Origin of the sequence: Proteus sp. fly-1008 (assembly GCF_040140305.1) — a bacterium.
Lineage (GTDB): Bacteria > Pseudomonadota > Gammaproteobacteria > Enterobacterales > Enterobacteriaceae > Proteus > Proteus vulgaris_B.
Window position 1 is genome coordinate 1 of the sequence record NZ_JBEEWH010000009.1, and the last position, 52,867, is coordinate 52,867.

Genomic DNA, 52,867 nt, shown 5'->3' on the forward strand with positions numbered 1-52,867 from the left:
CAGATTGTCTGATAATTTGTTAAAGAGCAGTGCAACATTCGCTGCCGTTTCCGGTCTTCTGCGTTGTTGCGAGGAGGTGCATTCTACATCTTCCTCATTCAGTGTCAAGCGTTTATTTTCAAGGCTTTTCACTTTTTTTCTTTGTTCTCTCAGTCAGTTCGCTTAGCGCCCTGTTCCGTGACAACGAGGACGCATTATAGGGAGTTTTCTGAGGCTGGCAATAGTTTTTTTAAAAAAAATGATTGTTTGTTGGTAAATTAAACGAAGTGCTTATTTTTTGTGGCTTTTTAACCATTTTGGCAAGTCTGCAAGGCTATCAAGAACAAAATCCGCACACTTTTGTGCCTCTTCTGTTATCTCTTTTCCTGTACGAACTAGAATTTTATGACCAACACCTGCATTTTTTGCTGCCAACATATCTTCTTTTTTATCACCAACCATATAAGAAGAAGCCATATCGATGTTTAATTGTGCTTTTGCATCCATAAACATTCCTGCTGCTGGTTTACGACAGTCACATGCTTTTCTATATTCTTCTATATTAGCGTCAGGATGATGAGGACAATAATAGATACCGTCTAAATCGACACCTCGATCCGCTAAAGACCAATCCATCCACTCAGTTAAGTGTAAAAATTGATCTTCACTATAGTAACCTCGGCCAATACCGGATTGATTAGTCACAAGAACTAAGGCATAGCCCATTGCTTTTAATTCAGCCATTGCCTCAATGACGCCATCAATAAACTCAAAGTTATCAATTTCAGATACATACCCGTGATCTATATTAATAGTTCCATCGCGATCTAAGAAAATCGCTGAAATCCCCTTACTCACAGCACATTACTCCATTTAGATATTTTTATTAGTATCGCATGTTTTTTCTTATATAGAGAATGATATCCACGGCTTTCTTTCTTTATTAGCCTTCTACTCTTTTTTATTGACTTAGCCGTCTAGACGCCTTAACATCTATTTTAACTCGGGCAGAATAGTCTCTATGTCCCATATCTACTTATATAAAGAAAAACATGATTAAACTGACGAATATAAACAAAGTATTTAAGCAGGGAGAGCGTTCTATACAAGCGCTATCAAATATAAACCTGCATGTGCCACAAGGACAGATTTTTGGTGTTATCGGATCGTCAGGAGCGGGTAAAAGTACACTTATACGTTGCGTAAATATGTTAGAGAAACCAACTTCAGGTGAAGTATTGGTTGATGGACGAGATCTCACAAAATTATCAGATAAAGAATTAACAAAAGCACGCCGCGGTATTGGCATGATTTTCCAGCATTTCAACTTACTGTCCTCTCGTACCGTATTTGATAATGTCGCATTGCCATTAGAACTTGATAATACGCCACGAACTGAAATTAATAAGCGTGTTAATGAATTACTAGAATTAGTTGGTCTGTCTGATAAGAAAGAGTACTACCCAGCTAACTTATCTGGTGGACAAAAACAACGTGTTGCAATTGCACGCGCATTAGCAAATTCACCTAATGTTTTATTGTGTGATGAAGCCACCAGCGCACTAGATCCAGCAACAACACGTTCTATTTTAGAATTACTGAAAGATATTAATCGTCGCTTAGGCCTCACCATTTTATTAATTACTCATGAAATGGACGTTGTAAAACGTATTTGTGACCAAGTTGCGGTTATTAGTGGTGGTGAGTTAGTTGAAAGTGATGCCGTCAGTGAGGTTTTCTCTCACCCTAAAACGCCTGTTTCTCAAGCTTTTATTCAATCAACACTGCAATTAGATATCCCTGAAGACTATAAAGAACACATGAAACCAGAGTGGGAGGAAGGTTTATTCCCATTATTGAGACTTGAGTTTAACGGTCAATCTGTAGATGCACCATTAATGTCTATCGTTGCACGTCGTTTTGACGCTGATATTAATATTTTAAGTTCTCAAATAGACTATGCCGGTGGTGTGAAATTTGGTGTGATGTTAGCTGAACTACACGGTAAGAATGGTAACACTGAAAAGTCGATTGCGTTTTTAGAAGAGCATCATGTAAAGGTAGAGGTTCTCGGTTATGTCTGAAGGAATGATTTATTTATTAATTAGTGGGATCTGGGAAACCTTAGTCATGACCTTTGTTTCAGGCTTCTTTGGTTTTGTTATCGGATTACCTCTGGGTGTTTTACTTTATGTTACGCGTCCTGAACAAATCATGGCAAATCCACCTGCCTACCGCATTATTTCAGCACTCGTTAATATTTTTAGGGCAATCCCTTTTATTATCTTATTAGTATGGATGATCCCTTTTACACGTATGGTCGTAGGGACTTCAATTGGCTTGCAAGCAGCCATCGTGCCATTAACTGTTGGAGCAGCACCATTTATTGCTCGTATGGTAGAAAATACACTATTAGAAATCCCTCAAGGATTGATTGAAGCATCCCGATCTATGGGTGCAACGCCAATGCAAATTATTAAGAAGATTTTATTACCCGAATCTTTACCAGGCTTGATTAATGCGGCAACCATTACTTTAATTACATTAGTGGGTTACTCCGCAATGGGAGGTGCTGTTGGTGCCGGTGGTTTAGGTCAAATTGGCTACCAATATGGTTACGTTGGCTATAATGCAACAGTAATGAATACAGTCATTGTTCTACTCGTTATTCTTGTTTTTATCATTCAGTTTTTCGGCGATCGCTTAGTGAAGCTGACAACACATAAATAAATAGATTGAAGGTTTCTATTATTAATAAGGAAACCTTTTAATTAACAGATCAAATAAGGGTAAATGTATGTCATTGAAATTTAAATCGCTCGCAGTTGTAAGTGCTTTAGTTGGTGCATTGGCATTAGCTGGTTGTGGTGAAAAAGAAAAAGATCCAAACCATATTCGTGTCGGTGTTATTTCAGGCTCTGAACAACAAGTCGCTGAAGTTGCGAAACAAGTTGCTAAAGATAAATATGGTCTTGATGTAGAACTCGTTACTTTCAATGACTTCGTTATGCCTAATGAATCATTAAGTCGTGGTGATATCGATATTAATGCATTCCAACATAAACCTTATTTAGACCAACAAATTAAAGATCGCAATTACAAAATAACAGCTGTAGGAAATACTTTTATTTATCCTATCGCGGGTTATTCTAAAAAGATTACTGATTTAGCCGATTTACCTGATGAAGCACAAGTGGCTATTCCTAATGATCCAACAAACTTAGGTCGCTCACTGCTGTTATTAGAAAAAGTTGGATTAATTAAATTAAAAGATGGCGTAGGTCTGTTACCTACCAAGCTTGATATTATTGAAAACCCTAAAAAATTACAATTAGTTGAATTAGAAGCACCACAGTTACCTCGCTCATTAGATGATCAAAAAATCTACTTAGCAGTAATTAACACTACTTATGCAAGCCAAGTCAATTTAACACCAGCAAAAGACGGTATTTTTGTTGAAGATAAAGACTCACCATATGTAAACATCATTGTTGCTCGTGAAGATAATAAAGACAGTGAGAATGTGAAGAAATTTATTCAAGCTTATCAAACTGATGAAGTGGATAGTGCTGCCAATAAAATTTTTAACGGTGGTGCAGTAAAAGGCTGGTAATACATTAATATTTAACTTAATTATAAAAAAGGCGGACATTTGTTCGCCTTTCTCTTTTTTACTTGGCTAAATTGCATTAAATTAGAGCCGTTTAATTTTTGTATAGATAATAATAAAGAGGATATTACCCATGCACATGCGCTTGCTACTTCTTGGCATCATGGCGCTGTTTATGACAGGCTGTTCAATGCAAAAATCATCTGATGTTGATCAGTCTAAATTTACGGATATGCGTTTAAATAAACCAGGACAACCACAAAAACCAAAATCACAGACGTTACCTTCTGTGCGTATTGTTGAGAAAACAGAAGACCTTTTAGGTGCTCCGTTTAAAGATCTCGGCATTGTTGCCGGTGAATCTTGCCGTCAAACATTACAAGATCCACCAGCAAGTTTACCTATCGCAAAAAAAAGAATGGCTACAAAAGCAGCTTACAAAAATGCCAATGCTGTTTTATTGCATGAATGCCAAATTGTCACTGGTTTAGGTTGCTACCAATCTGCCATTTGTGAAGGCACAGCATTACTCATTACAAAATGAATACCTACCAAATGAATCCTATAGGGCATATATCAAGTCCTTATAAAGAAAAATTTGCCGTTCCACGCCAACCTGGATTAATCCAGGATGGCGGTGGCCAACTTATTCTACATACACCTTACAATCACCCAGATGCAGTTCGAGGCTTAGAACAATTTAGTCACCTTTGGCTGATTTTTGTTTTTCATCAAACAGCACAACTGGGTTGGCATCCTTTAGTTCGCCCCCCAAGGCTTGGTGGGAATACCAAAATGGGTATTTTTGCAACTCGCTCAACTTTTCGTCCAAATCCCATCGGCATGTCTTTAGTCGAGTTAAAAAAAGTAAACACACAAAACCAGTCCGTTGTTTTAGACTTAGGCAGCCTTGATTTAGTTGATGGAACTCCTATTCTGGATATTAAGCCTTATTTACCCTTTGCAGAGTCTCGACCAAATGCGATTGCTGGTTTTGCACAAGAAGCACCAGATAATGAAATGTCTGTTTTCTTTTCACAACTCGCTTTAGAACAGCTCCAACATTATGCGAACGAATATCCTCATCTTTCGCGTTTTATTACTCAAGTATTACAACAAGATCCTCGCCCTGCTTATAAAAAAAACGAGCAAAGTGATAGGATCTATGCGGTACATTTACTTGAATTTAATGTTCGCTGGCAAGTCAGTGGGCAACAGACACTTGTTCTTGATATAGAACCGCGGTAACTTGCTACTATCTTCATTGATATTGCTATCATGAATACTCCAATCTGAACGTCATTCTCGTTGTCTTTAAACAAATCAGATTGAAAAAAATGCTTTGCCCCTTTTGGCAGACCTAAGTCACTGGTAGACTAGAGCGTGTTGACCTTTGATGGTCGATTTTTATTCGAATTAAAAGCATTTTAGGCAAGGAGAGGGGCTCGCCGCCTAGTGAACTAGGCTAGCGCCTCTCAACGCAGAATAAAATGAGTGAAACGCCTTTTAATCGAACCCGTAGGGCTGTTTTTATTTTTAAGTGGTCATTGTTAATGTCAATCAATGCCCAAACTCAAAATAGTTGAATATGTTGCTTGTTTTATAAATTTCTTTTGCTGTAAAAATAAGCAGCAAAGATCAACACGCTCTAGAGTCTTTCTCTAATTATATTGATGTAGACTGGCGTGACAGTCAGCCTAAGTATTTTTGTTCTAATGGAACCTAATAATGCGTACTAGCCACTATTTGCTCTCTACTTTAAAAGAGACACCTGCTGATGCAGAAATTGTCAGCCATCAACTTATGCTTCGCGCAGGCATGATCCGTAAACTCGCTTCTGGTCTTTATGATTGGATGCCGACAGGGGTTCGTGTTCTGAGAAAAATTGAAAAAATTGTTCGTGAAGAGATGGACAATGCAGGATCACTTGAAATCTCAATGCCCGTTGTTCAACCTGCTGATTTATGGCTAGAAAGTGGTCGTTGGGAACAATACGGTCCTGAATTACTGCGTTTCGCAGACAGAGGCGAGCGTCCATTTGTTTTAGGCCCAACTCATGAAGAAGTTGTCACTGATATTGTTCGTAATGAAATTACCTCTTACAAACAACTTCCTCTGAATTTATATCAAATTCAAACTAAATTCCGCGATGAAGTACGCCCTCGTTTCGGCGTGATGCGTTCTCGTGAATTTATCATGAAAGATGCTTACTCTTTCCATATCTCTCAAGAGTCTTTACAAGAGACTTACGACAGAATGTATGAAGCTTATAGCAAAATATTCTCACGTATTGGTCTGGATTTCCGTCCAGTGTTGGCAGATACAGGTTCGATTGGTGGTAATGCATCTCACGAATTCCAAGTATTAGCAGACAGCGGTGAAGACGATATTGTTTTCTCTACAGGTTCTGACTATGCGGCAAACATTGAGTTAGCAGAAGCCGTAATGCCATCTACACCACGTGCAGCAGCGACTGAAGAATTACGTTTAGTGGATACACCAAACGCAAAAACCATTGCTGAGTTAGTGGAACAATTCAACCTGCCAATAGAAAAAACAGTCAAAACATTGATTGTTCATGGCACAAAAGAAAGTGGTCATAAACTCGTTGCTTTATTAATCCGTGGTGATCACGAGCTTAATGAAGTAAAAGCAGAAAAATGCGCTATTGTTGCAGCACCTTTAACTTTTGCTACAGAAGCTGAAATTCGCCAAGCAGTAAATGCAGGTCCAGGTTCATTAGGCCCAGTTAATCTGCCACTTCCAGTTATTATGGATCGCTCTGTTTCTGTGATGAGTGATTTTGGTGCAGGTGCAAACGTTGATGGTAAGCACTATTTTGGTATTAACTGGGAACGTGATTTACCGGTTGCTGAAATTGCTGATATCCGTAATGTGGTCGAAGGCGACCCAAGTCCTGATGGAAAAGGCACATTACTTATCAAACGAGGTATTGAAGTTGGTCATATTTTCCAGCTTGGTACAAAATATTCAGAAGCATTAAAAGCAACGGTACAAAACGAAGAAGGTCATAACCAAATCGTTACTATGGGTTGTTATGGTATCGGTGTAACTCGTATTGTTGCTGCGGCTATTGAACAAAATCACGATGCACGTGGTATTATTTGGCCTGATGCAATAGCACCTTTCCAGGTTGCAATCTTACCAATGAACATGCACCGTTCTTATCGTGTTAAAGAAGTTGCTGACAGACTTTATGACGAATTACGAGCCCAAGGCATTGATGTTCTTTTTGATGATCGTAAAGAGCGTCCGGGTGTGATGTTTGCTGATATGGAATTAATTGGTATTCCACACACTATCGTTATTGGCGATCGTAACCTCGATAACAACCAAATCGAATATAAAGCACGTCGTAGTGATGATAAATCACTGATTAATGTTGATGACGTTGTTGCCTTTATCAAAGAGCAGTTAGCTTAATTCTTAAGCCTCTTGACGATAAGAGAGGCTTCATTGAGCAATAAAAAACCCGCAAAAGCGGGTTTTTTTATTAGGAATAGAATAACTAAAACTTAGCTTCTGCTACCGCGATGGTTTCCACAAGAGCCATGACGATTAAAACGCGGTTTTTCATCAGTAACAACTAATGCTCTATCATATTTACCATCTTCCATTGAAGGGCGAATACTGTAATAACCACTCACTTCAAGGTAAACCGGTGTTCCACCATCAACGCCTGTTGAGAAATAACCTTTTTCTAATTCAATGCCATTTGCTGCGTAAACACGTCCTGATTGACAATCTTTAAATGTTCCAGCATCAGCAAAATAGGTAAACTCGCCAGCAAGCTGCTTAGGCTGAACTTTAGCTAAAGTATAATTTAGCTCTGAATTAATGACGTTACCGTCAATATCAAGCATAACTAATTTATCTTCACGAGGTAAATAATAGCTTTTCTCACCATAACTATTAGTCAGTGTCAGCTTATCTTTACCTAATACCCAAGTTCCTGATTCAAAGAAACTACGTTTATCATCAGGTGAGCCTTGGTAGCTTTGCTCCATTACATAAGAGCCATCTTGATTGACAAGAATTGTGGTGTCGATACCAGAACAATCGGCACACGGCAGAATACTGTTGTAAGTTTGGTCTACAATTTTTCCATCAAGTGATAAGCCAATATTATTTTGGCAACCTGATAGTACAAATAACCCGGCAGCAACGGCTGCAAATAAAATTTTTTTCCCCATCATCGACTCCCTACATTCTGGGTACTTTTTAATAAATCATTCTCAATATGATTCTAACATTTTTTAAAATAAAAGGGGGGTAATAAATACGCTTTAAGATAAATGCACCCATAATTGTCAGTTATTTCTCAAATCACTTCGAATAAAGAACTATTTAAGAAAATTATTATAATAACTATTGTGCTCACATCGAATAACAGCATAATGATTTTATTCTGAATTATTCACTGGCGGCTATACCGCCACGAAAAAGTGGTGAGGGAATATGTCAACAAATACAGAATATCAACCAATTAACTGTGATGATTACGAGTATCTGGAGTTAGCATGCCAACGTGGTTTAGCGCTCCATATTGAATTACATAATGGTGAGCTGATTGAAGGCATTGCTGATGATCTTTTCTTAAGCAAAAAGGTTGAATACCTAAAGATCAAGACGTCTGAAGGTTCTAAAGATTTACGACTGGATATCATTGCCAGTTTTTCTAATCCCGAACTTGGGACTATTGTTATAAAATCGGAATAACCGAATAAAGAACAGCCGCCAGCAGGCGGTTGTTCATTAATGAGCCTCTTGCCACTCAATAGTAATCGCATATTCTGATGTTGCTTTTCCCTCAAAAGTCACAAATGTATTAATAGCAGCAATTAACGTATCATTATAATAAATCAAAGGAATTCGCGTCCTACGCCAAGGCGCAATGTCAAGCTCTTGCCAAATTTTTTTACTATGCCGAGCATGTTCTCGTCCAACAATACGCAAAGACGCTTGTGTCAAACCAAAACGAACGGTGACCTTTTCATCCTTTGAAGGTGCTCTAACGGTATTTTTTCCTGTTGCCGTTGTTAGAGATAAAACACCTAATCCACTAGGTAAAGACAGTGATTGAGTAAGTGGCCATTCAATAATTTTATTAACAGGATCATCAATCATTGGTACAAGATAAAGGCGTTGTTTATAACGCCTCACTTCATCTTGATAAAATTGTAACTTAGGCTCAGCATCGGCTTTAGCTAAAGCAACTTCCTGCCATAATCGTAAAATTTGTTGTCTAGAGGGCATAATTTTATTATGTTGAGCAAACCAACGCCTTAATAGCGCATTACGCTTTATCACACTACAAAGAGCAAGTTGCTTGATGTCTAAACTGTGCTCTCTATCCATTAAAGCATTAAGTTCTGGCTCCAACAGCTCATCCAATAGTGCCTCTTGTTCACCACACAGTGCTGCACTACGAGTTACCGATTGTGAAAAATGGGGCCATCGCTGCGTTAATAATGGCATAACTCGTAAACGTAAAAAATTGCGATCATAGCTATCGTCTTGATTACTATCGTCTTCAATCCATGTTAGCCCTTGCTCAGTAGCATAAGATTCAATCTCTTCACGAGTAATATTAAGTAATGGTCGAAGCAAATAGCTATGCTCAAATACCATTTTAGCTGGCATTGAAGAAAGCCCTGACGGGCCACTACCTCGCTTTAACGCCAGTAAAAAAGTTTCAGCTTGATCATCTTGATGTTGAGCCGTCACTAACACTTGTTGTGGTTGTAAATTCCGACGAAAAGCTTGATAACGCGCTTCTCTAGCACCATTCTCAAGCCCTCCATCTTTAGGATCGACACGAACTTTTTCACTAATAAAATTTACCTGCCATTGCTGACAGCATTGTTCACAATGAGTAAGCCAATCATCTGCTTTGATATTTAATCCATGATGAATATAGATGGCAGTTAATTCTAAAGGTAATTGGAATTCATCACGTAAACGCACAAGCCCCTGCAGTAAAACGGTGGAATCTACTCCGCCACTAAAGCCCACCAAAATTTTGATGTGAGGATCAATGCGCTGTTTGATTTCTTTAAGAAGTGAGCCGTATTCCTGTTTCATCGCTTTGTCATTTATCAGTGAATTCAGGTGATTATGTTAATCTTTTCTCGCTGATTTTGCACGAGTACAAAGTATTCCTATAAATAAAACAAAGTGTAACGCTATTACACAAACATTAAGAGAAATAGAAATAAGATAAATACGAGGTTATAAAGAAATTAAAGAAGTAAAAAGCAGAATAACGATTATTCTGCTTTCTATTGAAAACAGAATTAAGCTGTAAAACCGCCATCAACCAAATAAGAAGCTCCAGTAACAAACGAAGCCGCATCGCTGGCCAAAAATGCGACAACATTAGCCACTTCCTCTGGTGTGCCGAGGCGCCCAATAGGATGCAATGTCGCTAACTTTTGTTTATCTAATTCACGGCCATCCAGCAAAGGTGTATCAATATAACCAGGGCAAACCGCATTAACACGAATACCTTTGTTTGCGTAATCAATAGCCAGTGTTTGTGTCAGTAATTTAACTCCGCCTTTTGATGCACAATAGGCAGGAAATTCATGCTGCCCAACAAAAGAACAAATTGAACTGCAATTCACAATCGCACCTGACATTTTGTTTTTTAGCCAATATTGAATTGCTGCTCGATTAATCAAAAAGAGTCCATTTAGATTAACATCTAAAACACCCTTCCATTTTTCATACTCTAATTTATCAGCAATGTTATCTGTTAAAACACCCGCATTAGCAAACAAGAAATCCATTCTTCCATACTTATTTACAACATAATCAACAAGTTGTTCATTTTCTTTTTCACTCTTCACATCCATTTGCACGAATTCACCGACAAATCCCTTCTCTTTTAGGTATTTTTCTGCTTTTTGTCCTCGTGCTAAATTACTACCAGTAATAACCACTGATGCACCTAGGGATAAAAATTTTTCCGCAGAGGCTAAACCAATACCGCTATTACCACCTGTAATAATTCCCACTTTGCCACTAAATGTAATCATCACCGATCCCTCATTTAATAAATCTTATAAAATGATAGGCGGGCATTATTATTTTTTTAGAAAAAATATGAATTAATATTAATTTTGAGATCAAGTTAACATATTGATATATAATATATTATAGTTAATATCACAGATTCTAATTGTTTCGATAGAGATAGTTTAAAATGGATCAATAAAAAGCCCCATGTCATCAACATGAGGCTTATCTGAATTTATTCAAATATCTCGAGATCAGCAGTAGCCGTATTCCATTAAACGTTGGTAACGACGATTAGTTAGCTCTTCTGAATCAAATGCATCTAATTCTTCTAAATCAGATTGGATTTGTGCTTTTAATGAAGCAGCAATTTCGTCATAGTGACGATGAGCGCCACCTAAAGGCTCAGAAATAACGTTATCAATCAGTTTAAGCTCTTTTAAGCGGTTTGCAGTAATTCCCATTGCCTCTGCCGCTAATGGTGCTTTGTCTGCGCTTTTCCAAAGAATAGAAGCACAACCCTCTGGTGAAATAACGGAATAGGTGCTGTATTGCAACATGTTCACTTTATCACCCACACCAATAGCTAATGCACCACCAGAACCACCTTCACCAATGACAGTACAGATGATTGGCACACCAAAACGTGACATTTCACGTAAGTTACGTGCGATCGCTTCTGATTGGCCTCGTTCTTCTGCACCAACGCCTGGATAAGCACCAGGAGTATCGATAAAGGTGATAATAGGAAGATTAAAACGTTGTGCCATTTCCATTAAACGAAGCGCTTTGCGATAGCCTTCTGGCGCTGGCATACCGAAGTTTCGGCGAATTTTCTCTTTTGTTTCACGCCCTTTTTGATGACCAATAACCATAACAGGACGGCCGTCTAAGCGCGCAATACCACCGACAATCGCTTTATCATCAGCATAAGCACGATCGCCTGCTAATTCTTGGAAATCAGTAAAGATACGATGAATATAATCCAGTGTGTAAGGTCTTAATGGATGACGTGCAAGTTGTGCAACTTGCCATGCACCAAGATCAGAAAAAATCTTACGCGTTAGCTCTAGGCTTTTTTCTCTTAAGCGTGAAACTTCTTCATCGATATTAATATCAATTTTTTCATCATGTTGGCTAACTGCGGTTAGCGAATCAATTTTCGCTTCTAACTCGGCAATTGGCTGTTCAAAATCCAGAAAATTAAGACTCATAACATTCCTATTTTAGTCAAATTCTAATTCTACCTGCTCATTACCCAGCAGAGTTCGCAGATCCGTTAAAAGCATATCTGTTGGCGTTACGCGCCAAGTCGCACCAAATCGTAAGCGTGCGCAGGCATCATGCTTTTCAAAATAAAGATGAACCGGTATCGTGCCTGAACGATGAGGTTCTAAAACGCCGCGAAGACGATTTAATAATTGCTCATTAATTTGCCTGTCTGATAACGAGATAGCAAGTCCTCGTGCATATTTTTCACGGGCTTCGTTGATATCCATAAGTTCGCGGACTGTCATTTTAAGCCCACCATTGAAATCATCAAAGCTGACCTGCCCGGTAGCAATTAAAATCTTGTCTTGTTCTAATAAATGTTGGTATTTATCCAATGCATCAGAAAATAACATAATTTCTAAGCGACCTGAACGATCATCTAAGGTACACACGCCAATTCGGTTTCCTCGTTTTGTCGTAAATACTTTAGACGCTAACACTAAACCCGCGACTTTCACCATTTGGCCACGTGGCGTTGGTACTAAATCTTTTAGACGCGTTCCTGCGGCATATCGTTCAATTTCTTTTAAATAACGAGTGATCGGATGACCTGTTAAATATAAACCTAATGTCTCTCGCTCACCTTCTAAAACAACTTGTTCCGGCCATTTAGGTATATTGGCATAAGAACGCTCAACTTGTTCAGGAGCTTCTGCTAACACGCCAAACATATCCGATTGCCCTATTGCTTCAGCTTTGGCATGTTGATCTGCCGCTTTTAATGCATCTTCTAATGAAGACATCAATGCGGCACGATGAGGCCCTAACTTATCGAATGCGCCTGACATTATCAGTTTTTCCATCACTCGGCGATTCAATTTTTTCGTTTCTGTTCTAGCACAGAGATCAAAAATATCTTTAAAGTGACCGCCTTGCTGACGCGCTTCTACTATTGCCTCAATTGGGCCTTCACCCACTCCTTTTATCGCACCAATACCGTAAACGATTTCACCTTCATCATTTACGTGAAAATGATATAAACCACTATTAATATCAGGAGGAAGAACTTTTAATCCCATTCTCCAACATTCATCAACTAACCCCACCACTTTTTCTGTGTTATCCATATCTGCCGTCATTACAGCAGCCATAAATTCAGCAGGATAGTGGGCTTTTAGCCATAACGTTTGATATGAAACTAAAGCATAAGCAGCTGAGTGCGATTTATTAAATCCATAACCGGCAAATTTCTCCACCAAGTCAAAGATCCGCATGGCAAGTTCGCCATCAACACCGTTTTTGATAGCTCCTTCTTCAAATACAGAACGCTGCTTTGCCATCTCTTCAGGTTTTTTCTTACCCATTGCGCGTCGTAACATATCCGCGCCACCCAGCGTATATCCAGCAAGAACCTGCGCGATTTGCATAACCTGTTCTTGATATAAGATAACGCCATAGGTAGGCTCTAAAACAGGCTGTAAGCTCTCATGTTGCCATTTAACATCAGGATAAGAGATCTCTTCAACACCGTGTTTACGGTCAATGAAGTTATCCACCATACCTGATTGCAATGGACCAGGGCGAAATAAGGCCACTAATGCAATCATATCTTCAAAGCAGTCAGGACGTAGACGCTTGATAAGATCTTTCATACCACGAGATTCTAACTGAAATACCGCGGTCGTTTCAGAACGCTGCAATATATCGAAACTACGCTGATCCGTTAATGGGATCGCAGAGATATCAACTGGTTCCAGTGATTTTTTTTCACGTCGGGCATTAATCATTTCTAATGCCCAGTTAATGATAGTGAGTGTTCTTAATCCTAAGAAGTCGAATTTAACAAGACCTGCATATTCAACGTCATTCTTATCAAATTGTGTAACTGGGTTATTTCCTTCTGCATCACAATAAAGCGGTGCAAAATCAGTAATTTTCGTTGGTGATATAACCACACCACCCGCATGTTTACCCGCATTACGTGTCACCCCTTCTAATTTACGGGCCATATCAATAAGAGATTTAACCTCTTCATCGGCTTCATAAATTTCAGGTAACTGAGGTTCTGCGGCAAACGCTTTTTCTAGCGTCATTCCAGGATCTGGCGGTACAAGCTTCGAAATTCTATCAACAAAACCGTAAGGATGCCCTAAAACACGCCCAACATCTCGGATAACCGCTTTTGCCGCCATCGTACCAAATGTAATAATCTGAGATACCGCATCACGACCGTACATATCAGCAACGTGATCAATTACCCTATCGCGTTTTTCCATACAGAAATCGACGTCAAAGTCAGGCATTGAAACACGTTCAGGGTTAAGAAAGCGTTCGAAAAGTAAATCAAATTCTAAAGGATCAAGGTCAGTGATTTTGAGTGAATAAGCGACTAATGATCCTGCACCCGAACCTCGTCCCGGCCCCACAGGAACACCATTATCTTTAGACCACTGAATAAACTCCATCACGATAAGGAAGTAACCAGGGAATCCCATCTGATTGATTACTTTTAGCTCTATATCAAGACGTTCATCGTATTCAGGGCGTCTTTTTTGTCGTTCTTCGGGATCTGGAAACAGAAAAGCTAAACGCTCTTCCAAACCGTCTTTAGATTTTTTAACGAGGAAATCTTCGGTACTCATATCCCCAGTTGGGAATTGAGGAAGAAAGTATTCCCCTAAACGAATGGTAACATTACAACGTTTGGCGATTTCAACGCTGTTTTCTAATGCTTCAGGTATATCAGCAAATAACTCACACATCTCTTCCTCTGTGCGCATATATTGCTGAGGACTATAATTTTTTGGACGCTTGGGATCTGAGAGTGTAAAACCATCATGGATTGCAACGCGAATTTCATGTGCATCAAAATCATCACTATCCAGAAAACAGACGTCATTCGTTGCAACAACTGGTAAGCCTTTTTCAGAAGCGAGTGCTACAGCTTCATGCAAATAGCTTTCTTCGTCAGGGCGACCAGTTCGAATAAGTTCTAAATAATAACTATCAGGAAAGTGAGTTTGATAATACTCAAGACATTGATCAACTAAGGCACGATTTCCTCGGAGCAAGAACTTACCTACATCGCCCATTCTTCCACCCGAAAGCAACAAGAGTCCTTCTTTATAGGTTGTTAGCCACTCTTGTTTAATAATCGGCCCTGCGGCGCCATAACCATGTTTGTAAGCTTCAGAAATCAGTAAGGTAAGATTTTGATAACCTACATTATTGCGAGCAAGAATGGTGAGGTGGGCATATTCATCGCCTAATAATTCTGTTTCGAGGTAAACATCGGCACCAATTATAGGTTTAATGCCCGCACTATGTGCGGCACCATAAAACTTCACTAACCCACATAAGTTAGTGAAATCAGTAATCGCAAAAGCAGGCATTCCCAGCGAAGCCACTTTCTTCACAAGAGGCCCTGTTTTTGCCAATCCATCGATCATTGAATAATCGCTGTGTACCCTAAGATGGATAAAACGAGGATCTGCCATAATATTTAATTACTCTGTGGATTACTTTAAATTTAATGCTCGTTTTACAGGCGCAAAACTTTTTCGATGATAAGGGGTTGCCCCTAATAAGGCCAGTTTTTCCATATGGAAAACTGTTGGATACCCTTTATGTTTAGCAAAACCATAATCAGGGTAAAGCTTATCTAACTCTTCCATTTCTCTATCACGAGTGACTTTAGCAAGTATAGAAGCCGCACTGATTTCTTGAACTAAACTATCACCTTTTATGACTGCTTGAGAAGCCATTGGCAATTTAGGACAGCGATTACCGTCAATCAAAACCATATCAGGCGTAATAGATAATCCTGCAACCGCGCGCTCCATTGCTTTCATCGTTGCCCAAAGAATATTTAATTCATCAATTTCTTCAGGCTCTGCACGACCGATTGCCCAACATAATGCTTTTTCTTTTATTTCGTCATACAGAGCATTACGTTTTTTTTCTGTTAGCTTTTTAGAGTCTGTTAATCCTTCAATCGGGTTTGCCGGATCAAGAATAACAGCAGCCGTCACTACAGCGCCAACCAGAGGTCCTCGGCCTACTTCATCAACTCCAGCAATAAGATTTGCTTTTGGATATACAAATTCCATTATTTCTCTGCCAATTCTAATACTGCATTTGCTGCTTGCTCATCCGCATTACAGCGAATAGCACTATGAAGTTGTAAAAATATCTCTTTTAATTGATGTGCTTTTTCTTTATCTGTTAAAAGAGGTAAAAGTTGTTCTGCCAACGCCCTTGGCTCACACTCTTCTTGTAACAACTCTTTAATTATTTCTCGACCAGCTAATAAATTGGGTAATGAAACATAAGGTGTTTTCACTAACCTTTTTGCTAACCAAAAAGTAAATGGTTTCATGCGATAGCCAACAACCATTGGGCATTTCGTAAGCATACACTCTAATGCAGCCGTACCTGATGCTAACAATGTTGCATCACTTGCTGTCATTACTTCTCTTGCTTGCCCATCAAGTAACTGAATGTCGAGTTCAGGAGCAATATCTTGGTGGATCTGCTCGAATTGAATACGTCGTTTAGCATTCACCAATGGCACAACAATATGAAGTGTTGGTATTTGTTGTTTTAGTAACTGTGCTGTTTTTATAAAATCAGCGCTCAGCATCTCAACTTCTGCATGACGACTACCAGGAAGGAGAGCTAAACAAGAGACATTTTCAGGTATTCCGAGATGTTTACGGGCTGCTTTTTTATCCGGATGTAAAGCGATTGCATCCGCCATTGTATGACCAATAAAACGACAAGGAACCTGATATTTATCATAAAACGCTTTTTCAAAAGGCAAAAAAGCTAAGACAAGATCTGTCGCTTTACCAATTTTGAAAACACGTTTTTGGCGCCAAGCCCACACAGATGGACTGACATAGTGAATAGTTTTGATCCCTTTTTGCTTTAAACGACTTTCAAGGGTGATATTAAAATCAGGTGCGTCGATCCCCACGAAAACATCAGGCTTTAATTCTGAGAATCGTCGAGTGAGATCTTTTCTGATCTTTAATAATCGCGGTAAGCGTTCAAGAACTTCAACGATCCCCATGACGGCAAGCTCTTCCATCTCATACCAAGCTTCACAACCTTCAGCTTGCATAAGAGGCCCCGCGACACCGACAAAACGGATATTAGGATGCTTTTGTTTAAGAGCGCGGATTAATCCCGCGCCCAAGATATCACCGGACGTTTCACCAGCAACTAAGCCGATAACTAACGGACGCTGAACAGTAGATAATTGGCCTGACAAGGTCATATCCTAATTAGCGAATGATGCCACGGTTAGATTTTGCTGAGTTTTCCAGAAAATCACTGAACAACTTAACATACGGATTATTATTATCTGCAACCAGTTGTCCAATTTCTTCACGTGCTTCTTCCAGTGTTTTACCATTACGGTAAAGAACTTTATAAGCATTGCGAATTGCATGAAGATCTTCTTTAGCAAAACCTCGGCGTTTTAATCCTTCAATATTCAGCCCATAAGGGGTTGCGTGGTTTCCTTGTGCAATAACAAAAGGAGGAACATCTTGTGCCACACCTGAACATCCGCCCACCATAACGTGAGAGCCAATTTGACAAAACTGATGAACTGCACTCATACCACCGATAATCACAAAATCACCTAAAGTGACGTGACCACCAAGTGTTCCGTTATTAGCAATAATACAGCGGTCACCAATAATACAATCATGTGCGACATGCGTATTAATCATCAGTAAGTTGTCATTGCCGATTTTTGTGATATTGCCACCTTGGGTTGTTCCACGATGGATAGTCACACTTTCACGAATAAGGTTACGATCACCAATAATAACTTGTGTTGGCTCACCACGATATTTCAGATCCTGATTTGCTTCACCAATAGAGGCAAATTGATAAATCTGATTTTCTCGACCAATACGCGTATGCCCATTGATAACAACGTGAGATTTGATATCAGTACCTTCACCAATTTCAACGTTTGCACCAATAACGCAAAAAGGGCCAATGCGAACATTAGCACCAATTACTGCGCCCTCTTCAATAATCGAGGAAGGGTGAATGACTGCGGATTTATCTATCATAGGCTAGACCTCACGGCGGCGAGCACACATCATTTCAGCTTCGCAAGCAATTTCCCCATCAACTTTAGCGACGCCTTTAAAGCGAGCAACACCACGACGTTCTTTAATAAATTCTACCTCTAGGATCATTTGATCCCCGGGTAAGACAGGACGTTTAAAGCGAGCACCATCAATAGCAGCAAAATAGTAGAGCTCACCAGGTTCCAGCTTTCCTACACTTTTGAATGCTAAAATACCCGTTGCTTGTGCCATGGCTTCTAGGATCAATACGCCTGGGAAAATAGGTTTTCCTGGGAAGTGACCTTGAAAGAAAGGCTCATTAAAAGATACATTTTTTACTGCTCTTAGAAATTTCTTTTCTTCAAAATCAAGGACACGATCAACCAATAAGAATGGGTAACGGTGTGGAAGTAAATCTAAAATTTCTTCGATTTGCAGAGTATGATTCTCACTCATTGCAATACTCTTCCTGTCTAATAAAACTGCGTCTAATTAATAATAACACGACCTGCTGTGACTCAAAAAAGTGAGTTAACCCGCAGGTCGCAAAATAGGTAACAACCGTCGATGACGTACTTTGTTACTTGTCGCTACTTTCTACTTGACGTTCAAGCGACTTAAGTCTTTTTTGCATTTCATCAATTCGCAACACAAGTGCTGCGGTTTTACGCCATGCTTTGTTCGGTTGTAGCGGAATACCTGAAGAATAAACTCCCGGCTCAGTGATAGGACGCATTACCATACCCATTCCTGTTACCGTTACTTTATCACAGATTTCCATGTGACCATTGATAACACTTGCTCCACCAATCATACAGTAACGGCCTATTTTCAGGCTACCCGCCATGATGACGCCCCCCGCAACAGCGGTATTGTCACCTATAATGACGTTATGTGCGATTTGGCACTGGTTATCAATGATAACACCATTACCGATAACTGTGTTATCTAATGCGCCTCGGTCAATTGTTGTACATGCACCGATTTCTACACGATCGCCAATAACAACAGAACCTAATTGTGGAATTTTGATCCAATTACCACGTTCATTGGCATAACCAAAACCATCAGAGCCAATAACTGTTCCTGATTGAACTAAGCAATCTTTACCAATAATAACTTCATGATAAATCGATACATTTGCCCATAAACGGCTATTATCGCCGATATGCGCTTTTTTACCAACAAAACAACCTGCGCCAATCACAACATTATCACCAAGGATAACATCTGACTCGATAACGGCATTTGCACCCACTGACACATTTTTCCCTAATTTAACATCAGGAGAAATCACAGCGCTTGGGTGAATATCTTGTGCTGGTTGTGGGGTTGTATCCATAATCTGCGCCATTTGAGCATAGGCAGTATACGGATTTTTTACCACAAGTGCGGCAACCGGACAGAATGGGAGATCAGCTTCTGTTAATACAACAGCAGCTGCTTGACATTCAGTTAATTTCTCACGATAGCGACTATCAGAAAGAAATGTAATTTGTTCGCTATTTGCTAGGCTCATTGAAGCAAGACCGGCGATAGTGATATCACCATCGCCGTGTAACTGTGCATTCAATTGCTGAGCAAGATCAGCTAATCGAATTGAAAACATCTATTATTTAACCTGTTTTTGAACCTGAGCAGTAATATCTTTACCATCTGCGAAATAAGGTACAGTGTTAGCATCTAAAATAACATCATAGCCTTCTTTCTTCGCTACTGCATCAACAGCATCTAATACACGTTTCATGATTTTGTTACGTTCTTCAGCTTGACGACGGCTAAAGTCTTGCTCAAAAGCTTGTGCTTTTTGTGCATATGCTTCACGTTTAGCAACCAGATCTTTCTCTGTATTTGCACGTTGTGTTGCATTCATGGTTGGTGCATCTTTTTGATATTTCTCAACAGCGGTCTGTAATGCTTTACCTAAGTTCTGCAATTCAGTATCACGTGATTTGAATTCATTTTCCAATTGTTTCTCTACCGCATCACGGTTAGGAATTTGTTGGAGAACTTGACCGATGTTCACAACACCTACTTTATCTGCGGCTTGAACACCAGCTGACATGGTCAATGCCATTCCTAGGGCAGCGGCACATAACAATTTTTTCACGATTAAACTCCTTAAAACCAAAAATAATTTTTTGTCAGAAATCGGATGCCTAATTAAATATTAAATTAGGCATCAACTTTACTTACATCGCTACCACGTTCTACCAATATTAAACTGGAATTGCTCTGATTTATCGCCTTCATAATCTTTTATTGGTTTAGCATAAGAGAATACTAACGGACCTAAAGGTGATAACCATTGTAACGCAACACCAGTTGAAACACGTATATCACTTGCTCGGCTATAATCAGGCATACCTGCGGTCCAAGCAGAGTTTGTGCTACTCCAATTGGTATCCCACACTGTACCCGCATCAACAAACACCGATGTTCTAACTGAAGATGAATATTTATCATCGACAAATGGTGTTGGTGTGATCAGCTCAAAGCTTGCCACTGCCATGGCATTACCACCGATTGCATCACTTGATGGTTCACCTGGTTTTGGCTTGCCATTTGCATCAAGATAAATCGCTTTAGGACCGATGTTATTTGAACGGAAACCACGAACAGTACCAGAACCACCGGCGTAGAAGTTTTCATAGAATGGTAATTCTTTACCACCTAAACCATCACCGTAGCCTAAACGGCCTTTAAATAGCGTTACCCAAGATTCTTTTTCATTAATTGGGTAATAAGCCATACCGTCCCAAGTCACTTTATAGTACTTGTTGTCAGAGCCAGGTACAGTCACACGCCCACTTAAGTTACTTCTCACACCAGATGTTGGGAAGAAACCACGGTTTAAGTTATTGAAGGTCCAACCCAAACTGACAGTATAGTCGTCAGCATTAAAGGATTCTCGCTTATCAAAGCCTGGGTTTTCACCCATACTTTCAAGGTAACGCCACATTGCAACCTGCGGTTCCATACGTGACAGACCATTGTGAGTATAGCCTAAGCCAAGACGTGCTGAGTTATATTCATTAATTGGGAAACCTAAAGTTCCATCAACACCATAAGATTTATTGGTATAACCTGATAAATCAGCGTCATTTGCACGGAAGTCGTTATAGAAGATACGACCACCTAAGCTTACACCATTAACGGTAAAATACGGGTCAGTAACAGACAACTCAGCATAAGTTGAGTAATCATTTTTACTCGCATTAATCGCAACTGCGTTACCTGTACCTAACCAGTTATCTTGGGTAACACCCACTTGGAAACTCACACCACTTTCAGTACCGAAACCGACACCAAAGTTAAGGGAGCCTGTGTTACGCTCTTTTACGCGATAAACGATATCAACCTGATCAGGAGAACCAGGAATACGCTGAGTTTCTGTTTCAACCGTTTCGAAATACCCCAAACGATTTAAACGCTCTTTACCTTGTTCAACTAAATCGCTACCTAACCATGCACCTTCCATTTGACGCATTTCACGGCGTAAAACAGAGTCCTTCGTGATGTCATTACCTGCGAAACGCACTTGACGAACATAGAAACGGTTTCCTGCATCTACGTTTACATGCAGTTTAACGGTTTTATTTTCATCATTAATTTCAGGATTAGTCATAACACGAGGATAAGCATATCCATAACGACCTAACAGATTTTTAATATCATTTTCTGTTTTAGTCACTTGCGCGCCATTATAAAGAGAGCCAGGAGCAATTTGGATAAGCTCTTCAATATCTTTGGTATAGCCTGCCGTATTACCATTGATTTCGGTATTTTCTACCGTGTATTTATCACCTTCTTTCAGGTTAATGGTAATGTAAATTCCTTTTTTGTCTGGTGTTAAGCTGACATTAGTTGATTCAATATCAAAGCGAGCATAACCACGATCGAGATAGAAACTTCTTAATGTTTCTAAGTCACCAGCTAGTTTTTGTTTTTGATATTTTTCATCCGCAGCTAAGTTCCACCAAGGCACATCATCACGTAATTGGAAGCGGTTAACGAGCTCAGCGGTAGAAAACGCTTTATTACCAACAATGTTGATTTGCTGAATTGTTGCTGATACACCTTCTGCAAATACGAGTTTTAAATCAACACGATTACGAGGAAGAGGTGTAACAACTACTTTTACAGTTGCATTATATTTACCAACACTATAATAGAAATCTTCAAGCCCTTTTTCGATGTTCGCTAACATTGTACGGTCGAGTGTCTCGCCAATACGAATATTAGAAGCCTCAAGATTCTGTTTTAGCATATCTTCTTTGATTGCTTTGTTACCAGAGAAAGTAATGCTGGCAATTGTTGGACGCTCTTTTACTTGAACAATTAGTGTACTTCCGTCACGTAGAACACGGACATCATCAAAATTTCCTGTCGCAAATAACGAACGGATTGTTCGACTGATATCATCATTGCTAACCGAGTCTCCAACCCGGACAGGCATGTTCAGTAATGCTGCACCAACGGCGACGCGTTGAAGACCTTCAAATTGAATGTCCTGAACTACGAATCCGTCTGAACCGTATGCAGTGGCGCTGCCCAGCAGCAGCGACGCTATAAGCAACTTTTTCATCGCCATCGTTGTTTTGTGTTTTCCTAACCGGTCCCTGCTTACCAATTATAAGCGAGAGAAATCATTGAAAAGTGCAAGTCCCGTTAAAAGCATCAGTGCCATAATACCAATACGATAACAGAAGTCTTGTACACGCTCAGATACCGGCCCTCCCTTTATCTTTTCGATAACCAGGAAAAGCAGGTGCCCGCCATCTAAGACAGGCAGGGGAAACAAGTTAATGATCCCCAAATTGACACTAATAAGCGCCATAAACATCAAAAAATAAACAACCCCAGAATCAGCAGACATTCCTGCGCCTTTCGCGATAGAAACAGGTCCACTAAGGTTAGTTAATTTGACGTCACCAACCACTAACTTGCCAATCATTTTGACAGTTAAACCCATCAACTGCCATGTTTTATCAGAAGCTTCATACAGTGCTGAAAATGGGTTGTATTGTTGCATTATCAAGTATTGCTCATCAGGAGGTAATACTTGTAATTGCGCACCAACTTGCCCTACTTCAGTGCCGTCTTTCAGTGCAATAGCTGTCGGTGTAATCATTAATTCCAATGACGAGCCATTGCGTTCAACAAGAAGAGCCAATGTTTTATTTGGGCTTTGTCGAACAAAATAAGTAAATGGATGCCATGTATCTATTGGCTGACCATCAACTGTAACGATACGATCCCCTGCCTGTAAACCTGCTTTTTCAGCAACAGAGCCTACCGTTACTTCAACAATTTTCGAGTCCAATCTCGCGCCAACAGGCATAATCCCTAAAGATAAGATGGGATCTTGTTTTTCAGGTTCAAAATTCCACTGCTGTAAATTCAGTATATTCTCACTCTCAGAGAGAGAATTTGGATCTGATACAACGAATGAAACCTCTTTGGCACCAATTTTACTGACTAATGCTAAACGAACTGAATTCTGATCAGGCGTTTCGATACCTGCAACGGATTTTAGTTCCATTCCAGGCGTTAATTTTGCTTGTTCTGCGATAGAATTCGGACGAATGTCTGCAATTACAGGTTTTAATGCAGGAACACCTATCATAAAAACAATCCAATAGGCGACGATTGCTAACAAGAAGTTGGCAATAGGTCCTGCAGCAACAACGGCGGCTCGTTGCCCTACCGTTTTATTATTAAATGCTAGATGACGTCGTTCAGGTGGAACTTCACCAACACGTTCATCTAACATTTTTACATAGCCACCCAAAGGTATCCATGCGATAACAAATTCAGTGCCGTGTTTATCTACCTTTCGCCAAATAGCTTTTCCGAAACCTATAGAAAAACGCTCAACATAGATCCCACAACGCCTAGCTACCCAAAAATGCCCAAACTCATGTACCGTAATCAAAATACCTAAAACGATAATAAATGCGGCAAGATTCCACAGGATACCCATTACTTACCTTTATAGTTTAAAGCCAGAAGAAATCAGGAAGACTAATCCTGCAAAAACTGGGATAGCTGCAGTCAAACTATCAATTCTATCAAGCACACCACCATGCCCAGGTATTAATTGGCTACTGTCTTTTATGCCCGAAACACGTTTAAACATACTTTCAGCCAGATCACCAAATACCGATACAATGACAACAACACCTGATATTAATAATAAATTATCGGGAACTTCGATTACTGGTGCAAAATGGGTAAATAACCCTGAAGCTACAACAGCAGTAATCAATCCACCGACTAACCCTTCAAGGGTTTTTCCTGGAGACACTTTTGGAGCCATTTTATGTTTCCCCATTAAGCGTCCAAATGCATAAGCACCAGAGTCAGCAGCCCAAACTAATATCATGACATACAATAACCACCATGCACCTGTGTAAGTATCAGTGTTATACCCCAACATGCGCAATGCCATCATGCCACAATAAAAAGGAACAATCGTCAATATACCGAACAATAGCTTAATAAAAACTGAATTTTTCCACATATTGGCTGAATTCGGATAACTTACAACTAATAAAATTGCGGCTACCCACCAAATTAAACCAGCCCACAAACCATTTTTTATCATTGGGGTGTCGAGTAGGTGGTCAAAATTGGGTAAAGATAACTGCATAATTAATAACAATGCAGCAAAGCCTATCCCTGTTGCAATACGTTTACCTTGAGAATGCCAGCCAATAAATTGCGCCCATTCCCAACCTGCTAAGCCTGATATTGCAATAATCACTAACCCAAAACCTGCTGGAGGCAGTAGAAATAGTGCTGCAATAACAATAGGGATTAAAATTAATGCGGTGATGACACGATACTTAAGCAAGTTATCCTCCCAGATTTATAGTATCTGTTTCTGATGTAGTACCACCGAAACGTCTTTCCCGTTTAGCAAAAGCATCTAGTGCATTCTGAAAAACTTGTTCATCAAAATCAGGCCATAAAACCTGTGTAAAATAAAGCTCAGCATAAGCTATCTGCCAAATAAGAAAATTACTTATGCGATGCTCACCACCTGTACGGATCACAAGATCGACACAAGGTTGATTATGCAAGCAAAGATGTGAAGATATGGCATTTTCATTAATATCTTCGAGATTAATTTCTCCTTTTGAGAGAGAGGTCGCTAATTGTTTTACACTTTGAGTAATATCCCATCGTCCACCATAATTAGCAGCAATATTCAAATTAAGCCCTGTATTATTCGCAGTTAGTGCAACAGAATTTTTAATTCTGTCTTGTAGGCGACGGCTAAAACGACTGATATCGCCAATAACCGTAAGTTTAACATTGTGTTTATGTAGGCTTTTCACTTCGTTGTCTAAGGCGAAGACAAATAATTCCATGAGAGAACTGACTTCTTGCTCAGGCCTATTCCAGTTTTCGCTACTAAATGCGTATAACGTTAGTGATTCAATTTTGTGTTTTACGGAAAAGCTAACCGCATCCCGAACTGCTTTAATTCCCGCGCGATGCCCCGTTACTCGGAGTTTCCCTTGCTTTTTAGCCCAGCGTCCATTGCCATCCATAATGATAGCAACATGCTTTGGTTTTGATGCGGATGAATCGTCACTGGATAAGTTCACTCAATTTAACCCTTTGCTAATCTGATACTGATACAGACAGTCCTCTTCGGATAACCCATGCACAAAAAAACCGTGTCATCCACGGCCTTTGGCAAAGCCTCAAAGTTGCTAAAGCAGTAGCTTTAGTAATGAACTGTTAATTTTCATTATTGTCTTTAGTGATTCGGCAACTATACCATTAGCCAGAAAGACGAACAAACACCCTATATTAAATATAATCGCCATTATACAAATTGAGTGATTATCTGATGAGTTTCTAATCTGGCTAATTTATCAATTTCTAGAACATCATTAATACTTTGAGGCTCTGATAGGTCAAAATGTTCAACAACTTTGCGATTAATTTTAGCAATATCAGTAAATTTCACTTTTTCGTGTAAAAAAGCATCAACAACGATTTCATTAGCCGCATTTAACACTGTTGTTGCCGCTTGTCCACGCTTAGACGCTTCAATAGCAAGTGCTAAACAAGGGTAACGTTGGTAATCTGGGCGAATAAATTCTAGCGATTGAATCTCAAAAAAATCTAATGCTTTTGCACCTGATTGAGTACGATGAGGATAAGCCATTGAGTACGCAATTGGTGTTCTCATATCAGGTTCACCAATTTGAGCAATAATACTGCCATCACGGTAGCGAACCATTGAATGAATAACAGATTGAGGGTGAATAATTACTTCCATTTCCTCTTCTGAAGCATTAAAAAAATAGCAAGCTTCTATATATTCCAATCCTTTATTCATCATTGTTGCTGAATCAACTGAGATTTTACGTCCCATCGACCAATTTGGATGTGCACAAGCTTGATCTGGCGTCATTGCCTCAAGTTCTTCTAACGGGGTATAACGAAAAGGTCCACCTGATCCCGTTAGTAAAATACTGGTCACGCCTTCATCAGCTAAAGATGCGTGGCCTAAATTTTCTTGGATAGCTTTAGGTAAACTTTGATAAATCGCGTTATGTTCACTGTCAATCGGCAAGACAGTTGCGCCATATTTAGCCACCGCATCAAAAAAAAGACGCCCACTGGTTATCAGTGATTCTTTATTGGCTAATAAAATTCTTTTACCTTTCTCTATGGCTGCAAGTGTTGGTTTTAGTCCAGCAACACCAGTTATCGCAGACATAACTTGATCAGCTTCATCAAGTGCTGCTATCTCATTAATTGCATGGGAACCAGATAAAATCTCTGTTTTACAGGATGTATTGGCGAGTAACTGTCTAAGCTGATTTGCGCTTTGTTCATCAGACATCACTGCATATTTAGGTTTAAAGGTGACACATTGTTGCGCCATTTTATTTGCATTTTTTCCTGCAACTAAGGCAAGAACCTGATACTCGTCAGGATTATTTTCAATAACGGAAAGTGTGCTCGTTCCGATAGACCCTGTTGAGCCTAATATAGTTATTTGTTTCATTTATCAATCAATCAGTATGTCTACAACGTTTTAATTAAAGAGAATTATATCAGTATGACAAGGTAAATGAGGGAGAAAGATGAAAACTTTAATAAATAATGTGACAAAAAGAAGGTATTAAGCACGAAATTTCAAATAAATAACCAAAAATAATGCCGCTAAAAGCGGCATTATCAAAAAAAGATATAAAATTAGAATTCCATTAGCTCTGCTTCTTTCAGCGCTAATGCTTCATCTATTTTTTTAATGAACATATCAGTTAATTTCTGAATGTCATCTTGCGAACGGCGCTCATCATCTTCGCTGATTTCTTTATCTTTCAGTAATGCTTTTACTTTATCATTAGCATCACGGCGGATATTACGAACAGATACACGACCTTGTTCTGCATCACCACGAACAACTTTGATTAAGTCCTTACGACGTTCTTCAGTTAATGGTGGGAGGGGAACACGAATAATCGTACCAGCAGATGAAGGATTTAAACCTAAATCTGATGCCATAATCGCTTTTTCGACAGCGGGTGCTAAAGTACGGTCGAAAACCGTAATTGCCAGTGTACGGCCATCTTCTGCAACAACGTTAGCCACTTGGTTTAATGGGGTTGGCGCTCCGTAGTATTCCACTACAATACCGTCTAAAAGGCTTGGAGACGCACGACCAGTACGAACTTTATTAATCTGGCTTTTTAGTGCTTCAACGCTTTTATCCATGCGTTCTTGAGCATCTTTTTTGATTTCATTAATCACGTTATAAACCCTTGGGAACTGGTTATCTTCCAGTCGATATCAAACTCTATCGACATAAATGAATTGGCGTACTATTGATGTTAACGCCAAATTATACCGTTGTCTCTGTGTATTAAGCGTGAGAAATCAAAGTTCCTTCACTTTCACCCATTACAACCCGACGTAATGCACCTGGTTTATTCATATTGAATACGCGGATAGGCAAATTATGATCTCGGGCTAATGTGAATGCAGCAAGATCCATGACTTTCAATTCACGTTCTAATACATCCTGATAAGTCAGTGTTTCATAAAGTACTGCATCAGGATCTTTGGTTGGATCGGCTGAATACACGCCGTCCACTTTCGTTGCTTTTAGCACAACGTCAGCTTCAATTTCGATACCGCGTAAACACGCAGCAGAATCGGTAGTAAAAAATGGGTTACCTGTACCAGCCGAGAAAATAACAACTCGACCATGGCGTAATAAGCTAATTGCTTCTGCCCAACTGTAGTTATCGCAGACACCATTCAGTGGAAATGCAGACATAAGGCGTGCGTTCACATAAGCACGATGCAATGAGTCACGCATTGCTAAGCCATTCATTACTGTTGCAAGCATTCCCATGTGGTCACCGACAACACGGTTCATACCTGCTGCTGCAAGACCGGCGCCACGGAACAAGTTACCACCGCCAATTACAACACCGACTTGTATACCCAATTCAACGAGTTCTTTGATTTCCTGAGCCATGCGATCAAGTACGCTCGCATCAATACCAAAGCCTTCTGCGCCTTGCAGAGCTTCACCACTCAGTTTTAATAAAATTCGCTGATATACGGGTTTTGCATTGGTTGCCATGGTGTTCTGTCCTAAGCAGATTAGTCAATTGGAGGTTTTAGATAGCTTCTCTTTTAATAAAGAAAATAAACAGTCAGTGGAGATTGTAACAAAACAGAACCGCCATTAGGCGGCTCTGTTAACGCTAAGCGTTATTATTTGCTCATTGCAGCGACTTCTGCTGCGAAATCAGCTTCAACTTTCTCAATACCTTCACCTACTTCGAAACGAACGAAGTTGATAACATCAGCATTGTTTTCTTTCAGCAGTTCACCAACAGTTTTGCTTGGATCCATTACGAAGTGCTGACCAGTCAGAGAAATCTCACCGGTGAATTTGTTCATGCGACCAATAACCATTTTTTCTGCGATTTCGCGTGGTTTACCTGATTGCATTGCGATATCCATCTGAATTTGGTGCTCATGCTCAACAACATCAGCAGGAACATCTTCAGGACGAACATATTCTGGTTTGCTTGCAGCAACGTGCATAGCAATATGTTTGATCAGTTCTTCGTTAGCGCCTTTGGCTGAAACTAAAACACCGATACGAGCACCATGCAGGTAAGTACCTAATTCTTCAGCTTCTAATACAGCAACGCGACGAATATTGATGTTTTCACCAATTTTAGCAACTAATGCAGTACGTGCTTCTTCGAATTTAGCTTTCAGAGCTTCGATATCATCAGTTTTGTCTGCTAATACAGTAGCCATAACTTCTTTACCGAAAGCGATGAAACCAGCATCTTTAGCAACGAAGTCTGTTTCACAGTTCAGTTCAACCAGCGCACCGAATTTACCATCAGCAGCAACTTCTGCAAGGATGATACCTTCAGCTGCAACACGGCCTGCTTTTTTAGCTGCTTTTGCTTGACCTGATTTACGCATGTTGTCGATTGCTAATTCGATATCACCATTAGCTTCAACCAACGCTTTTTTACATTCCATCATGCCTGCGCCAGTACGTTCACGCAGTTCTTTTACCAATGCAGCGGTAATTCCAGACATTTGTTTCTTCCTCGACTTTTCTATGGGCTAGCCATAGATGTTCTCATAGCAGATGTGTAAAGGGGGCCTATTGAGGCCCCCTAACCAATATATAGCAATACCTGGTTAAATAAGGGCTCTTACGAGCATGCCTTATTATTCAGCTTCGACTAAGCCTTCTTCAGCCTGAACAGCCAGATCTTGAGAACGACCTTCACGAACAGCTGTAGCTGCAGCGGTCAGATATAATTTAACCGCACGGATTGCATCATCATTACCAGGGATAATGAAGTCGATACCATCTGGATCAGAGTTAGTATCAACGATAGCAAATACTGGGATACCCAGGTTGTTTGCTTCTTTGATAGCAATGTGTTCGTGTTCAGCATCGATAACAAACAGAGCGTCAGGTAAACCGCCCATGTCTTTGATACCACCCAGGCTGTTTTCTAACTTACCAAGTTCACGAGAACGCATTAACGCTTCTTTCTTGGTCAGTTTGTCAAAAGTACCGTCCTGAGACTGAGATTCTAAATCTTTCAGGCGTTTGATTGACTGACGAACAGTTTTCCAGTTAGTCAGCATACCGCCTAACCAGCGGTGGTTTACAAAAAACTGGTCACAGCTTTCTGCTGCTTCTTTAACAGCTTCAACGGCAGAGCGCTTAGTACCAACAAACAGGATTTTGCCTTTACGAGAAGCAATTTTGTTCAGTTCAACCAGAGCTTCATTGAACATTGGAACAGTTTTTTCCAAGTTAATGATATGAACTTTGTTACGCGCACCAAAGATGAATGGTTTCATTTTTGGATTCCAGTAACGAGTTTGGTGACCGAAGTGAACACCGGCTTGCAGCATATCGCGCATTGAAACAGTTGCCATTTTAGACCTCTATAAATTTAAATTTGGGGTTATTTCGTCCACAAATCCCATACGACCGACTCATCAGCTGTAAAGGTTTAACCTTTACATAAGAGCACCCCGGCGTTATGTGCCGATTTGTGTGTGTAATTAACACAATTGAATGTTCAGATTTACTGTTACTACTCTGGATGTGATGCAATAACAGAACTCCGGCGCGCTTTATACCATAAATAACCTTAAGAAACCACTATTACTTGTATTTGATAACGGCGTATTTGACATAAAGTTGGGGATATTAAACAGTGAAAAAAGAGATTATTAAAGCGATTGCTGTGAATATTGCTCTAATATCAAATCACTATAAAAAATGCCAAAGAGAAAAGCGCAATATGTAAAGACAATCAGATTCAGAAGGCGTAATGTTCGTAATTATTCTCGATATCAGACAGATTACACACATCCTCTTTATTGGCATGCCCACTTTCTGCTGATATCATAAATGGTAATCAGAATTATTTCTCATCATCATTCATTTAACCCGCAATACAAAATATGAAACAACCAACTTGTGTTATGTCATGAGTATTGTGGCCTTAATCTAAACGAAGAACTCAAATGGCTATTGTAATCAAGACAGAAGAAGATATTCAAAAAATGCGCGTCGCAGGTCGTCTTGCGGCAGAAGTTCTTGAAATTATCGCACCTTTCGTAAAACCAGGCGTAGATACTGCTGAATTAGACCGTATTTGTCATGAACATATTGTTAATGTACAACAGGCAATCCCTGCTTGTCTGAACTACCATGGTTTCCCTAAATCAGTTTGTATTTCTGTTAACGATGTTATTTGCCACGGTATTCCTAGCGAAGAAAAAATCCTTAAAGATGGTGATATTGTTAATATTGACGTCACTGTTATTAAAGACGGTTTTCATGGCGATACCTCAAAAATGTTTATCGTAGGAAAACCAACCATTCAAGGTGAGCGTTTATGTCGTATCACCCAAGAAAGCCTATATTTAGCAATTAAAATGGTAAAACCAGGTATTCGTTTACGTGAACTGGGTAAAGCTATTCAAAAATTTGTTGAAGGGCATGATTTTTCGGTTGTTCGTGAATACTGTGGTCATGGTATCGGAGAAGGATTCCATGAAGAGCCACAAGTTCTCCACTATGATGCAGATGATAGTGGTGTTGTGTTACAAAAAGGGATGGCATTTACCATTGAACCTATGGTTAATACTGGTGATTACCGTATTCGTACAATGAAAGATGGTTGGACTGTTAAAACCAAAGACAGAGGCTGGTCTGCACAATATGAACACACCTTAGTCGTTACTGATAACGGCTGTGAAATCATGACATTACGCAAAGAAGAAGAGCCGTTTATTTCTGCTGTTTTAATTAACGAATAACACTCTTCAGTTTACCGTGTAAAGGCGACATATTTTTTCGAGATGTGTCGCTTTTTTTATTTTATTTGTAATGGAATAGCAGAATTGCTAGTCAGGTTATCGTTTTAACATTAGTCTTAATGCCATAGGCAAACATTGAGTAAGAAGACGAATGATGACCACTAAAAACGTATTTCAAACACAACCCCCTTCCCCTTTTTTGCTGACGAAAAACACACAAAATCACACTGAGCTAAAACAATCTATCGAACAATTTCAGTCTTGGTTAGCTGATGCTTTTCACCACAATGTCGATGTAACTTTATTGCTTCAAGCCCGTAGCCATTTTATTGACCAACTCTTGACACAATTATGGCGTTATACTCAATTATCTGATTATCCTGACCTTAGTATTATTGCTGTTGGTGGTTATGGTAGGCAAGAGTTACACCCTCTTTCTGATATTGACCTTCTGTTTTTAAGTGATTCACCTTTATCACCAGAAATAGCCGACAAAATCAGTAAATTAATTACCTTACTTTGGGATGTTCGTCTTGAAATCGGTGTCAGCGTTAGAACAATGGAAGAGTGTCTTTTAGAAGGTCTCTCTGATTTAACGGTAGCGACAAATTTACTAGAAGCTCGCCTTGTTTGTGGTAATCAATCACTTTATCAACAGTTAATTAATCATATTTTCAGCCAAGGATTTTGGCCATCACCTGATTTTTTTGCAGCAAAAATAGAAGAACAAAAACAAAGACATAACCGATTTCATAGTACCAGTTATAACCTAGAACCAGATATTAAAAGTAGTCCCGGCGGTCTTCGTGATATTCACACGCTAATTTGGGTTGCTCATCGACATTTTGGTGCAACCTCTATCTCAGAAATGGTGAACTTTGGCTTTTTAACTCCCGCCGAAGGACAAGAACTACTAGAATGCCAATACACTTTGTGGAAAATTCGCTTTGCATTACACCTGGTACTTTCTCGCTACGACAATCGCCTACTATTTGATAGACAACTTAACGTTGCTCAATACTTAAATTATCAAGGAGAAGGCAATCAGCCGGTTGAAAAAATGATGAAGGATTATTATCGCGTTACTCGCCGTGTTAGTGAGTTAAACGATATGTTACTTCAGTTATTTGATGAAGCCATCCTTGCTTTACAACCCAATGTAAAACCACGACCATTAGATAATGAATTCCAGCTAAGGGGCTCTCTCATTGATGTTATCGATGATAGCTGTTTTCTTGATGATCCTATCGCCATTATGCGTCTATTTTTGCGTATGGCAGAACATAAAGAGATCACGGGAATTTATTCTACAACACTACGCCATTTACGTTATGCGCGTCGTCATTTAGTCCAACCTTTATGTGAGTACCCACTAGCACGCCAAGTTTTTATGCAGATCTTGCGTCATCCTCATGCCGTTTCTGGCGCATTTGTACCTATGCACAAACACAGTGTACTCGCAGCTTACTTTCCACAATGGAATAACATTGTAGGGCAAATGCAGTTTGATTTATTCCATGCCTATACTGTTGATGAACACACGATCCGTGTTTTACAAAAACTCGAAAGCTTTGGTTCTCTAGAAAACCATGAAAAGCACCCACTCTGTGTTGATATTTACCCACAACTTCCACAACTTGAATTGCTCCGTTTAGCTGCACTTTTTCATGATATAGCTAAAGGCCGACATGGTGATCACTCTGTGCTAGGTGCTCAAGATGTTGCCCACTTTGCCCAACAACATGGCCTAAATCAAAGGGAATCAGCATTAGTTGAATGGTTAGTTAGTCATCACTTACTTATGTCTGTCACAGCACAAAGACGTGATATTCAAGATCCTGACATCATTTTTCAGTTTGCATCAGAAGTAAAAAATGAAAGTCGATTACGTTACCTTTTATGTTTAACTGTTGCTGATATCTGCGCGACCAACAGTAGCTTATGGAATAGTTGGAAACAGAGCTTATTACGTGAGCTTTTTCTATCGACAGAAGCGCAATTACGCCAAGGTATGCATTCTATTCCTGATTTACGTGAACGTATCCGTCATCATCGTTTGCAAGCACTAACTATTTTACGTACAGAGCATGTTGATGAAGAAAAATTACAAGCAATTTGGGGGCGTTGTCACGCCGATTATTTTTTACGGCACACACCAGAACAGATTGCTTGGCATGCCCTTGCTTTAATTGAACATAATAGTGCTACTCCTATGGTATTAATTAGCCAGCAAACAGAACATGGTGGCACGGAAATATTTATTTGGTGCGCAGATAGACCCTCTCTTTTTGCCTCCGTTGCAGGTGAACTTGATAGACGTAATTTAAACATCCATAACGCACAAATATTTACTAACCGCGATAATATGGCTATGGATACCTTTATTGTGTTAGAGCCTAATGGTAAGCCTCTTGCCATTGATAGATATAATGCTATCCGCAACGCTTTGATCCAAGTTGTATCAGCTCCTTATAACACCAATGCGAAAACACGTTCACTACCTGCAAAATTACGCCATTTTGATGTTCCAACAAAAATTAATTTTGTCGAGTCTAATCATAATAAACGCACTTATATGGAATTATTTGCACGAGATCGCCCTGGTTTATTAGCAATTATTGGTAAAGTTTTTGCTGATCTTTCATTGTCCTTACATGGCGCAAGGATCACCACAATAGGTGAACGTGTTGAGGATTTCTTCGTATTAACCGATAGTGAAAATAAAGCGTTAAACCAAAAAATGAAGAATGAAGTCGTAGAAAGGTTGACAAAAGCACTAGTTTCAAAGGATAAAATATAGGAACCCACGACAATACATATAGGAAATACTATTGATGCAAGCATTACAATCTATTATTGATAACGCCTTTGAACATCGTGCAGATATCACTCCAAACAACGTTGAGCCTCATATTCGTGATGCAATTAATAACGTTATTACACAGTTAGACAGCGGAAAACTGCGAGTGGCGGAAAAAATTGACGGTCAGTGGGTGACTCATCAATGGTTAAAAAAAGCGGTTCTACTCTCTTTTCGTATTAATCACAACCAAGTGATAGACGGCAGTGAAAGTCGCTATTTTGACAAAGTACCTATGAAATTTGCTAATTATGACCAAGCACGTTTTGAAAAAGAAGGTTTTCGTGTTGTCCCTCCTGCAGCCGTTAGACAAGGTGCTTATATCGCTCGCAATACTGTTTTAATGCCTTCTTACGTTAATATTGGTGCTTACGTTGATGAAGGTAGCATGGTTGATACATGGGCTACAGTAGGTTCATGTGCCCAAATTGGTAAAAATGTTCACCTTTCTGGCGGTGTAGGAATTGGCGGTGTCTTAGAGCCACTACAAGCAAATCCAACCATTATTGAAGATAATTGTTTTATTGGCGCACGTTCTGAAATTGTTGAAGGCGTTATTGTTGAAGAAGGCGCGGTTATTTCAATGGGCGTTTATATTGGTCAAAGTACCAAGATTTATGACAGAGAAACGGGCGAAGTACATTATGGCCGAGTACCCGCCGGCTCTGTCGTCGTTTCAGGCAATTTACCATCTAAAGATGGCAGCTATAGCCTTTATTGCGCGGTTATTGTGAAAAAAGTGGATGCTAAAACGCGTGGAAAAGTTGGTATTAATGAATTGTTAAGAACTATCGACTAATATAAGAACAGCGGATAGAATTAATTCTGTTCGCTATTCTTTCACCCATTTTTCTATCAGGTGCCAATATATGTACGATAATTTAAAAAATTTAGGGATCCCGCATCCTGAAGATATTGACCGCTATACCCTACGCCAAGAAGCTAACAACGATATTTTAAAAATCTATTTTCGCAAAGACAAAGGTGAATTCTTTGCAAAAAGCGTAAAATTTAAATATCCGCGTCAACGTAAAACGATTTCTGATGGTCAATCAGGGCAAGGTTTTAAAGAAGTAAATGAAATCAATACTAACTTACGTTATGTTATTGAAGAATTAGATCAAATTTGCCAACAAGACCAAGTAGAAGTCGATTTAAAACATAAAATTCTGGACGATTTACGCCATCTTGAGCATGTTGTCGCAAATAAAATTGCTGAAATTGAAGCTGATTTAGAAAAACTAACCCGTCGTTGATAATATAATACAAAGACTAATTAATTTTAGTTGATTTAAGACATTAGTTTTACATAGAGTACCGCTTATTTGCTGATAAAATGAAAATAAGCGGTATTTAAAATATGACACGTTACTCACTTCTGTATTGACCAATGAGATTTACCAAATTATTTTCTCATTTAACCTAATTGACTAACCCAGTTCTCTATCCAATCTATTGCAAATATTTCTGGTTCGGCAACATCCATACCATCTATTTTCAGCATGTCACCAATACGCGTTGCTTGATGCTCTTGTAATAGTTCTTCAAACTGTATCCCTGCACCACAAAAATGGTCATAACTACTGTCACCTAAAGCAATCAAGCCATAGCGTAGATTCGGCTGATATCCTACATTATCACGCAGTTCATGAAATAAAGGTGCGATAGTATCAGGTAAATCCCCTTGCCCTGTGCTCGATGTTATCACTAACACGGTTGAATATTTTTGCCAATCCGCAAGAGTTCCTTCTTCATAAACATTAGCTTGGTGTTTATGCTCAAGTAAAATACGTTGAGCCTCTTCAGCAACCGCTAATGCATTACCATAAACAGTACCTACAAAAATACCGATTTTAGCCATAATATCCTCTATTTCATCTATCAATAAACATAGAAAGCCATATCCTACCGTTATCAATATACAAATTATGCACCTTATTTCTCAAGAATAAATTCTTTATAAATTTTATTCCATTCGGTGCGCTCTTTAGAAAATCGCCAAAAAATATCGTTCATAGGCAAAGATTCATTTATTGTTTTAGCCACTAATTTACATGCCCATTTAGGTACTGAATTATTTTTAAAATCTTTAGATTGCAGCAAAAGGAATAAATTTTCATATAACATATTTAATTTATTAAAGGCATCATTACTTTTCTTTTGTTTTTCTAGATACTTACTCGGAAAAAAATACTTATACATTCTAAAGAAGAGTCTCTTAGGATTTTCTAATGATTCATGATAAAGGCATAATTGAGAAGAAGCATCTCTTATTTTATTAAAAAAACACTTTTTAAAATCAGCATCATCCTTATAAATTGTAAAGAGTTTATATGAATCAACTTCCTCATAAATAGCATTTAATTCACGAACTTTAAATCCAGCCATTTTTTTTATATTTATATCGAGATCACTAATAATCAAATTTACTTCATTTAACCTCTCATTCAAATCTACAACACTTAATTTAAAAAAATCACTATTTAAATTAACATTATTTACTCTATCTCTTAATTTATCAACATCAATACTAAGTTCATTAATAAATTTATTATCAATATTTTCATCATTACAATTAATAAGATGAGATATATGAATTATAGGTCTAATAACATTAAGATAACTTTCATTTAAGGCCTCTAAAAACTCATTTAATCTTTCTTTTCTTTCATTAATTTTCTTTATTGTTTTTAAGTTTTCATTATTTTTTTCTCCTGTTAATTCGTTAATTTTCTTTGAGATTTCATTGTTTTTTTCTCTTGTTAATTTTAAATAATCACTCTGTTCTTCTTTTTTAGAATGCTTTATGTTGTTGTGAGATCCCGCTTCTATTGGTTTATTATCACAATCATTCTCGGTTCGCACAACTTCAGGCTTTATTGATTGAACCTCCAACATTACTGACATTTTTTTATCATATATTTCTAATTGTTTTCTATTTTTAATTAATGATAAAACCCCATTGTTATTTATTTTATTTGCAATTTTATCAATATTATGAAAAATTTCTTTTTTATCTTTAGATATGAATTTATTAATTAATACATTTTTATCACTAAATAACATTTTAAAAAGTGTGCTATGTTTATTTTTATTCTTTAACAATGAAGAAAACAAACGATTAAGATCATCGCCACTATTTAAATTTAAAATACCCACTTTTCCATCAGTGATTATTATATTATTAATCAACCCTTCTTTAAGAATGATTTTATTTAACTTATCCAATCTATCTTTTTTATTTAAAATGTATTTATCAAGTGTGTTTTTTAATTCATAATTAAACTTTGAAAAAATAAATATCTTATCTTTGTTGAAAACCTTTAGCTCTTCATCTTTATATTTTATAAATGTAAATAGTTCATTATCTTCAAAAAGGGCCTTTTTGCTATCTTCCAGTACGAGTACAAATCTTTTATTATTTGCTATTGGTAATGTTGAATTCATACCTACTCCTAGGTTCAGGTTAATACCTAAGAGAATTACATATTTTTCATCTATATTATTTCAATAAAAAAACACTCCCTGTCTACACATAAGAGTGTTTTTATAATTCAATCAAAAGCAATTTATTCTTTTTCTGTCGTCTCCAAAGACCGGATATATTCATCCATTTCAGTTTTTAAATTATCTGACTTAGGACCAAAAATTGCTTGAATACCAGAGCCGACAACGACTACACCAGCAGCGCCCAATCTTTTCAATTCATCACGATCAACCTTATCGATCTCTTTTACACCAATGCGTAAGCGTGTGATACATGCATCTAAACTACTGATATTATCTTTACCACCAAAAGCAGTAACTAAAGATTGTCCCATCGCGCTTTTATCCGCTTGTTTTGCGTTTTTATCTTCAACTTCTCGACCTGGTGTTTTCAGGTTTAGTTTCACGATTAAGAAACGGAAAATAGAGTAATAAGTTATGGCATAAAGTATGCCAATAATTGGGAACAGATACAGTTTGCTACTATTACCACTTAATACAATAAAGTCGATCAAGCCATGAGAGAAACTAGTACCATCACGCATACCTAACAAGATACAAATAACAAACGCTAAACCAGCCAAAATAGCATGAATAACATAAAGGATTGGAGCGACGAACATAAATGAGAATTCAATAGGCTCAGTGATCCCTGTCAAGAAGGCGGTTAATGCCGCAGAAATCATGATACCACCAACTTTTACACGATTCTCAGGGCGTGCTGAATGCCAAATCGCAATAGCAGCAGCAGGTAAACCAAACATCTTAAATAAGAAGCCACCTGACAACATACCGGCAGTTGGGTCACCGGCCATATAACGAGGAATATCACCGTGGAATACTTGTCCTGCACTATTTACATATTCACCCACTTGCATTTGGAACGGTACATTCCAGATGTGGTGTAAACCAAATGGCACTAATCCACGCTCTACAACACCATAAATACCAAAAGCAACAGCCGGATTTTGATAGGCTGCCCATTCAGAGAAACGTTGGATAGCTGTACCGATAGGAGGCCAAATAAAAGCTAAGATAATCCCAACAAAAATAGCAATTAATCCTGAAATAATAGGAACAAAACGCTTACCTGCAAAAAATCCTAAATACTCAGGTAATTTGATGCGATAAAAGCGGTTAAACATGGAGGCGGCAATAATACCTGCAATAATGCCCCCTAACACACCAGTATCAGTAAGATGCTGAGCCTCAATTTCAGCTGAAGAAAGCCCTAAAACCCAAGGAGCAACCACTATCATGGTTTTAGACATAATGCCGTAAGCTACCACAGAAGCTAGCGCTGATACCCCGTCATTATTGGTAAAGCCTAACGCAACACCAATGGCAAATATAAGTGGCATATTAGAGAAAACTGAACCACCCGCTTCTGCCATAACTTGAGAAACAGAAGAAGGTATCCATGATAGATCTGCGGAACCAACTCCTAATAAAATACCGGCAATAGGCAGTACAGATACCGGTAACATCAAGGACTTTCCGATTTTTTGTAAAACAACAAATAGGTTTTTAAACATCAAGCAGACTCCCGGAATGTGGGTTTTATATGTTGTAAGTTTTTTATTTGTTTAAAGTAGTGTGGGTTCTATTTCATAAACTTATCTAATGATAAGCCTTATTTATTTCACATCATAAAATAAATCGCTTAATGAATACATGATAGCTGTCACGTTTCAATACATGTGATCATAACTATTTGTAGAATTACATATTTTACAAATAGTTAATAGAGCTTGTGAATTTGCGCAAACTATCAAGACTTAAGTAAAAAAGCCTTGATAGTAACGCAATGAAATAAATATTGGGGATAAGAAAGGTATTAGAAGTGATGAGCTAAATCTTCACCATACTGCTCTAATTCAGGTCTTAATCCACGCCAACCAAATTGATTAATAAGGTGTTGCCAAGGGAGATCCCATTTCGCCGTTAAATTTAGTGGTTGCAATGTGATTGGATGAATTAAGTTTAGATGGCTTGCATGTAACATCAAGCGATGAGATTGAAAATGATTTACAACACCACGGTTTTGACGTAAATCACCATGAGCCGTATCGCCGATGATTGGGTGGCGAATGTGAGACATATGGCGACGTAGTTGATGCTTACGGCCTGTTTCAGGACACAATTCTAATAAACTAAATCGAGACGTAGGATAGCGCCCAAGCGCAACCTCTTTTTCAACGGTTGCTAATGGCTGGCAATGTGTTACACATTCTTGAATTTGTGGTGGTTGAGTTGCAAATTTGTCTGCAATTTTATCTAACTCCTCCACTAAAGGGCTATCAATGACTAACGCCTCTTCAACATATCCTCTGACAACAGCATGGTAAATTTTTTCTGTTTTATGTTGTTCAAAAGATTGAGAAAGAGCCCTAGCAACCTCAGAAGAAAGCGCCATTAATAGAACACCAGATGTAGGTCTATCTAAGCGGTGTACAGGAAAAACATGTTGCCCGATTTGATCTCTCAATGTTTGCATCACAAACACAGTTTCATGTCTATCTAGCCAACTGCGGTGAACAAGCCAACCAGCAGGTTTATTCACCGCAACAAGATATTCATCTTGATAAATAATATCTAACATTGTTGGCCTTATGATTTAAACATTGCGTCGAGTTCACGCAAATGATTAAGTAAATCCGTAAAGTCGCGACTTTCATCATCTTTAAATGCTTCTTCGTAATACGGTGCTATTGCAAATGAATTAGGTAATGGCATCTCATTTTCAATCATTGATGACAATCGCGGAATCAATACCCACTGTAACCATTCGTGAGCACTCATTGTATCAATACAAAAAGGTTCAATACTTTCAAATGCTTGCTCGGCAGGTGTTCCTAATTGCCATAGCTCAATGTTCTTCATCTCTTCTTCGATTAAGAGCAATTTCGCTAAAATGCGTTGTTCTGGTGTCATCATGTGTTCCTTATATAAAACTTACGAATAAGGATAACATTGGGATGGAATAGCAGAAAACAAATAAAAAAATAAAAGGAGCCGAAACTCCTTTTAGACAAGAAAAATAACTGTCTGTACAACACATGCATCCAAGCAAGACCGTTTTATCTATCCCTGTGATTAAGTCTGTATCCACATTAATGGAAATATCCTATTTCCTGTGCCCTTGATTACTTAACATTATTTCGGCCACCAAGCAGTCCTTTAGTTGGTGAACGTAGAATGCCAATAATTGATTAGTTAAACAACCCACAAAAAAAAAGCAATTAAATAAAAATAACCATAAATAAAAACAATAAGTTATTAAGTTATTGCTCTACTTAAATAAATCAAATCTACTCTTATACAAGAGCCCATTGTCTAAAAAAACAGACTCTTTTTTTGTAAGATATATCTCACACAGATAGTAGTTTTAGGACTACATCATTCACTATATACCACGACTAATTCTGATAAAAAAACAGATAAATTTTCTGCTAGGACTTCTCTTTTCTTTTGACCAAAAGTTTCAAGAATGACTTCACCAGAAACATTACATACAGAAATTATGTCGTTTTCTGAATCGGTTGTACCAATAAATAAAGTTGGTGTTAATTTCAGCCGCTTTTGTGTTACCAAATGCCCAATAATATTTTCTTGTAGGCGGATAAAATCTTCTTCACTCCAAACTTGGATTAAGCTCAAGTGTGTATCTCTAAAGCGAACTTGCATATCTCCTGCATACTGAGTGGTAAAGTAATTATGTAATTCAGGGCGGATAATGATCCCCATCGCTTTTTCAACTTTTTCTAGTTTATCCGTTCCCACAAAAGGCTGAGGCAGCCAATAAACGACTTCATCACCTGTTCTTGATATACAAACAGAAGGAACACCATAGAGATCTGCACTCGCAGGAGGTAAACCTGATTTTTCTTGCCATAACTCAACATATTTTTGGGTGAAGGCTTTTAATTCAGAGGAAATGTTTTCAATCATGGTTATCAGCTTTATCTGTTAAATAAAAATTAGCCTTTATGTTACCTGATTATGTTGTTAATTCAGAGCATCAAAAATAAAGCATTCGTATACTATTGATGTTTCAATAGTATAATTAGTCTTCTTTTATTTTCAGTTAAAGTTAGGATGTAAATTATGTCTTTATATCAAGGTGATAAATCTCTTGAAACATTATCTTTAGGCAAAAAGACTCAATATCATGATCACTATAATGCCGAATTATTACAAGGCGTTCCTCGTAGCCTAAACCGAGACTCACTTTCTTTAACTACTGAAAATTTGCCATTTCATGGTGGTGATATTTGGACTATGTATGAACTCTCTTGGCTTAATAGCAAAGGGTTGCCACAAGTTGCAATTGGTCATGTTGAATTAGATGCAAAGACTGAAAACCTCATTGAGTCTAAAAGCTTTAAGCTATATCTCAACAGTTTTAACCAAACTCGCTTTGAAAGCTGGGATATCGTTGAAAAAACCTTACTTAAAGATTTAACCTCTTGTGCTAAAGGTAAAGTGAGTCTGGCTATTTACCCACTTTCGCATTTTACATCACAACCTATTGTTGATTTTGCTGGAGAGTGTATTGATGAACAAGACATTGAAATCGATAATTATCAGTTTGATGCACAATGGTTAAACGGATCGACAACCGATACATTGGTTGAGGAAACTCTAGTCAGTCATCTGTTAAAATCAAACTGCCTTATTACCAATCAACCAGATTGGGGATCTGTCGCTATCCAATATAAAGGCAAAAAAATTGATCGTGAAAAATTGCTACGCTATTTAGTCTCATTTAGACAACATAATGAATTTCATGAACAATGTGTTGAGCGAATTTTTCACGACATCATGCAATTTTGTGCACCTGAAACATTAACTGTATACGCAAGATATACACGACGTGGTGGATTAGATATCAATCCTTGGCGTAGTAATTGTGAGTTTGTTCCAAAAATCAGTCGATTAGCCAGACAATAACAGGAATAATGCCTGTATGTTAATATGATCTGTGTTATACCAAGATCAGTTGCACTTCAGTTTGTTATTTCAGGAGAAAAAGGAGTCCTACGTGATAACTCATGTCAGCCCATTAGGTTCCATGGATCTGCTTTCACAGCTAGAAGTTGATATGCTAAAGAGAACCGCAAGCAGTGATCTTTACCAACTGTTTCGTAATTGTTCTCTTGCTGTCCTCAACTCTGGTAGCCTTACTGATAGTAGTAAAGAGCTGTTATCTAAATACCAAGATTTTGATATTAACGTACTGCGCCGTGAACGTGGCGTGAAATTAGAGTTAGTCAATCCTCCTGAAGACGCCTTTGTTGATGGAAAAATTATTCGTTCACTGCAAGCTAACTTATTTGCTGTACTTCGTGACATTTTGTTTGTTCATGGACAAATCACAACAGCCAAACGTGATCTGCACCTTAATTTAGAAAATAGCACTCACATCACTAACACTATTTTCTCTATTTTGCGTAATGCTAGGGCTCTTCATATTGATGAAGATCCTAATATGATTGTGTGCTGGGGTGGTCACTCTATCAATGAAACTGAGTACCTTTATGGCCGAAAAGTGGGTAACGAATTAGGTCTACGAGAACTTAATATTTGTACAGGTTGTGGCCCAGGAGCGATGGAAGCACCAATGAAAGGTGCTGCGGTCGGCCATGCTCAACAACGTTATAAAAATAGCCGTTTCATTGGTATGACAGAACCTTCTATCATTGCGGCTGAGCCACCAAATCCATTAGTTAACGAACTCATTATCATGCCAGATATTGAAAAACGCCTGGAATCTTTTGTTCGTATTGGACATGGTATTATTATTTTTCCTGGTGGCGTGGGAACAGCCGAAGAATTACTGTATCTACTTGGTATTCTTATGTCTCCAGAAAACCAAGATCAAGTATTGCCACTGATTTTAACTGGCCCAAAAGAGAGTGCCGATTACTTTAATGTACTCGACGATTTTATCGCAAATACATTAGGTGACGAGGCTCGACGCCATTACCAAATCATTATTGATGATGCACCAGAAGTGGCTCGCATTATGAAAAAATATATGCCTTTGGTAAAAGATAATCGTCGTAGTACAGGGGATGCTTATAGCTTTAACTGGTCAATGAAGATCAATGCTGATTTACAGCTTCCTTTTGAACCAACACATGAAAATATGGAATCACTTAACCTAAGTACCGATCAATCACCTGAAAAATTAGCAGCTGACTTACGTCGCGCATTCTCTGGTATTGTGGCGGGTAACGTAAAAGAAGTGGGTATGAAAGCAATTGAAGCTTACGGCCCTTATAAAATCCATGGTGATCGTGAAATCATGCGTCGCATGGATATTTTATTAGCAGGCTTTGTTGAGCAACATCGTATGAAACTTCCGGGTGGTACAGCTTACCAACCATGTTACGAGATTATCAGCTAATTTATTATGATACATTTGCTGATTATTGATGCTTTAAATCTGATCCGCCGCATTCATGCGGCGTCAGGTTCTTCTTGTCTAACTGTGTGTGAACAGAGTGTCAATCAACTGCTTGGTCACACACAACCTACTCATGCCGTAGCAGTCTTTGATGAAGATGACAGAGATGGTAGTTGGCGACATCAACTCCTCCCTGATTATAAAGCTGGACGGACACCGATGCCTGATGAGTTGCGACAACAATTGCCAGAAATTAAAGCAATGTTACTCAATTTAGGAATACAAAGCTGGCATTCTGGTGGAGATGAAGCAGATGACGTTGCCGCAACATTAGCAGCGAAAGTAGCAAATGCTGGTTTTCGTGTCACTATTATTTCAACCGATAAAGGGTATTGCCAGTTACTTTCACCTTCTATTCGTATTCGAGATTATTTTCAGCGGCGCTGGTTAGATTTAGAATTTATCAAAGCAGAATTTGGTGTCGAGCCATCTCAGCTTACTGATTATTGGGGATTAACAGGAGTCAGTAGCAGCAAAGTTGCCGGAGTTCCCGGCATTGGTCCTAAAAGCGCTACAGAGCTTTTGCAAATTCATCCTAATTTAGAGTCACTTTATCAGCATATTGATGACATCCCTACAAAATGGCAGAACAAGCTTATTACTCACAAAGAGTCTGCATTTATTAGTCGGAAAATCACAACATTACGCACTGATATTCAATTAAACGGTAATCTACAACAATTACGTTTAAATAGTTAAACTCTAAGCAATTAAGACTCAGTCAGCTGATAATTTTAATATAATGATATAAAGTAAAAAAGCTAAGCCTATAAATAGAAGCTTAGCTTTTTTATTGTCATCAATAATATATTGATGGATCCTTATCATATTTAAAATTCACGGTCGGGTCGATAAGCGGCCCAAATATTTTGTATATGAACAGTTATTTCTTCTCTATCATGATAAAGATGTTTTGCTTGGATTTTAACGTTAATCCCTTTTTCAGCTAACTCCGTCTTTATTTTTTCAAGAATATGAGAAACTTCCTCATAACGCTTTTTCATTGGCAATTTTAAGTTAAAGATAGCTTCACGACACCATTCATTAGCAATCCAAGTTGTCATTAATGCAGCAACTTTAGCTGGTTTTTCAACCATATCGCAAACAAGCCATGTGATATTTTTAGAGGTAGGTTCAAATTTAAAACCATCAACTTGGTGATGACGAACTTGCCCTGTATCCATTAAAGATTGTGCCATTGGCCCATTATCAACAGCATGCACCATCATACTGCGTTTTACTAATTGATATGTCCAACCACCGGGGCATGCACCTAAATCGACCGCTTTCATTCCACTTGCTAAACGCTCTTCCCACTCCTCATAAGGAATGAAAATATGAAATGCTTCTTCAAGTTTTAATGTCGAACGACTTGGCGCATCTGATGGGAATTTTAATCGAGGAATACCCATATAAAATGGGGAATTATTAAAACTATAGGAATAGCCAACATAACAACATCCCGGCGCAATAAAAAACACATGAACAACAGGACGGCTAAAGTTCTCTACTTTCAACAATATTTTCTCATTACGTAAATGATTACGTAATGGCACCGTAAATTTACGGCAAAATTTTAATAACTCTTTACTTTCGTTTGTATCAGCAACTTCAACTCGAAGTTCACCCGCTTTTTCAACAGCACCTTTTAACATTCCAACAATAGGTGTAATTCTATCTTCTGGCGGTAAATCTTTAAGTAATTCACTTGTCACAAACATCTGACGAGCAAAAATTAATTCACGGAAATTTACTTCACGCGCGATCTTGTCTGCTTCACCTTCTTGGTAGCATTCAAAAATCACGTAGCCACTTCCTTCTTTAACACGAGGAAAGCCATAAACGCCGATTTGACCTGCTTTATCCGTAATCTCAGCCGCGCACTCTTTTTCAAAACCTTGGCGACAATATAATGCAACTTTATTCATGGCGAGACGCCGGTGCCCTTAGACGCAAAGCGCCAATAAAAATTAAAGTCCAACCAATAAGAAAGCTAAAACCACCAATTGGCGTAAAATAAGATAACAATCTAACTTGTGTTAGCGCCATACAATAAAGGCTACCACTGAAAAGTAGAATACCAACACTAAAGAAAATACCAGCCCAATAAAACCATAAAATAGTTTTTCGCATTAATATTGTTGCGATCCCGACAAGTATCAAGGTATGTACAATCTGGTAGCGCATCGCTAACTGGATGTATTCCCAATGTTGTGGCGATAAATGAGGTGCTAGCTTATGTGTTGCAAATGCACCAAAAGCGACATAAAAAAAGCCACTAATCGCGGAAAACATAAGCAATGTACGACTATTCACTGTTTATTCCTTCCTAATTTAGGAGATATTTTGCCAATCATAATATTAAGATGATGTCAGTAAACCCAGCTTTTCTTGTTCGTTCGCTGCTTGTGATAAAATCCATTGGCGAAAAGCCGCAATTTTACCCAATTCAGCCTGACTATCTTGGCAAACTAAATAAAATGCATTTTTACTGACAAGGACATCTGGGAAAGGTCTAACTAATCGACCTGATTCTATTTCACTACGTGCCATAACATTATTCACTAATGCAACGCCTTGTCCGTGTACAGCAGCCTGTATCACCATTGAGCTATGGCTAAAAATAGGTCCTTGTTGCACATTTATCTGATTTTGTATCTCTAACTGGCGAACATAAGCTTGCCAGTCTCGGCGAGATGTATCATGTAGCAGTGTATGATAAATCAGATCGGATGAGGTTTTTAGTGGTTTTTCACCTGTAAGTAAAGATGGTGCACAAACAGGGATCAAATATTCCGCATAGAGGCGATCTGTACGTAGCCCCGTCCAATTACCTCGACCATAAAAAATAGCCACATCAACATCATCAGCAAGCTTATCTTCTTCTCTATCAACCGCCTGAATTCTTACATCTATTCCCGGATAAGCCTGATTAAACCCTGATAATCTTGGCACTAACCATTGAATAGCAAAACTTGGAGATAAGCTAACTGTTAGTGCACCTTTCGCGCTTCTTGCTAATAATTTGCGAGTTGCCTCGTTAATTGATGAAAAAATCTCCTTGATATCGAGGTAATAACTCTGCCCTTCTTCTGTTAACAAAAGAGATCGATTGCGCCTTCTAAATAATTTTAGTCCAAGGAATTCTTCTAATGTTTTTATTTGATGGCTGACTGCTGCTTGTGTCACAAATAATTCTTCAGCGGCTTTAGTAAAACTTAAATGACGAGCCGCTGAATCAAAAACCCTAAGTGCATTTAATGGCGGTAAACGTTTAGACATAATCGGTTCTCAAACCCCTATTTTGGCTATTAGTAGATCCTAACTTTCATCATTAGTTTTTTTTATGCGAAGCATTATAAATTGTCCCTTGATGATTAGCCAGTAAATACCTATAGTAGGCGCACTTCCTAAGCCGGAACGAAAAGTTGTGTAGTAGCAATACTGCAAAACTTTTGGCTTTGTGGTTGTGATGTTGTGTTTGCAAGTTGTCTGGAAATTCCAGACTTAGTAGCTTATGCTACTGTTTTTTTTCACTTCCTGTACATTTACCCTGTCTGTCCATAGTGATTTTATAGTGCACCGCCAAGGCGGTGCTTTTTTTATCCCCTATTTTTCTCTCTTTTTTCTCCACTCACCTATTCAGTTTTGATGTTTTCATCCATTTCTTACGCTAAATTTATTGTCATTATGCTGAAAAAATACATCTGATCTTTTTTCAAATAATTTTTAATCAGCAAAAACAGGATATCAATCTAATGTGAGTGATTTTTATTGAGTGAACTTTCATCCTATTTATCGTGTTACTATAGCGTTAATAGCCTACAACAAACGGGTATTTTTAGTTTTCCGTTATAAATAAATATAATTAACCGTATAATCAATACGTCCTATTTTTAACGATTATCATCAAACATTATTCGTCTACTAATACAGCCTAATTATGAACGCATTTTCATCTGATTTATTTCGACAACAATTTCCTGCACTTGAAGAAAAAACGATTTATCTTGATAGTGCAGCGACTGCATTGAAGCCTCTTGCAATGATAGAAGCCTCTGATGCATTTTATCGACATAACCTTGCGACTGTGCATCGTAGCCAATATCAACAGGCGAAAGAAACCACACAACAGTTTGAAATGACTCGCCAACAAGTTGCTGGATTAATCAATAGTGCTGATAGTGACACCATTATTTGGACAAAGGGCACGACAGAATCGATTAACCTTATTGCTCAAGGTTATTTTCGCCCACGCTTACAAGCAGGTGATGAAATAATAGTGAGTGAGCAAGAACATCATGCCAACCTTATTCCTTGGTTAATGCTGGCACAACAGACAGGTGCACAGGTGATCCCTTGGGCTATTGAAGGTGATTTTTTGCCTTCAATTGAGAACCTAAATCACTTGCTCAGTGAGCGGACTCGTGTTGTGGCAATTAGCCAAATGTCGAATGTAACAGGTGCTCAAATCGCATTAGATAAAGTGTCTCAATGTGTACGCCAATATCATAATTGCTTATTGGTTGTTGATGGTGCGCAAGGTATTGCACACCACTCAACGGATGTGAGCGCACTTGATATTGATTTTTATGTTTTCTCCGCACACAAGCTTTATGGTCCTAATGGATTAGGTGTTTGTTATGGTAAACGTGAGCTTTTAGACGAGATGGCACCTTGGCATGGTGGTGGGAAAATGCTAACTAATGCAACCTTTAACAGTTTTACACCTGCAACTATTCCTCACTGTTTTGAAGCGGGAACACCTAATGTCGCTGGTGTTATCGCTTTCTCAGCGACATTAGCATGGTTAGAAACACAAGATATGTATCAGGCTAATCAATATACATTAGAGCTTGCAGATGAAGCTGAAAGACGCCTACGTGAGTTAGATGGATTTATCAGCTATCGCGCACCAAACTCATCCGTCATCTCTTTTAATTTTGCAGGCATCCACCATAGTGATTTAGCAACATTAATCACAGAGAAAGGTATAGCATTACGTTCAGGGCAACATTGTGCACAGCCTCTTATTGATTCATTGAATATATCAGGCTGCCTACGTATCTCTTTTATGCCTTATAATCAGCGTGCAGATATTGATGCTTTAATTGATGCGGTTAATTTTGCGCTAACACTTTTAAAAGACGAATAATCATCATGACTAATATCACAACACAACACCCTTTTGGCAATGAAATTACCCTAGACGTTTTGCTTAATGATTTTCAAAAATCAAAAGCATGGGAAGATAAATATCGTCAATTAATTCAACTCTCACGAAAATTGCCAACATTACCTGATGCATTAAAAACAACAGAAAAAGAGATCAAGGGTTGTGAAAATCGAGTCTGGTTAGGAGTTGAATTAAACAATGATGGTAAATATCACGTCTATGGTGATAGTGATGGACGGATCGTAAAAGGCTTACTCACTATTATCTTAACGGTAGTTGAAAATAAAACGGGACAGGAAATAGCTGATATCGATATATTAGCGATTTTTGATCAATTAGGATTGGCTAATCAAATTAGCCAATCTCGCACTGACGGAGTGAATGCGATTATCGCACGATTAAAATCACTCACTTCTCAATCTTAGCCTCAACTTAAGCTCAAAATCTCAATATATAATGCTACAAATATATACTCTAAATAATTCAAGTCACAGCTAGGCGACAAGTGAATAAGCCGCTAGGAGCATACATAAGTATGTGACTAGTGTGGATGAACACAGTCAACAACGCTGTGGTTTGAAGTATGACGAGTATCACGAGCACGCTGTGCTTTCGCTAGCATTTTCTTCAATGCATGAGACACCGCAATAAAGCCAAAAGAAGCTGTTACCATCGTTACTGCGCCAAATCCCGCAGAACAATCCATTCGCTTTACACCATCAGCAGTGCTTTTCGCTGCACAAACTGTACCATCACTCTGTGGGTAAACCAATTGTTCAGTAGAAAAAACACAGTCTATACCTAGCTTACCTTTGCTATTTTTCACAACATTAAAATCAGATTTTAAACGTTCTCTTAATTTTGCCGCTAAAGGATCTTGAATTGTTTTTGCTAAATCAACCACTTGGATTTGAGTTGGATCAATTTGCCCACCAGCCCCTCCAGTTGTGATCACAGGAATTTTATAACGGCGACAATAGGCTAATAATGCTGCTTTTGGTCTAACACTATCAATCGCATCAATCACATAATCAAAATTGTTATTCATCATCTCAGCGACATTATCAACCGTGACAAAATCATCAATACTAGTGACATTACATTCTGGGTTGATTTCCAAAATACGCTGTTTCATGGCGTCACATTTAGGCTGACCCACATTTTCTTTTAATGCATGTATTTGCCTATTCGTATTAGTTACGCAAACATCATCCATATCAATTAAGGTGATCGCACCAATGCCACTGCGTGCCAGTGCTTCTGCAGCCCAACTGCCTACCCCACCTATACCCACGACACAAATATGAGCCTGAGCAAAATAAGACAACGCTTTTTGCCCATAAAGTCGTCCTATTCCAGAAAAGCGTTGTAAATATGAATCTGATAATGAATTTTGCATGATGCGATAACAACCTAAATAACAGAAATAATTATGGCTATTGATATCAATAGCCATGTCGTTTACTTGATTTTACCGTTAATAATAACCTGATAAATAGTAAATCGTTTACGACGAAGGATTTAGCAAGTTAAGCTGTGATTTTTTTAATACCCAAACACGCCCATAATGATTATAAAAACCAGCCATATGACCCGCATCTTTACCAATCCCATGATAAATATCGAAATGATGCCCTTTAATTGCGCCACCTACATCTAATGCCACCATTAAACGCATTTGATATTCACCTGTAAACTTACCTGAATTATCAAGCACAGGAATTTCAGCCAGTAGTACGGTTCCCGCGGGGATAATACTTCTATCAGAAGCCACTGATGCTAGTGCAATTAATGGAATAGCACTAGCACCTCTTACTGGTGTAAAGGGCTCTGGTTTAAAAAAAACAAATGAAGGATTTTCTTCTAATAATTTTCTCACTTCAGTATCGTTATGTTTATCAGCCCATTCTCTAATAGCGAGCATCGACATATCTTTTCTTTCTACTTCACCATTATCGATTAGCACTTTACCTATACTTCGATAAGCATGCCCATTTTTCCCTGCATAACCGAAAAATGTAAGCGGTTTTCCATCACCAAAATCAACGTAACCACTTCCCTGAACTTCCATCATAAAATTATCCATAATGGAATTGCTGTAAGCCGCAATTAAAGATTGGCTTAATGCACCATTATAGATAGCTGCACGTGAAGGGAGTTTCGAGCGACTATTGGCAGGCATTTTATAAAGAGGATATTGGAATTCACCTTGTCGTGTTAAACGCGCTTCAAGAACTGGCGTATAATAACCAGTAAATTGAACGTTACCGTAGTTATCAACACCTTCCATTTGAAATGCAGAAAGATTAAATTGACGTAATTGGCGCGTATCAGCTCCTGAACGTAGCCAGTTTTCAACTGCTTGATAAGTCTCTTTGTTACTATTATACAAACGAGATGATGTTTGATTGATCTGATTAACTTGTTGCAGATAATCTGGGCCATTAATCGGTGTACCTTGTGTATTTGGCGAGCTGACTTCGATCAAGTCCTGTTTAAGCTTTCCATCTTTATATTGCTGACCTTGCTCTGTTGGACGATGACATCCTGTCAAGGCAAGCGCTAACATACCTAAAATTAACGATTTTCGCCAAGTAACCATTTTTTGCCCGCTTAATGACTAAATTTAAGTGTTGATTTTGAATTAGAAAGATACCAAAGCCAAATCAATAAAGATATGAATATGGATATACCGATAGTTAAGGTTTTTCTATTATCCCCTAATCAATATGACTTTTAAACATTAAGTCACAACAAGTGAAAATAGATAGGGAAACATAGATAAATGATGAGACTCCACTGAGCATTGTCGGCTTCTACAACCTTAAGCATAACGAGTATAACTGCCTAAAATTGCATCCCCATGTATTATTTCTGACCGTTTTTAAAAGAAAACGATAAAAATTTCATAAAAAACTTGCAACTCAGCAGATCCTGAGTATAGTGCCCCTCTGTGGAGACGCGGGGTGGAGCAGCTTGGTAGCTCGTCGGGCTCATAACCCGAAGGTCGTCAGTTCAAATCTGGCCCCCGCAACCAATTCACAAAGCAGTAAGTTATAGTATCAGTCGC

48 protein-coding genes and 1 tRNA gene are annotated in these 52,867 nt (G+C 38.5%); 17 read left to right on the plus strand and 32 right to left on the minus strand.

Annotated features, from left to right (window positions below):
* Positions 1-270: 270 nt before the first annotated feature.
* Positions 271-837 carry a D-glycero-beta-D-manno-heptose 1,7-bisphosphate 7-phosphatase gene (gmhB, locus tag ABN256_RS14250; RefSeq protein WP_196554680.1) on the minus strand — a complete coding sequence of 189 codons (567 nt, stop codon included), beginning with the start codon at positions 835-837 and terminating at the stop codon, positions 271-273.
* A gap of 194 nt (positions 838-1,031) precedes the next feature.
* Between gmhB and metN the strand changes: the two genes are divergently transcribed.
* The 6 genes from metN (at position 1,032) to proS (ending at position 7,033) form a co-directional block, all read left to right on the plus strand.
* A complete protein-coding gene (gene metN / locus ABN256_RS14255; protein ID WP_196554681.1) occupies positions 1,032-2,063 on the plus strand; it encodes a methionine ABC transporter ATP-binding protein MetN in 1,032 nt (343 codons plus the stop codon).
* On the plus strand, positions 2,056-2,709 hold the full coding sequence (locus tag ABN256_RS14260) for a methionine ABC transporter permease MetI (RefSeq protein WP_036933988.1): 654 nt from the start codon (positions 2,056-2,058) through the stop codon (positions 2,707-2,709). Before metN ends, ABN256_RS14260 begins: the two co-directional genes overlap by 8 nt.
* A 67-nt stretch (positions 2,710-2,776) precedes the next feature.
* Positions 2,777-3,592, plus strand: a complete 816-nt coding sequence (locus ABN256_RS14265) for a MetQ/NlpA family lipoprotein (RefSeq protein WP_036933990.1) — start codon at positions 2,777-2,779, stop codon at positions 3,590-3,592.
* A gap of 130 nt (positions 3,593-3,722) precedes the next feature.
* On the plus strand, positions 3,723-4,133 hold the full coding sequence (rcsF, locus tag ABN256_RS14270; RefSeq protein ID WP_082151821.1) for an envelope stress sensor lipoprotein RcsF: 411 nt from the start codon (positions 3,723-3,725) through the stop codon (positions 4,131-4,133).
* Entirely contained in the window at positions 4,130-4,837 is a 708-nt protein-coding gene (gene tsaA / locus ABN256_RS14275; protein ID WP_349439621.1) for a tRNA (N6-threonylcarbamoyladenosine(37)-N6)-methyltransferase TrmO, read from the plus strand. Before rcsF ends, tsaA begins: the two co-directional genes overlap by 4 nt.
* A gap of 480 nt (positions 4,838-5,317) precedes the next feature.
* Positions 5,318-7,033, plus strand: a complete 1,716-nt coding sequence (gene proS, locus ABN256_RS14280; RefSeq protein ID WP_196554683.1) for a proline--tRNA ligase — start codon at positions 5,318-5,320, stop codon at positions 7,031-7,033.
* Between the two features lie 92 nt (positions 7,034-7,125).
* On the opposite strand, the gene nlpE is transcribed toward proS, so the two are convergent.
* Entirely contained in the window at positions 7,126-7,806 is a 681-nt protein-coding gene (gene nlpE / locus ABN256_RS14285; RefSeq protein ID WP_164526701.1) for an envelope stress response activation lipoprotein NlpE, read from the minus strand.
* 262 nt (positions 7,807-8,068) lie between these two features.
* On the opposite strand from nlpE, the gene rof reads away from it, so the two are divergent.
* Positions 8,069-8,329, plus strand: coding sequence for a Rho-binding antiterminator (gene rof, locus ABN256_RS14290; protein ID WP_072069997.1), 261 nt, complete (start codon positions 8,069-8,071; stop codon positions 8,327-8,329).
* Between the two features lie 36 nt (positions 8,330-8,365).
* Here rof and tilS read toward each other — a convergent pair whose 3' ends face one another.
* The 19 genes from tilS to rpsB form a co-directional block, all read right to left on the minus strand.
* The gene (gene tilS / locus ABN256_RS14295) at positions 8,366-9,694 is read right to left on the minus strand and encodes a tRNA lysidine(34) synthetase TilS (RefSeq protein ID WP_072069998.1); all 1,329 of its coding nucleotides are present in this window, start codon (positions 9,692-9,694) and stop codon (positions 8,366-8,368) included.
* Positions 9,695-9,906: 212 nt separating this feature from the next.
* Complete coding sequence (locus ABN256_RS14300) at positions 9,907-10,650, minus strand: SDR family NAD(P)-dependent oxidoreductase (protein ID WP_196554755.1); 744 nt, start codon at positions 10,648-10,650, stop codon at positions 9,907-9,909.
* A 234-nt stretch (positions 10,651-10,884) separates the two neighbouring features.
* The gene (accA, locus tag ABN256_RS14305) at positions 10,885-11,844 is read right to left on the minus strand and encodes an acetyl-CoA carboxylase carboxyl transferase subunit alpha (protein ID WP_196554685.1); all 960 of its coding nucleotides are present in this window, start codon (positions 11,842-11,844) and stop codon (positions 10,885-10,887) included.
* A gap of 12 nt (positions 11,845-11,856) precedes the next feature.
* Entirely contained in the window at positions 11,857-15,339 is a 3,483-nt protein-coding gene (dnaE, locus tag ABN256_RS14310; RefSeq protein WP_349439622.1) for a DNA polymerase III subunit alpha, read from the minus strand.
* 21 nt (positions 15,340-15,360) lie between these two features.
* Entirely contained in the window at positions 15,361-15,951 is a 591-nt protein-coding gene (gene rnhB / locus ABN256_RS14315) for a ribonuclease HII (RefSeq protein WP_006535883.1), read from the minus strand.
* Positions 15,951-17,123, minus strand: a complete 1,173-nt coding sequence (lpxB, locus tag ABN256_RS14320; protein ID WP_349439623.1) for a lipid-A-disaccharide synthase — start codon at positions 17,121-17,123, stop codon at positions 15,951-15,953. Before lpxB ends, rnhB begins: the two co-directional genes overlap by 1 nt.
* Positions 17,124-17,130: 7 nt before the next feature.
* Entirely contained in the window at positions 17,131-17,934 is an 804-nt protein-coding gene (gene lpxA, locus ABN256_RS14325; protein ID WP_072070003.1) for an acyl-ACP--UDP-N-acetylglucosamine O-acyltransferase, read from the minus strand.
* A gap of 3 nt (positions 17,935-17,937) precedes the next feature.
* Positions 17,938-18,390 (minus strand): 3-hydroxyacyl-ACP dehydratase FabZ, encoded by a 453-nt coding sequence (gene fabZ, locus ABN256_RS14330; RefSeq protein ID WP_006535887.1) that lies wholly within the window; start codon positions 18,388-18,390, stop codon positions 17,938-17,940.
* A 124-nt stretch (positions 18,391-18,514) separates the two neighbouring features.
* A complete protein-coding gene (gene lpxD, locus ABN256_RS14335; protein ID WP_196554688.1) occupies positions 18,515-19,543 on the minus strand; it encodes a UDP-3-O-(3-hydroxymyristoyl)glucosamine N-acyltransferase in 1,029 nt (342 codons plus the stop codon).
* 3 nt (positions 19,544-19,546) lie between these two features.
* Positions 19,547-20,044 (minus strand): OmpH family outer membrane protein, encoded by a 498-nt coding sequence (locus ABN256_RS14340; protein WP_036934019.1) that lies wholly within the window; start codon positions 20,042-20,044, stop codon positions 19,547-19,549.
* A gap of 90 nt (positions 20,045-20,134) precedes the next feature.
* Positions 20,135-22,528, minus strand: a complete 2,394-nt coding sequence (gene bamA / locus ABN256_RS14345) for an outer membrane protein assembly factor BamA (protein ID WP_072070005.1) — start codon at positions 22,526-22,528, stop codon at positions 20,135-20,137.
* 39 nt (positions 22,529-22,567) lie between these two features.
* Positions 22,568-23,920 (minus strand): sigma E protease regulator RseP, encoded by a 1,353-nt coding sequence (gene rseP / locus ABN256_RS14350; RefSeq protein ID WP_196554690.1) that lies wholly within the window; start codon positions 23,918-23,920, stop codon positions 22,568-22,570.
* 9 nt (positions 23,921-23,929) lie between these two features.
* Positions 23,930-24,793: a phosphatidate cytidylyltransferase gene (gene cdsA / locus ABN256_RS14355; RefSeq protein ID WP_349439624.1), complete on the minus strand. Its 864-nt coding sequence runs from the start codon at positions 24,791-24,793 to the stop codon at positions 23,930-23,932.
* Between the two features lies 1 nt (position 24,794).
* Positions 24,795-25,496: a polyprenyl diphosphate synthase gene (uppS, locus tag ABN256_RS14360; protein WP_208105101.1), complete on the minus strand. Its 702-nt coding sequence runs from the start codon at positions 25,494-25,496 to the stop codon at positions 24,795-24,797.
* Positions 25,497-25,777: 281 nt separating this feature from the next.
* Complete coding sequence (ispC, locus tag ABN256_RS14365) at positions 25,778-26,971, minus strand: 1-deoxy-D-xylulose-5-phosphate reductoisomerase (RefSeq protein WP_196554691.1); 1,194 nt, start codon at positions 26,969-26,971, stop codon at positions 25,778-25,780.
* 191 nt (positions 26,972-27,162) lie between these two features.
* Positions 27,163-27,720, minus strand: coding sequence for a ribosome recycling factor (gene frr / locus ABN256_RS14370; RefSeq protein ID WP_072070010.1), 558 nt, complete (start codon positions 27,718-27,720; stop codon positions 27,163-27,165).
* Positions 27,721-27,832: 112 nt separating this feature from the next.
* Positions 27,833-28,561, minus strand: coding sequence for a UMP kinase (gene pyrH, locus ABN256_RS14375; RefSeq protein WP_023582710.1), 729 nt, complete (start codon positions 28,559-28,561; stop codon positions 27,833-27,835).
* Positions 28,562-28,695: 134 nt separating this feature from the next.
* Entirely contained in the window at positions 28,696-29,547 is an 852-nt protein-coding gene (gene tsf, locus ABN256_RS14380; RefSeq protein ID WP_023582711.1) for a translation elongation factor Ts, read from the minus strand.
* Positions 29,548-29,682: 135 nt separating this feature from the next.
* Positions 29,683-30,408, minus strand: a complete 726-nt coding sequence (gene rpsB, locus ABN256_RS14385) for a 30S ribosomal protein S2 (protein ID WP_036934040.1) — start codon at positions 30,406-30,408, stop codon at positions 29,683-29,685.
* Between the two features lie 597 nt (positions 30,409-31,005).
* Between rpsB and map the strand changes: the two genes are divergently transcribed.
* From map to ABN256_RS14405, 4 genes are all read left to right on the plus strand, one after another.
* The gene (map, locus tag ABN256_RS14390; RefSeq protein ID WP_196554692.1) at positions 31,006-31,803 is read left to right on the plus strand and encodes a type I methionyl aminopeptidase; all 798 of its coding nucleotides are present in this window, start codon (positions 31,006-31,008) and stop codon (positions 31,801-31,803) included.
* 154 nt (positions 31,804-31,957) lie between these two features.
* Positions 31,958-34,603 (plus strand): bifunctional uridylyltransferase/uridylyl-removing protein GlnD, encoded by a 2,646-nt coding sequence (gene glnD, locus ABN256_RS14395; RefSeq protein WP_197270002.1) that lies wholly within the window; start codon positions 31,958-31,960, stop codon positions 34,601-34,603.
* Positions 34,604-34,637: 34 nt separating this feature from the next.
* Positions 34,638-35,462, plus strand: a complete 825-nt coding sequence (dapD, locus tag ABN256_RS14400; protein WP_072070013.1) for a 2,3,4,5-tetrahydropyridine-2,6-dicarboxylate N-succinyltransferase — start codon at positions 34,638-34,640, stop codon at positions 35,460-35,462.
* A 70-nt stretch (positions 35,463-35,532) separates the two neighbouring features.
* Entirely contained in the window at positions 35,533-35,919 is a 387-nt protein-coding gene (locus ABN256_RS14405; protein WP_006535910.1) for a DUF3461 family protein, read from the plus strand.
* A gap of 161 nt (positions 35,920-36,080) precedes the next feature.
* Here ABN256_RS14405 and ABN256_RS14410 read toward each other — a convergent pair whose 3' ends face one another.
* The 6 genes from ABN256_RS14410 to syd form a co-directional block, all read right to left on the minus strand.
* On the minus strand, positions 36,081-36,524 hold the full coding sequence (locus ABN256_RS14410; RefSeq protein ID WP_196554694.1) for a flavodoxin: 444 nt from the start codon (positions 36,522-36,524) through the stop codon (positions 36,081-36,083).
* 74 nt (positions 36,525-36,598) lie between these two features.
* The gene (locus ABN256_RS14415) at positions 36,599-38,110 is read right to left on the minus strand and encodes a hypothetical protein (protein ID WP_196554695.1); all 1,512 of its coding nucleotides are present in this window, start codon (positions 38,108-38,110) and stop codon (positions 36,599-36,601) included.
* A 122-nt stretch (positions 38,111-38,232) separates the two neighbouring features.
* Positions 38,233-39,684, minus strand: a complete 1,452-nt coding sequence (gene ptsG / locus ABN256_RS14420; protein WP_197269920.1) for a PTS glucose transporter subunit IIBC — start codon at positions 39,682-39,684, stop codon at positions 38,233-38,235.
* A 302-nt stretch (positions 39,685-39,986) separates the two neighbouring features.
* Positions 39,987-40,751, minus strand: a complete 765-nt coding sequence (truC, locus tag ABN256_RS14425) for a tRNA pseudouridine(65) synthase TruC (RefSeq protein WP_072070019.1) — start codon at positions 40,749-40,751, stop codon at positions 39,987-39,989.
* Positions 40,752-40,759: 8 nt separating this feature from the next.
* Positions 40,760-41,083: a YqcC family protein gene (locus ABN256_RS14430; RefSeq protein ID WP_196554697.1), complete on the minus strand. Its 324-nt coding sequence runs from the start codon at positions 41,081-41,083 to the stop codon at positions 40,760-40,762.
* Positions 41,084-41,548: 465 nt separating this feature from the next.
* Entirely contained in the window at positions 41,549-42,100 is a 552-nt protein-coding gene (gene syd / locus ABN256_RS14435; protein ID WP_072070021.1) for a SecY-interacting protein, read from the minus strand.
* A gap of 156 nt (positions 42,101-42,256) precedes the next feature.
* Between syd and queF the strand changes: the two genes are divergently transcribed.
* From queF to xni, 3 genes are all read left to right on the plus strand, one after another.
* Positions 42,257-43,102 carry an NADPH-dependent 7-cyano-7-deazaguanine reductase QueF gene (queF, locus tag ABN256_RS14440; RefSeq protein WP_349439625.1) on the plus strand — a complete coding sequence of 282 codons (846 nt, stop codon included), beginning with the start codon at positions 42,257-42,259 and terminating at the stop codon, positions 43,100-43,102.
* Positions 43,103-43,193: 91 nt separating this feature from the next.
* Positions 43,194-44,561, plus strand: coding sequence for a nucleotide 5'-monophosphate nucleosidase PpnN (ppnN, locus tag ABN256_RS14445; RefSeq protein ID WP_072070023.1), 1,368 nt, complete (start codon positions 43,194-43,196; stop codon positions 44,559-44,561).
* Positions 44,562-44,567: 6 nt separating this feature from the next.
* Positions 44,568-45,320: a flap endonuclease Xni gene (xni, locus tag ABN256_RS14450; RefSeq protein WP_349439627.1), complete on the plus strand. Its 753-nt coding sequence runs from the start codon at positions 44,568-44,570 to the stop codon at positions 45,318-45,320.
* A gap of 131 nt (positions 45,321-45,451) precedes the next feature.
* Here xni and rlmM read toward each other — a convergent pair whose 3' ends face one another.
* Genes rlmM through ABN256_RS14465 form a run of 3 tightly spaced genes read right to left on the minus strand, consistent with a single transcriptional unit; the run spans position 45,452 to position 47,903 of the window.
* Positions 45,452-46,549, minus strand: a complete 1,098-nt coding sequence (rlmM, locus tag ABN256_RS14455) for a 23S rRNA (cytidine(2498)-2'-O)-methyltransferase RlmM (RefSeq protein ID WP_349439629.1) — start codon at positions 46,547-46,549, stop codon at positions 45,452-45,454.
* Positions 46,542-46,937 (minus strand): DUF423 domain-containing protein, encoded by a 396-nt coding sequence (locus ABN256_RS14460; protein WP_087803510.1) that lies wholly within the window; start codon positions 46,935-46,937, stop codon positions 46,542-46,544. The genes rlmM and ABN256_RS14460 overlap by 8 nt, the downstream gene beginning before the upstream one ends.
* Positions 46,938-46,982: 45 nt before the next feature.
* Complete coding sequence (locus ABN256_RS14465; protein WP_072070027.1) at positions 46,983-47,903, minus strand: transcriptional regulator GcvA; 921 nt, start codon at positions 47,901-47,903, stop codon at positions 46,983-46,985.
* Positions 47,904-48,564: 661 nt separating this feature from the next.
* Between ABN256_RS14465 and csdA the strand changes: the two genes are divergently transcribed.
* Both csdA and csdE read left to right on the plus strand, forming a co-directional pair.
* A complete protein-coding gene (gene csdA / locus ABN256_RS14470; protein WP_349439630.1) occupies positions 48,565-49,776 on the plus strand; it encodes a cysteine desulfurase CsdA in 1,212 nt (403 codons plus the stop codon).
* 5 nt (positions 49,777-49,781) lie between these two features.
* A complete protein-coding gene (csdE, locus tag ABN256_RS14475; protein ID WP_349439631.1) occupies positions 49,782-50,222 on the plus strand; it encodes a cysteine desulfurase sulfur acceptor subunit CsdE in 441 nt (146 codons plus the stop codon).
* Positions 50,223-50,338: 116 nt separating this feature from the next.
* On the opposite strand, the gene tcdA is transcribed toward csdE, so the two are convergent.
* Entirely contained in the window at positions 50,339-51,196 is an 858-nt protein-coding gene (tcdA, locus tag ABN256_RS14480) for a tRNA cyclic N6-threonylcarbamoyladenosine(37) synthase TcdA (RefSeq protein ID WP_349439660.1), read from the minus strand.
* 108 nt (positions 51,197-51,304) lie between these two features.
* Complete coding sequence (mltA, locus tag ABN256_RS14485) at positions 51,305-52,399, minus strand: murein transglycosylase A (RefSeq protein WP_196554703.1); 1,095 nt, start codon at positions 52,397-52,399, stop codon at positions 51,305-51,307.
* 358 nt (positions 52,400-52,757) lie between these two features.
* On the opposite strand from mltA, the gene ABN256_RS14490 reads away from it, so the two are divergent.
* Positions 52,758-52,834 (plus strand) — tRNA-Met (locus ABN256_RS14490).
* The last annotated feature ends 33 nt before the right edge of the window (positions 52,835-52,867 follow it).

What these genes read in the sequence shown, in the direction of transcription:
- metN (WP_196554681.1), top strand. Translation starts at nt 1,032, where the DNA reads ATGATTAAACTGACGAATATAAACAAAGTATTTAAGCAGGGAGAGCGT.
- ABN256_RS14260 (WP_036933988.1), top strand. Translation starts at nt 2,056, where the DNA reads ATGTCTGAAGGAATGATTTATTTATTAATTAGTGGGATCTGGGAAACC.
- ABN256_RS14265 (WP_036933990.1), top strand. Translation starts at nt 2,777, where the DNA reads ATGTCATTGAAATTTAAATCGCTCGCAGTTGTAAGTGCTTTAGTTGGT.
- rcsF (WP_082151821.1), top strand. Translation starts at nt 3,723, where the DNA reads ATGCACATGCGCTTGCTACTTCTTGGCATCATGGCGCTGTTTATGACA.
- tsaA (WP_349439621.1), top strand. Translation starts at nt 4,130, where the DNA reads ATGAATACCTACCAAATGAATCCTATAGGGCATATATCAAGTCCTTAT.
- proS (WP_196554683.1), top strand. Translation starts at nt 5,318, where the DNA reads ATGCGTACTAGCCACTATTTGCTCTCTACTTTAAAAGAGACACCTGCT.
- nlpE (WP_164526701.1), bottom strand. Translation starts at nt 7,806, where the DNA reads ATGATGGGGAAAAAAATTTTATTTGCAGCCGTTGCTGCCGGGTTATTT.
- rof (WP_072069997.1), top strand. Translation starts at nt 8,069, where the DNA reads ATGTCAACAAATACAGAATATCAACCAATTAACTGTGATGATTACGAG.
- tilS (WP_072069998.1), bottom strand. Translation starts at nt 9,694, where the DNA reads ATGAAACAGGAATACGGCTCACTTCTTAAAGAAATCAAACAGCGCATT.
- ABN256_RS14300 (WP_196554755.1), bottom strand. Translation starts at nt 10,650, where the DNA reads ATGATTACATTTAGTGGCAAAGTGGGAATTATTACAGGTGGTAATAGC.
- accA (WP_196554685.1), bottom strand. Translation starts at nt 11,844, where the DNA reads ATGAGTCTTAATTTTCTGGATTTTGAACAGCCAATTGCCGAGTTAGAA.
- dnaE (WP_349439622.1), bottom strand. Translation starts at nt 15,339, where the DNA reads ATGGCAGATCCTCGTTTTATCCATCTTAGGGTACACAGCGATTATTCA.
- rnhB (WP_006535883.1), bottom strand. Translation starts at nt 15,951, where the DNA reads ATGGAATTTGTATATCCAAAAGCAAATCTTATTGCTGGAGTTGATGAA.
- lpxB (WP_349439623.1), bottom strand. Translation starts at nt 17,123, where the DNA reads ATGACCTTGTCAGGCCAATTATCTACTGTTCAGCGTCCGTTAGTTATC.
- lpxA (WP_072070003.1), bottom strand. Translation starts at nt 17,934, where the DNA reads ATGATAGATAAATCCGCAGTCATTCACCCTTCCTCGATTATTGAAGAG.
- fabZ (WP_006535887.1), bottom strand. Translation starts at nt 18,390, where the DNA reads ATGAGTGAGAATCATACTCTGCAAATCGAAGAAATTTTAGATTTACTT.
- lpxD (WP_196554688.1), bottom strand. Translation starts at nt 19,543, where the DNA reads ATGTTTTCAATTCGATTAGCTGATCTTGCTCAGCAATTGAATGCACAG.
- bamA (WP_072070005.1), bottom strand. Translation starts at nt 22,528, where the DNA reads ATGGCGATGAAAAAGTTGCTTATAGCGTCGCTGCTGCTGGGCAGCGCC.
- rseP (WP_196554690.1), bottom strand. Translation starts at nt 23,920, where the DNA reads ATGGGTATCCTGTGGAATCTTGCCGCATTTATTATCGTTTTAGGTATT.
- uppS (WP_208105101.1), bottom strand. Translation starts at nt 25,496, where the DNA reads ATGGATGGCAATGGACGCTGGGCTAAAAAGCAAGGGAAACTCCGAGTA.
- ispC (WP_196554691.1), bottom strand. Translation starts at nt 26,971, where the DNA reads ATGAAACAAATAACTATATTAGGCTCAACAGGGTCTATCGGAACGAGC.
- pyrH (WP_023582710.1), bottom strand. Translation starts at nt 28,561, where the DNA reads ATGGCAACCAATGCAAAACCCGTATATCAGCGAATTTTATTAAAACTG.
- tsf (WP_023582711.1), bottom strand. Translation starts at nt 29,547, where the DNA reads ATGTCTGGAATTACCGCTGCATTGGTAAAAGAACTGCGTGAACGTACT.
- rpsB (WP_036934040.1), bottom strand. Translation starts at nt 30,408, where the DNA reads ATGGCAACTGTTTCAATGCGCGATATGCTGCAAGCCGGTGTTCACTTC.
- map (WP_196554692.1), top strand. Translation starts at nt 31,006, where the DNA reads ATGGCTATTGTAATCAAGACAGAAGAAGATATTCAAAAAATGCGCGTC.
- glnD (WP_197270002.1), top strand. Translation starts at nt 31,958, where the DNA reads ATGACCACTAAAAACGTATTTCAAACACAACCCCCTTCCCCTTTTTTG.
- dapD (WP_072070013.1), top strand. Translation starts at nt 34,638, where the DNA reads ATGCAAGCATTACAATCTATTATTGATAACGCCTTTGAACATCGTGCA.
- ABN256_RS14405 (WP_006535910.1), top strand. Translation starts at nt 35,533, where the DNA reads ATGTACGATAATTTAAAAAATTTAGGGATCCCGCATCCTGAAGATATT.
- ABN256_RS14410 (WP_196554694.1), bottom strand. Translation starts at nt 36,524, where the DNA reads ATGGCTAAAATCGGTATTTTTGTAGGTACTGTTTATGGTAATGCATTA.
- ABN256_RS14415 (WP_196554695.1), bottom strand. Translation starts at nt 38,110, where the DNA reads ATGAATTCAACATTACCAATAGCAAATAATAAAAGATTTGTACTCGTA.
- ptsG (WP_197269920.1), bottom strand. Translation starts at nt 39,684, where the DNA reads ATGTTTAAAAACCTATTTGTTGTTTTACAAAAAATCGGAAAGTCCTTG.
- truC (WP_072070019.1), bottom strand. Translation starts at nt 40,751, where the DNA reads ATGTTAGATATTATTTATCAAGATGAATATCTTGTTGCGGTGAATAAA.
- ABN256_RS14430 (WP_196554697.1), bottom strand. Translation starts at nt 41,083, where the DNA reads ATGACACCAGAACAACGCATTTTAGCGAAATTGCTCTTAATCGAAGAA.
- syd (WP_072070021.1), bottom strand. Translation starts at nt 42,100, where the DNA reads ATGATTGAAAACATTTCCTCTGAATTAAAAGCCTTCACCCAAAAATAT.
- queF (WP_349439625.1), top strand. Translation starts at nt 42,257, where the DNA reads ATGTCTTTATATCAAGGTGATAAATCTCTTGAAACATTATCTTTAGGC.
- xni (WP_349439627.1), top strand. Translation starts at nt 44,568, where the DNA reads ATGATACATTTGCTGATTATTGATGCTTTAAATCTGATCCGCCGCATT.
- rlmM (WP_349439629.1), bottom strand. Translation starts at nt 46,549, where the DNA reads ATGAATAAAGTTGCATTATATTGTCGCCAAGGTTTTGAAAAAGAGTGC.
- ABN256_RS14465 (WP_072070027.1), bottom strand. Translation starts at nt 47,903, where the DNA reads ATGTCTAAACGTTTACCGCCATTAAATGCACTTAGGGTTTTTGATTCA.
- csdA (WP_349439630.1), top strand. Translation starts at nt 48,565, where the DNA reads ATGAACGCATTTTCATCTGATTTATTTCGACAACAATTTCCTGCACTT.
- csdE (WP_349439631.1), top strand. Translation starts at nt 49,782, where the DNA reads ATGACTAATATCACAACACAACACCCTTTTGGCAATGAAATTACCCTA.
- tcdA (WP_349439660.1), bottom strand. Translation starts at nt 51,196, where the DNA reads ATGCAAAATTCATTATCAGATTCATATTTACAACGCTTTTCTGGAATA.
- mltA (WP_196554703.1), bottom strand. Translation starts at nt 52,399, where the DNA reads ATGGTTACTTGGCGAAAATCGTTAATTTTAGGTATGTTAGCGCTTGCC.